Source organism: Mesorhizobium sp. M7A.F.Ca.ET.027.02.1.1 (assembly GCF_004022985.1).
In the GTDB taxonomy this organism is placed as follows: Bacteria; Pseudomonadota; Alphaproteobacteria; order Rhizobiales; family Rhizobiaceae; genus Mesorhizobium.
The window spans coordinates 1-41,126 of the sequence record NZ_RZOL01000010.1; the positions used below are offsets into that span (position 1 = coordinate 1).

A 41,126-nucleotide genomic window follows, 5' to 3' on the forward strand; every position below is an offset into this window, starting at 1 on the left:
GTGCAAAAGCGGCGGATCACCAGGATGGTGATGACCACAATACCTGGCTGAAGAATACCCGCTTCACGCTGAAGACCTGGACCGGCCAGGAGACCGAACTCGGCACCTTGAAGACCTACACCGAGACCCGCTTCAACTTCGGCGACGACAACGCTTTCGAGGACGTCAACGCCGCCCATAACCGGGACGTCTCGCTGAACTTCGCCTGGATCCAGCTTGGTGGTCTGCGCGTCGGTAAGGACGAATCGGCCTTCGACACGTTCGTCGGCTACGCCGGCAACGTCATCAACGACACGCTCGTTCCCTACGGCGATTTCGACACCAACGTCGTCCAGTACTACTTCGATGCTGGCAACGGCTTCTCGGCCGTCGTCTCGCTGGAAGAAGGTAACGCCAATGACACGATCGACAGCTATGTTCCGCATGTCGTCGGTGGTGTGAAGTACACGCAGGGCTGGGGCGCCATCACCGGTGTGGTCGCTTATGACAGCAACTACGAAGAAGTGGCCGGCAAGGTTCGCCTGGATGTGAATGTCTCCAACGAACTCTCGCTGTTCATCATGGGCGGCTACGGCTCGGACGATAACCTCAACGACAACCTCGGCAATCATGTCGACGCCAATGGTCGCGGCTTCTACAAGATGTGGGGTGGCAATTGGGCAGTGTGGGGCGGTGGTACCTACAAGTTCAACGAAAAAACCTCGTTCAACGCTCAGGTGTCTGCTGACGATTGGAAGAACGTCGGTGTTGCCGCGAACATCGCCTATGACGTTGTTCCGGGCTTCACCGTCACGGCCGAAGTCGACTACCTCCACGCAGGCCGATTTGGCGATGTCAACTATGTCAACCCATCGTTCACACCGGCCGACAAGAAGAACAGCATCGGCGGTCTCCTCCGCTTCCAGCGCTCGTTCTAATATATTTCGATTGTCGAAATCGAAACCCGGCGGGCAACCGCCGGGTTTTTTCATGCCGGATTTCCAAGGGACTCGTCAAAATGCAGCTGTACTGCCCGCAGCGGAGCCTCTGCACTTCTTGAATGTTTGGCCAACGGTAGCCTGCCGACGAGGCGGAGCCCTGACAGGTCCGGCAACCAGGGCTATTAGCCAGTCCGGCAGCGCCGGAGGTTCGCGATCAAGCGCTTCGAGCGTCGGCCAGCAGAAAATAGTCGACCAACCGAGCGATTGCGTTTGGTACCATCGGGTGCGAAATCACGCACATCCCTGCGCTTCTTCAGCCTCGATTTCAGCAGTGCCAACGAAACTCGAGGAGACGTGCGCGCATGAGAGGCACACCAGACTCGTTTGAATTACGCGTCCGCCAAGTCGCCCAAAGCATCGATTAGTGGCTGGATCTCGCCTTCATAATTCTTCCACCGCTTGACGGACGATTTGTAGATCGGTTGGCGAACCTGCCAGCGGCTGGGCGTGTTGACCGAACCGTCCCTGTCGAAAAAACGCAGGCATGCATCATCCCAGGGCAGCCCAAGGTAATCTATGAGGCGGCGTGACTGCGCCTCCTGATCCTCGACCAGCGTTTCGTAGCGGTTTTCGAAGATAAGGCCCGGAAAAACCTCGTTCCAATGGCGCATCAGTCGGTCATACTCGCGATAGTACAGACCTAGTATTCGCAAATCAGTATTGTAGCTGTGTCCTTTGTTGAAGCTCTGGACAAAGCAAGAGACGCAATTGTCGATGGCGTCACGGCGACAATGAATGATGCGCGCGTTGGGAAAGAGAAGACCGATAAGGCCGATCATTTCAAAATTGTGCGGCATCTTGTCCACCACGCGAAGCGCGGCAGGCGCCCACTCCCTAAGGTAGGACAGATGCTCTTCCGCCAGTGTTCTGGACAGATCTTGCGTGACCGACATGACCGGCCGGCTCAAATCGCCGGCCGATGAGGTTTTAAGGCCGATTGCATTGGCGACCCGCCTTAATTTGTTAAGCTCGCCTGCCCCTTGAACATCGGGATGGCTGGCGCAGATCTGTTCCGTGAGCGTTGTGCCCGACCGCGGCATACCGACCACGAACACAGGCACTTCGGAAGGATTTCCATAGCCGGCCCTGGCCGCCAGAAAGTCCGGCGTGAAGGTTTCAATCAGGGAGTCGATCCAGCGGCGATACAGATTGATGTCGAAGGTGTAGCCGGAGGCCCGTTTGCCCCTATTGAAATGGTCGAATGCCTCACTGTAGCGCTTGAGGTCGTTCAGTACCTTGCCGGCAGCGTGATGGAGCTTGTAAGCACCGTCCGGATCAAGCTTGGGATTGCCGAGTTCACGCAGGATGGATTGGAGTTCCTCCGGCTCTTCGGTGAATTTTTTCGTCTGTACGAGGTCGTGGTAGGCAGCCGGCACGTCGACGCGACGTCCGATTGCTTCTTTCAGAAAGGCGGCGGCCTCATCCATGCGCCCCAGGCCGCTGAGCGCGCTGGCCAGCCCCGCCCGCACTTTGGGATGATCGCGGTTGATCTTGAGCGCTTTCTCGTAAAGCGGCAAAGCCATGTCGGGTTTGTCAAACTTGGTGTAGGCGCGCCCCAGTGCACAAAGCACTTCGATAAGTCGGGGCTGCAGTTCCAAAGCATACAGCATATGCTTGATGGCTGGCGAGTATTCGCTGACCTTCACATAGGCCTCGCCGAGGCTGAGGTGGTAGTAAGGGTTTTTAGGTTCCTCGCCGACCGCCCGCGCGAAATATCGCAAGGCCATCTCGTCATCGTAACGCTGGTACAGGGTCCCCAGGATGTACAGAGCGAGCGGATGGTTTGGCGTGCGCGCCAGCACCCGAAGGCACAGGTCCTGAGCCTCGTCGAGCCGCTGGGCCTGCTGAAGGGCATAGGCCTGGTTCAGCAGCGCTTCGTCGGCCTGCGCTCGCGATTGAGCGTTTCCTTGGCTCACTGTCAGCTTGAGTATCGGCCCCTTCGCTTTCGGCGCGGGTCCGGGCTTGATGTGCTTTGACCAAGCAGGCGGGAGACGGTTGTTCATGATATCTCGCTAGCAAAAAGAGCCGGATGAATCCAGCGTTACGGATCTGCCCAGCGGCAACTTGCACCGCCCCATCCGGCGCGCTAGCAAGAAGGCCCTTTTCAAGCGAGCTTTCCACCATGCACCAGCGCCCTCCCCTCATGCCACTCATCGCGGCGCTTCCCTCGACGGTGCCGTTTGTCGGCCCCGAAGCGCAGGAGCGCGAGCGTGGCCGCGCTTTCCGCGCCCGGATCGGCGCCAATGAGAGCAGCTTTGGTCCCTCGCCGCGCGTTACCGCCCGGATGGCCGAGATCGCCGGCGACATGTGGATGTATTGCGATCCCGACAATCACGATCTCAAGGTGGCGGTTGCCGGCCATCACGGCCTAGAAGCCGAGAACGTCGTTGTCGGCGAAGGCATAGATGGCCTGCTCAGCCTGGTGGCACGCATGTATGTCGCGCCTGGTGACGCGGTGGTTACGTCGCTCGGCGCTTATCCGACCTTCAACTTCCACATTGCCGGTGTCGGCGGGCGGCTGGTGACAGTCCCTTACGAGAACGACCGGGAAAGCCTGGATGGCCTGCTGGCGGCGGTGCGCAAAGACAAGGCCCCGCTGGTCTATCTCTCCAACCCCGACAATCCAATGGGTAGCTGGTGGGAGGCGAGCGAGATCATCCGCTTCATCGAGGCGCTGCCGCAAACCACCATGCTGGTGCTCGACGAGGCCTATGGCGAACTCGGACCGGCTTCGGCGCTGCCGCCGATCGATATCTCCAGGCCAAACGTCATCCGCATGCGCACCTTCTCGAAGGCGTACGGGCTGGCGGGCATACGCTGCGGCTATGCGATCGCCGAGGCCCAGGTGATCCGCGACTTCGAGAAGATCCGCAACCATTATGGCGTCAGCCGCATGGCGCAGATCGCCGGCGTCGAGGCGCTCGCCGATCAGGACTATCTGCAAAGCGTGGTGGCGCGGGTCGCGGCCGGTCGCCGACGCATCGCCGGCATTGCCGAGGCAAATGGCCTGAAGCCGCTGGCGTCGGCGACCAACTTCGTCACCATCGATTGCGGCGGCGATGGCGCTTTCGCGCTGAAAGTTCTGCAAGGTCTGCTGTCACGCGACGTCTTCATCCGCAAGCCGATGGCGCCACGGCTCGACCGCTGCATTCGCGTCAGCGTCGGCCTCGACCATGAACTCGACATCTTCGCCGATGAACTTCCGGGCGCTTTGGCGGCAGCGCGGGGAAACTAGTATCCGGTTGTAGGCAAGCCAGAATCACAAGGCACGCTACAAATTCATTTCCCAGGTCTGGCCGGTCAGATCCTTGCCGAAGCTGTGGTGGTGCTCCTGCGAGACCAGCCTGAAGCCGGCACGTTCGTAGATCGCGCGCGCGGCGACGAGGATGTCGTTGGTCCACAGCACCAGCTTGGTGTAGCCGCAAGCCCGGGCCTGGTTCACGCATTCCGCGACCAGTCGTTTGCCGATGCCGAGGCCGCGCGCCGACGCCTCGACATGCAGCATTCTCAGCTTGGCCATTTCGTCGTCCTGATGAACCAGGAACACCGCGCCGACCGGCTCACCACCGCGCTCTGCGATCCAGCAGAAATCGCGGCCGGGCACAAAATTGCGAATGAAATCGGCGCCGATCTCGGCGAGCATGGCCTCGAACTCGATCGTCCAGCCATATTCCTCGGCATAGAGTTGGGCCTGGCGCTGCACGACCCAGCCGACATCGCCGACGCGATGCGGCCGCAACGTCACCTCGCTGCTGTCACGGGTGGGATCGCCCAGCAATTCCCCCGCCTTGCGCAAGGCGCTGCGCAGTTCATGCAACCTGTCGTCGGGAACGCTTTCGATCAGCCGCGCCGTGTCCCGATCGGCCGCCGCCTGCAGTCTGGCAAGCGCTGCCTCGCCCCGTGAGGTCAGCGAGAGGACCCTTCGGCGCCGGTCAGCCGGGTCCGTTCTGGCCTCGGTCAGCCCCTGGCCCGCAAACTTGCGCAGGATCCGCGTCAGATAGGCGGCATCGACACGCAACTGTCTTGATATTTCGGAGGCCGCCGGGCCATTCTCCAGCCGAAAAGCCCCAGCCAGGAAACCTCGCTCGCCCGCGATTTCGGCGGAAGCCGGGTTGCTGCGGTGACCCAGTTCGAACAGCACGCGCGCCTCAGTCAAAGTGAATGCACTTTGTGTCAGCGTCTCGTCGAGAAGGCCGACGGTGCGCGTGTAGAAGCGATTGAAGCGCCTGACATCGGCCACCAATGCGTTGCGTTCGTCCAACATCCGCAGCCACTCCTAAGGCAGCCGTATTTTCCAAAATTAGTGGACGGAGTCAATTAAATTTTGAGCCAGAGAGGCCAGCCATTGCGCTCGCGCGCAGTTCCCAGGTTGCATTCCTCACGCCACGCGCCAGATTCAAAACGAGACAGGCTTGGAGAGATTCATGGCTGATCGTCGCAGGGAAGTGCTGACGCGGGTCTACGGCAATGTGCAAGGCGTCGGCTTCAGGGCCTGGGCTCGGGATCAGGCCACGAGCCTTGGCCTTGCGGGCTGGGTCCGCAATGAGGCGGATGGGTCTGTAACGGCCCAGATCGCTGGGCTCGATGAGGCGGTCTCGACAATGATCGAGCGCCTCTGGAAAGGGCCGGCCGGGGCTTCGGTCTCCAGGGTCGACGTCGAGGACCTGGCAACACAACACGTTCTTGTCGGGTTCAGGATCATTGCCTGAGCGCGCCGCCTTGAATTAATCGAACGTTCGTTTTATTATCACTCCACAGAGGAGCTGACATGGCGCGCACGACCGGATCCGATGGCGAAAAGACCGAAGCGACCATCCGTGGGGCGGCGGTCAACCTCATCGCGCGGTTTGGCTACGAAGCAATGTCAATGCGCCAGCTTGCCGCCGAGGTCGGCGTCCAGGCGGCCGCGCTCTACCGCTATTTTCCAACCAAGGAAGAGCTTCTGTTCACGCTGATGCGCGAGCACATGGAGGGTCTGGCCACAGCATGGGAAGCAGCCCGCCCGGCGGACGCAGATTCGGCGCAACTGCTCTCGGCCTATGTGCGCAATCACATCGCCTTTCATATCGAGCGACGGCACGCCACGCATGTGTCGAACATGGAATTGCGCAGCCTGTCGCCCGAACGGCTGACGCAGATCCTGCGCATGCGCACTGCCTACGAAAAGGAACTGCGCACTATTTTACGCGATGGTGCCGAGACGGGCACCTTCAGCATCGACGACACCGGGCTGACGGCGATGGCGCTGATCCAGATGATGACCGGCGTCATCGTCTGGTTTCGGCCGGGCGAGCGGCTATCGATCGCCGAAGTCACGGCGACATATCTTTCAATGACAATGCGCCTGGTTGGCGCGAGGATCGGTACCTACAGCGCCGCGCGTCCCTTCGGACGCGCAAAGGACGCTGTAGCATTTTGATTTTGCGCATGACCCCGAAAATCAAAGTCGATTTTCGGGGTCATGCGCGGGGAGGAACGGCATGTACACGAACACACTCAGCTTCGGGCATGACGAGGAGATCGAGGCGCTGCGCGACTTGGTGCGGCGCTTCGCCCAGGACCGGATCGCTCCGATCGCCGCCGACATCGATCGCTCGAACGAATTTCCGGCGCATCTGTGGGGTGAACTCGGTGCGCTCGGCCTGCTCGGCATCACGGCCGATCCCGATTTCGGCGGCAGCGGCATGGGCTATCTCGCGCATGTGATCGCCGTCGAGGAAATCTCGCGCGCTTCGGCCTCGGTCGGCCTCTCCTATGGTGCTCATTCCAATCTCTGCGTCAACCAGATCAACCGCTGGGGAACGCCAGCGCAGAAGGGAAAATTCCTGCCGCCACTGTGCTCGGGCGAGCGGGTCGGCGCGCTGGCGATGTCGGAACCCGGCGCCGGCTCGGACGTCGTCTCGCTCAAGCTGCGTGCCGAAAAGCGCAACGACCGCTACGTGCTCAACGGCACCAAGATGTGGATCACCAACGGGCCTGACGCCGAGACCCTGGTCGTCTACGCCAAGACCGACCCGGACCTGAAATCGCGCGGCATCACCGCCTTCATCGTCGAGAAAGCGATGGCCGGGTTTTCCGTGGCGCAAAAGCTCGACAAGCTCGGCATGCGCGGCTCCAATACCGGCGAACTGGTTTTTTCGGATGTCGAAGTGCCGTTCGAAAACGTGCTGCACGAGGAGGGCCGTGGCGTCGAGGTGCTGATGTCGGGCCTCGACTATGAGCGCACCGTGCTTGCCGGCGGCCCGATCGGCCTGATGGCGGCATGCCTCGACGTGGCGATCCCCTACGTGCATGAGCGCAAGCAGTTCGGCCAGGCGATCGGCGAGTTCCAGCTGGTGCAAGGCAAGCTGGCCGACATGTACACGGTGATGAATGCCGCGCGCGCCTATGTCTATGCCGTTGCCGCCGCCTGCGACCGCGGCCAGACGACACGCAAGGACGCCGCCGGCTGCGTGCTGTTTGCCGCCGAGAAGGCGACGCTGATGGCCCTCGACGCCATCCAGCTGCTTGGCGGCAATGGCTATATCAACGACTATCCGACCGGCCGCCTGCTGCGCGACGCCAAGCTCTACGAGATCGGCGCCGGCACCAGCGAAATCCGTCGCTGGCTGATCGGGCGCGAGATCATGGCCGAGGGGGTGTAGGTATGGCCACATTGCAAACCCAGATCTCTCCTTCCTCCGAGGCATTCCGCGCCAATGCCGAGCGCATGCGGGCGCTGGTCGCCGACATTGCGGAGAAGGCGGCGGCCGTCGAGCGCGGCGGCTCGGAGGAAGCGCGCGAGCGGCATGTTTCGCGCGGCAAGCTGTTGCCGCGGGAGCGTCTCGCCCAGTTGCTCGACACCGGCTCGCCCTTCCTCGAGATCGGCCAGTTCGCGGCATGGTCGATGTACGGCGAGGAGATCTCTTCGGCCGGCATGATCGCCGGCATCGGCCGCGTCGAAGGCACCGAAGTCATGGTCGTCGTCAACGACGCCACGGTGAAGGGCGGCACCTACTATCCGCTGACCGTGAAGAAGCATTTGCGGGCGCAGGAGATCGCGCTGCAGAACAATCTGCCTTGCATCTACCTCGTCGACAGCGGCGGCGCCAACCTGCCCAACCAGGACGAGGTGTTTCCCGACCGTGAGCATTTCGGCCGCATCTTCTACAACCAGGCCAACATGTCCGCCGCAGGCATTCCGCAGATCGCCTGCGTCATGGGTTCCTGCACGGCGGGCGGAGCGTATGTGCCGGCGATGTCCGACGAGACGATCATGGTGCGCAACCAGGCGACCATCTTCCTCGGCGGTCCGCCGCTGGTGAAGGCGGCCACTGGTGAAGACGTCAGCGCCGAGGATCTCGGCGGCGCCGATGTGCACACGCGGCTTTCCGGTGTTGCCGACCACTATGCACTCGACGACGACCATGCGCTCGCCATTTGCCGACGCATCGTCAAAAACCTGAATCGGAACAAGACTGTAAGTCTGAACTTACAGAAATCGATTCCGCCGCTTCATCCCGCGGATGAACTGTACGGCATCGTGCCTACCGACCTGCGCCAGCCCTATGACGTCCGCGAGGTGATCGCGCGCATCGTCGACGGTTCCGAATTCGACGAGTTCAAGCAGAACTACGGCACCACGCTGATCACCGGCTTTGCCCATCTGCATGGCATGCCGGTCGGCATCATCGCCAACAACGGCGTGCTGTTTTCCGAAAGCGCTGTGAAGGGCGCGCACTTCATCGAGCTGTGCTGCCAGCGTAAGATCCCGCTTGTCTTCCTGCAGAACATCACCGGCTTCATGGTCGGTCGAAAATATGAAGCAGGCGGCATCGCCAAGGACGGCGCCAAGCTGGTGATGGCGGTCGCCACCGCCAGGGTGCCGAAGATGACTGTCATCATCGGCGGTTCGTTCGGCGCCGGCAATTACGGCATGTGCGGCCGCGCCTATTCGCCGCGCTTCCTGTGGATGTGGCCGAACGCCCGCATCTCGGTGATGGGCGGCGAGCAGGCGGCAACGGTGCTTGCCATGGTCAAGCGCGAAGGCATCGAGCGCAAGGGCGGAGAATGGAGCGCCGAGGAAGAGGCGAAATTCAAGAAGCCGATCCTGATGAAATACGAGCATGAGGGCCATCCGCTCTATTCGTCCGCACGCCTCTGGGACGACGGCATTATCGACCCTGCGAAGACGCGCGACGTGCTGGCGCTCAGCCTGTCCGCTGCGCTCAACGCCGAAATCGAGGACACGCGCTTTGGCGTGTTTCGGATGTGAGAATGGACGGTCAACTTCGACGGCCAAACGGCGGAACTATAGCGGCAGGCCGTTGCTGCCGTGCGAAAAGGCTGAACTGTATGGGCCAATCGATTCATCAGCATAAGCGGCTTCGATTCTCAAACAGTGAACTGGCGGCGAGGCAAAATATTCGCTACTGCTTATCCAGCATGGGGCAATGGGGACGGGCTGAAAATGAAACTGAAATATTGCCAGGGAACGGCTGCTTCGATACTTTCTGTATTTCTAATATTAACAGCGACCGACGCCGGCTCGGCGGAATCGCTCGCAGGACGCAAGGGAGACGTGCGTTTTCCGCCGACCTTGGGTTCGGGCGAATGCAACGTTGCCTACAAGGGTTATGTCGCGGCGAGCGGTCATTCGGCCTACGCTACAACCTTTTATTCGCGTGTCGTCGACCTCTACATTGTCTGCGGGACGAAGCTCAACGCGCCGTCCCAGAAGGCGGCGGAAGAGACGGCGCTGCGCAATTGCCAAGCCGGCTTGACACGGTGGAAGCTCAAGACCGCGAGTGGCGGCTGCGCAATCTCGTCATCGAAATAAGCAACCAGCCGAGACTTTTTTGCGAATGGGGGAAGCAGTATGAAATCCTGGACCTGCAAAGGAGCAGCCACCTCTATAGTGGCAGGCTTGCTGATCGTGGCGGCCCCCACCGCCGCCATGGCCGGATCGCTGGCAGGCAGCAAGGGCGACGTGCGCTACCCAGTGACCATCCCTATAGGAACCACCGGGGGCTGCGGGAAGGCTTACGCAGCGTATCTCGCAGCCGCAGGCCATTCGGCTTTCGCGGCGACGCCAATCGTTCCGGCGACCGAGTACTTCGTTTGCGGCGTGAAGCTGAATGCATCGTCGCAGAAGGCGGCTGCGGAACTGGCACTGAAATCCTGTCAGGCCAGCAAAAGCAAATACAAGGTTACCGTTGCCGGCGCCTGCAGCATCGCCGCGTCCAAATAGGCCGGAAAACGCCCGGTTTTTCTCGTTGGGTAAGACAAGATGAAATCCACGAATTCCAGGCGAACAGCCATGGCGATATTGGCCGGATTGCTGACGGTCGCCGCGTGCGGCGCGGGCATGGCCGGCTCACTCACTGGAAGCGAGGGAGACAAGCGTTTCCCGCCGTACCTGCCGCGAAATCCCAAGGATCCCTGCACCAAGACCTACAAGGCCTATGTCGCGGCCGGTGGCCATTCAGCGTACGCAACCACGCCCTACGCGCGGATAATGTCGTCGTACATAGTTTGCGGCGGTCACCTCAACGCACCATCTCAAAAGAGGGCCGAAGAGTTGGCGATGAAATCCTGTCAGTCAACCCGCGGCCACTACAAGGTCACGACCGGCGGCGCCTGCGAGATCGCTGCCTCCAAATAGGCTGGCGCCTGCCAGAATGGCGCTGCTGCCCGAGGCAAAACCGGGAGGCTCCATGTTCGCCAAGATCCTGATCGCCAATCGCGGTGAGATCGCTTGCCGTGTCATCCGGACGGCGCGCAAGATGGGTGTGCGCACTGTCGCCGTCTATTCGGATGCCGATGCGAGATCCCTGCATGTCGAGATGGCCGACGAGGCGGTGCATATCGGCCCCTCGCCCGTCGGCGAAAGCTATCTGCGCGGTGACAAGATCATCGCCGCGGCCCTGGCAACGGGCGCACAAGCCATTCACCCCGGCTACGGCTTCCTGTCGGAAAATCCCGATTTCGTCGACCAGGTGGTGGCGGCGGGGCTGATTTTCATCGGCCCGTCGGCGGCCTCGATCCGGGCCATGGGGTTGAAGGACGCGGGCAAGCGGCTGATGGAAAAGGCCGGCGTGCCGGTCGTGCCGGGCTACCATGGCGAGGCGCAGGAAATCGTGCTGCTTGCCTCCAAGGCACGCGAGATCGGCTATCCCGTGCTGATCAAGGCGCGCGCCGGCGGCGGCGGCAAGGGCATGCGCCGGGTCGAGCATCCCGATGAGTTTTCCGAGGCGTTGTCCAGCGCGCGGCGCGAGGCGAAAGCCGCGTTCGGCGACGACCGCGTGCTGGTCGAAAAATATGTCGACAAGCCGCGCCATATCGAGGTGCAGGTGTTCGGCGACAATTTCGGCAATGTGGTGCATCTCTACGAGCGCGACTGCTCGGCGCAGCGCCGCCACCAGAAGGTGATCGAGGAATCGCCCGCGCCCGGCATGACCGAGGCTTTGCGTAAGGCGATGACGGATGCGGCGGTGAAGGCCGCCAAGGCGATCAATTATTCAGGCGCCGGCACCATCGAGTTCATCGTCGATGCCTCGCAGGGCCTGAAAGCCGACCGCTTCTGGTTCATGGAGATGAACACCCGCCTGCAGGTCGAACATCCGGTCACCGAAATGGTGACCGGCACCGATCTGGTCGAGTGGCAGTTGCGGGTCGCCAGCGGCGAAAAGCTGCCGAAGACGCAAAGCGAGATCGCGCTCGTCGGCCATGCCTTCGAGGCGCGCATCTATGCCGAGGACGCGACGAAAGGTTTTCTGCCGGCAACGGGCACGCTGCACCATCTGAAATTTCCAGACGCGGCCTCCGAATGCGCCACGATGCGCATAGAGACAGGCGTGCGGGCGGGTGACGCCATCTCGCCCTATTACGACCCGATGATTGCCAAGCTGGTCGTCCACGCCACGGACCGTCAGGGGGCTCTGGGAGCGCTTGGCGCGGCGCTATCCCGGACCGAGATCGCCGGCTCGACGGTCAACACCGCCTTTCTCGCCGCTCTGGCCGCCGATCCGGATTTCGCTGCAGGCGATGTCGACACCAGCCTGATTGGCAGACACCAAGAAACCTTGACGACCGTCCCGCCTTCGAGCGACGAAACCATTGCTGCCGCCGCCCTTGCGGCCTCCGGGGCCGGAGCATCGCCGTCATCCGACGATCCGTGGTCGTCGCTTGTCGGCTATGCCCATTTCCACAGCGTGGCGCGACGCACATGGCTGAAGTTCGGCGAAGACGATATCGCGGCGAAGGTTTCGGTGCGGGCGGACGGACGATTCCAGGTCGCGCTGGACAAACCCTATGGCGACACCAATTCGCATGATTTTCGCGCCACGCCGCGCCTCGCCCGCTGGCCAGGCCATATCACCGTGTTCGAAGGCGCCGTCGGCTACACCTTCGCCGTGCCGGACCCGTTGGCACGGGCCGATGAGGCGGCGGCAAGCACCGGCAGCCTGCGTGCGCCGATGCCGGGATTGGTCAAGCTGGTGCGCGTGGGAAAAGGCGATACGGTGATCAAGGGCCAGCCGCTGCTGATCCTCGAGGCGATGAAGATGGAGCACACCATCGCCGCGCCGCATGACGGCGTGATCGCCGAGATCGCCACAGAGGGCGCACAGGTCACCGACGGAACGGTGCTGGTGCGGTTCGTCGAGGAGCACAACGCCGCGACCACAGCAGTGAGCTGACGGTTCGGAAGGCCACGACAGGGGAAGCAAAAAAATGGCCGGGATGAACCCGGCCATTTCTCTATGCCATCCAGTCGCCAGGGTGGCGATTACTGCGCGATCGGCGCGTATTTGCCGTCATGCCACTGGTTGATGTCGTAGCTGGCATTCTTGAGGTCGCCCTTCTCGTCGAAGGTGACATCACCGACAACGGTGCTGATCGGCGTACCGTTCTTCAACGCTTCGGCAACCTTGGCCGGGTCGTCGCTGCCGGCACGCTTGATGCCTTCGGCGAAAGCCTGGATGGTGGCGTAAGAGAACAGCGTGAAACCCTCCGGCACGAAACCGCCGGCCTTGATCTTCTCGACGGCTGCCTTGGCTTCCGGCTTTGCCTGCGGATCCGACGGGAAGACGAACATGGTGCCCTCGCCGGCCGGGCCGGCAACCTGCCAGAATTCCGGCGAGGCGATGGAGTCCGGCATGATCAGCTGGAACTTCAGGTTCTGTTCCGCCGACTGACGCAGGATCAGGCCGGCTTCAGGATGGTAGCCGCCGAAATAAACAACGTCGGCTTTCAAATCCTTGAGCTTGGTGACGAGAGCCGAATAGTCCTTCTCGCCAGCGTTGATGCCGTCATAATAGACCTCCTTGAGGCCGCCGGCATTCATCGTTGCCCTGACGGCGTCAGCCACGCCCTGTCCGTAGGCGCTCTTGTCATGCAGGACGACGACATTCTTGCCGGCAAACTTCTTGGCGATCCATGGGCCGATGAAGGCGCCCTGCGCATCGTCACGCGTGTAAAGGCGCATGATCGTCGGCCAGCCGGCCTTGGCTGCCGCATCGGTCAGCACCGGGTTTGACGAGGCCGGGCTCATCATCAAGGCGCCGGCTTCGGCATAGACAGCCGAGGCCGGAATGCTGGAACCCGAGCAGGCATGGCCGTCGATGAACTTGACGCCATCGGCGACGACGCGGTTGGCAACCGACACGGCCTGCTTGGGATCGCATTGGTCGTCTTCGATGCTCAGCTTGATCTGACGACCGTCGACACCGCCCGCGGCGTTGATCGCATCGGCGGCAGCCTGTGCGCCCTGCTTGAACTGATCGCCGATGGTGGCGAGCTGTCCTGTCATCGGGCCCACCACCGCAAAGGTGATGTCGTCTGCGAGTGCGACCGGCGTGCTCAACATCAGGCCGAATATGGCCGCGTTCAAAATACTCAATTTTTTCATGATGGTAGAACTCCTCCACTCACGCGCGGCCGCCCCGGCCGCGCTTCTTCCAGAGAGGCCGGACAATTTCACCCTTCATTGAGCCTGTCTAGGCGCATTGGCGCCGCTCGATTGGGCCTGCAAGACGTCATCCACGCAAAAAGCCACGCCAGCCTTGTTCCGGCTGGTCGCGGCTTTTTTGCCCGTCGAGCAATCTCCAGGCGCCCCCGCGCCTAAAAATCCGCTCAGCTTCCCTGTGTCGCGCACGACTGGGCCTTGCGGCCTGCCGCGTTCTTTCCCTTGCCTTCGTGACCGTCTTGCGCGGCCTTCAATTTCGCCGGGTCTGGCCGTCTGTGCGGCCTTGATCCCGGAGCTTCCCTGTCTTCGATGGATCTGTCTGCGATTGGCAGATTTCAGTGCATGGTCATCCATTCGCGGGCTTCGCGCAGCGCCGTGGCGATCTCGACCTTCGACATGGCGGCCGACAGTTCCGAGCGCAGCTCGGCGGCGCGGGCCGAGCCCTTGATTGCGGCGATGTTGAACCATTTGTGGGCGGCAACCACATCGGTCTCGCAATCGCGGCCGGTCGCATACATCATGCCCAGTTCGAAAAGGATGTCGGCCTGAGCAGTTGCTCCCATGGCGCCGAAACCTGCTTCAAGCATTTCAAAACGTGCCATTTCAATCCCCTGTTTTCCGGCCCTGTCAGGCTCCCGAGAGCTGCCTTCTTTCGTCTTGCCGGCTGCTCTTCCGATGCTTTCGAGAATGCCGTGCAGGCTTGAATCCGTCGTTAAATGGCGTGCTTAATTTGAGGAAAACAAAGCTAAAACAAGAGGTAAACGCCGAAATTCGTTAAGGATACAAACCCAGCAATTCAGCCTGCTTGCCTCAAATTTGACGAAAGTTTTCTCGCGCGGGGGCAAGACTTCGCTAACCACGGCAGACAAAGGCGATGCGCCGATCGTTTCATTTCATCGTCGAGGAGGCGCTTTCAGGCGGCTGCAAAATCCCAAAGTCTTCCGCTACGGCACCGCTTTTGTTTTGCCGGGAGCTGGATTAGCTTACGTTTGCGTAAGCGGCAGACCGGCGAGGCGGAGCATCCGGCCGGACATCCACAGGGAGGAAGACATGTTTCGAAAACTGAGCCTGGCCCTTGCGGCCACATTGATCGTGGCGAGTGCGGCATGGGCCGATCCGATCGAAGGCAATTGGAAGACGCAGGCCGGCGAAACCGCGGCCATCGCCGCCGGCAGCTCGTTTTCCATCACGCTCAAGTCCGGGAAATATGCCGGCAAGACCATCGGCTCGCTCAAGGCGACAGGCGACAACAAATATGCCGGCAACATCACCGATCCGGCAAACGACAAGACCTATTCGGGCAAGGCGACATTGTCGGGCAGCTCTCTCAAGATGAGCGGCTGCGTGCTCGGCGGACTGATCTGCAAGAGCCAGACCTGGCACAAGCTCTGATCGACCACCCTTACGACATGAGGACGGGGCCCCAGCGGGCCCCGTTTTCGTTTTGTCGACACATCCTGCACCGGTGATGCTCGATACCCGCCGGCGGCTATCCAAACCGACGCCGGCGCCGTCGAAACCCCGTCAATCATCTTGAACGGCAGATGAACGCCGGCATCAGAGCCGGTTCAGTTGCATCAGGGCATTCTCCGGCGTGTTGAAGGAGACCGACCCGATGCTTGCTCGCCGCTTCACCATCGTCTGCCTGCTGGTGAGCCTGTTTGGAATGTTCTTCGCCATCCTCGTCGCCGAAGCGGGCCGTCCGGCCCGCGCCTGGGACGAAGCCAGTTCCAGAACCTGCCGCCTCGCCTGCCCCACCCATCTTCGCAACTGAACAAAGAACCAAGACCTCGAAAAGAAAAGCTGAAACACCATGAACCGCATCGCCGCCAACGCTCTCAAGACCCTTCGGCTTCTGCCGCGGGCGGCGCTTATCCTGGCGGTTCTGGCCGCTCCGGTTCTGGCCGTGCCGATGATGCGCTCAGATGCCGGCTCGACGATCGACGCACCAGCCCTGAAGAAGTCCGGCGTCGGCTTTGTGCTCCTGGTCAGCCTGCAGCGCGGTTGAAGAAAAACGGCGCGTTGGCCGCCTTCGGTCGCGACACCCCTCCCAAGTGCCGATCCAAGTCTCTATATTGAGCCATGGAAAAGCGAATCTACCCACAAGCCATCGAATCTGTCGTCATGCCGGAGCCTTTTGGCCGGCAAAGCTTTGATAGCGCCGAGAAAGCCGTCAAGGCACTGCAGGCGCTTTACGACCGCAACACCAAATTCCTGCGCGACTCGTTCGCAGAGCTGGCGGCAGCAGGCGGCGACAATGGCAAGCGCTACCGGGCCTTTTATCCGGAGATCGGTGTCACCACCAACTCGTTCACCCAGATCGACTCGCGCCAGGCCTATGGCCATATGCCGACGCCCGGGCATTTTTCCACCACCATCACCCAGCCGGGCCTGTTCGAAAGCTACCTCGTCGAGCAGTTGCGCCTGATCATGCGCAATCATGGGGTTGCGGTCACGGTGTCGGAATCGACCACACCCATCCCGCTGCATTTCGCCTTCCTTGAAGGCACCCATGTCGACGGCGCGACGGCAGAGCGCATCAAGCGGCCGATCCGCGACCTGTTCGACGTGCCGGATCTCGATGGCACCGACGACCAGATCGCCAACGGCACCTTCGAAGTCGCCTTCGGCGAGCCGAGGCCTCTGGCGCCCTTCACGGCGCAGCGCATCGATTATTCGCTGCACCGGCTGTCGCACTATACGGCAACCACGCCGCAGCAGTTCCAGAACTTCGTGCTGTTCACCAATTATCAGTTCTACATCGACGAGTTCGTCGCCCGCGCCCGCGACCTGATGGCCAATGGCGGCGGCGGATACACGGAGTTCGTCGAGCCGGGTAATGTCATCACCAAGAGCGGGCAAAGCGCGCCTAGCGAAGGCGTTGCACCGCCGCGCCTGCCGCAGATGCCGGCCTATCACCTGAAGAAATCGGGACATGGCGGCATCACCATGGTCAATATCGGCGTCGGGCCCTCCAACGCCAAGACCATCACCGACCATATCGCGGTGCTGAGGCCGCATGCCTGGGTGATGCTCGGCCACTGCGCCGGCCTGCGCAACACCCAGGCGCTGGGCGACTATGTGCTGGCGCATGCCTATGTGCGCGAGGACCATGTGTTGGACGACGATCTTCCGGTCTGGGTGCCGATCCCGCCGCTGGCCGAGATCCAGGTGGCGTTGCAGGAAGCCGTCGCCGAAGTCACCGGCCTTTCCGGCTACGACCTGAAGCGCATCATGCGCACCGGCACCGTCGCCACCATCGACAATCGCAACTGGGAACTGCGCGACCAGCGTGGCCCGGTACAGCGTCTGTCGCAATCTCGCGCCATCGCACTCGACATGGAATCGGCGACCATCGCCGCCAATGGCTTCCGCTTCCGCGTTCCCTACGGCACGCTGCTGTGCGTTTCGGACAAACCGTTGCATGGCGAGTTGAAGCTGCCCGGCATGGCGACCGAATTCTACAAGCGCCAGGTGGCGCAGCACCTGACCATCGGCATCAGGGCGATGGAGAAGCTCGCGGAAATGCCGATGGAGCGGTTGCATTCGCGCAAGCTCAGAAGTTTTTCGGAAACGGCGTTCCAGTAGGCCGATGCCACGCATCGAGGCGGCATTTCTCATCTTGATTGGGCCGCATTTCTGCCGATAAGCAGGCGGCATGGAGAGAGCGAGCCTCGGGACATTGCTGATTTCGGTTGCATTCCTGGCAATGCTGGCCTGTTCGATCGCGCTGGTGGCCGGGTTTTTCGGAACGCTGCATCCCGCCTTCGATTCCTTCTCGCATTTCCGCGTCCACCTTGCCGTGCTGATGGCGCTTTGCGCGCTGCCGCTGCTGGCCACGACATTTCGCCTGCAGGCGGCCGTGGCACTGCTTTTTGCCGTGGCGGCCTTCGCCACCACTTCCGGGTCGCTGTCCTTTTCCCGCCTGTGGCCGGTTCAGGCCGCCTATGAAGCCAAGAACGAAGACCGCGCAATCTACAAGCTGCTGCAGATGAACCTGCGCTACGACAATCCGACGCCGAAGAAGGTGCTGTCGCTGATCGGCCGGACCAATCCCGACGTGATCACCCTCGACGAGGTATCGGCGATGTGGGCGACCGAGCTTGGCTATATCAGCAGCGCCTATCCATACCGGATCCTCTGTCCCTATCCCAACGGCATATTCGGCGTCGCGTTGCTCTCGCGGAGGCCCTTTGCCGCGGGCACCGAGGCGCGTTGCGAAAGGCGCGGCGCCATGGCGACAGCGACCGTCGACTTCGGCGGCATCGACGTCGATGTCGCGGCGATCCACCTCAGTTGGCCGTGGCCACGCGAGCAGTACTGGCAGATCGGCGAATTGACGGAGCCGCTTTCCGCGCTCGGCGAGACGGCCATCATGGCGGGCGACTGCAATGCCGCGCCATGGAGTGCCGCCGTGCGGCGGGTCGCGGCGCTTGGCGGGCTGACCGTGATGCCGTCCGCCGGCCCGACCTGGATCCACATCAAGCTGCCGGACTTCCTGCGGCGCTTCGCCGGCCTGCCGATCGACCAGGTTTTCAGCAAGGGCGGCGTGACCATCCATTCCGCGACACGGCTGGAGGACACCGGCTCGGATCACCTTCCGGTCATGGTGGAGTTCTCGCTCAGGCTGAACCAGCAAAAGCCGCTCGATGAACATGAAACCGCGACCGCGGCCATAAGCCAGACCGGCAAGACGCCAGGCTGAAGGATCAGGGCCTGACCAAAGCGATGACGAGATGCTGGACATGGCCGCCATCGCGATGCTCGCGCGCATCGAAAGCGAGCTGCTTGGCCTCATATGCGGCATTGGTGGCCTTGATACGTCGCTGTGCCTCGCGACGTGTCTTGTAGCAGAACCGGTCGTCGGCAATCCTGAGGCCGGAGATCGATCTTTCCGTGGCCTGCATCATCTCCCTGGCGATACGGCCATGGGTTTCCTCATGGGCGCGGACGCCGGCGAAGAACCGCGTCCATCGCTTCCGGAGCGTCGGCGTGGTGGCCGAGGCGACACGCGGAAACGTATAGAAGAGATTGAGCGTGCCGTTGGCGCGCCGCAAGCGGCAAACGCCATTGTCCTGGCTGGTGTCAAGGTCCCAATCCACTGCGTAGCCGGTCAACGCGATGGCGTGCGTCATGAAGCCGTGCTTCGGCCCCTTGCGGTCCATAGCCTGCATCAGCGCCAGCCCCGTGGTCCCGGTGATGTCGTAGGTCCGCGTCTTGACCACCACCCTGGTGCCGGCCGAGGCCGCCGAAGCCAAACCGAACAGCGCACCGATCGCCACAAGGCATGCCAGAACCGCCAGGCGCATTGGCCATCTCCTTATCGTCAAGGAATGGAACCATAAGCGCGCGGCAGTTTCAACAGTCCTAATGTTTCACATGCGACGGGAGACCCGAGCCGTCGTCGGGTCCTTTGCACGCTGTGGCCGGCGCGGGCCTACATGCCCTGGTAGACCGGGCCTTCTCCGCCTTGCGGCGGCACCCAGTTGATGTTCTGGTTCGGGTCCTTGATGTCGCATGTCTTGCAGTGGACGCAGTTCTGCGCGTTGATGACGAAGCGCACATCCTTGGCCGTGGGATCGGCGGCGGCATTGCCGTCCTTGTCGACCCACTCGTAAACCCCGGCCGGACAGTAGCGCGTCGAGGGGCCCGCAAAGACATCGTGCTCGGAACGTTTCTGCAGTTCCATGTCGCCGACAAGCAGGTGGACCGGCTCGTTTTCCTCGTGATTGGTGTTGGACAGGAACACCGAGGACAGCCTGTCGAAGGTCAGCACGCCATCTGGCTTCGGATAGGCGATCTTCTTGTGCCGGGCGGCAGGCTCGAGCGTCGCATAGTCGGCCTTGCCATGCTTCAGCGTGCCGAAGGGCGAGACACCGAACAGCGTGTTCAGCCACATGTCGAGGCCGCCGAGGCCGACACCGACGATCGTGCCGAAGCGCGACCACAGCGGCTTGACGTTGCGCACCTTCTTCAAATCCTTGCCGATGTCGGTCGCGCGCCAGGCTTCCTCGTAGGAAGCGAGTTCGTCGTTGGCGCGCCCGGCACCGATCGCCTCGGCGACATGCTCGGCCGCCAGCATGCCGGACAGCACGGCATTGTGCGAGCCCTTGATGCGCGGCACGTTGACGAAGCCCGCCGCACATCCCATCAGCGCACCACCGGGGAAGGAGAGTTTCGGCACCGACTGCCAGCCGCCCTCGGTGATGGCGCGCGCGCCATAGCCGAGGCGCTTGGCGCCGTCGAAAGTCCCGCTGATCGCCGGATGGGTCTTGAAGCGCTGGAATTCCTCGAAGGGCGACAGATAGGGGTTCTTGTAATTGAGGTGGAGGACGAAGCCGACCGCCACCTGATTGTCCTCGAGATGGTAGAGGAACGAGCCGCCGCCGGTCTTCAAGTCAAGCGGCCAGCCGAAGGAATGCTGGACCAGGCCCGGACGGTGGTTCTCCGGCTTGACCTGCCAGAGTTCCTTCAGGCCGATGCCGTATTTGCCCGGTTCGCGGCCATCGGAAAGCTTGTATCTGGCGATCAACTGCTTGGCGAGCGAGCCGCGAGCGCCCTCCCCGATCAGCACATATTTGCCCATCAGCGCCATGCCGGGTGCGAAACCCGGACCGTGCGTTCCGTCCTTCTCGACGCCCATGTCGCCGGTGACGACGCCGGTGACGGCGCCTTGCTCATTGTAGAGCAGGCCGGCGGCGGCAAAGCCCGGATAGATCTCGACACCGAGCGCTTCGGCCTTGGTCGCCAGCCAGCGGCAGACATTGCCGAGCGAGACGATGTAGTTGCCATGATTGTTCATCAGCGGCGGCATCAGCATGTTGGGCAGGCGAAACGAGCCGGCAGGACCAAGGACCAGGAAATGGTCCGATGTGACCCGCGTCTTGAAGGGATGGCCGTCCTCGTCGCGCCAGCCCGGCAAGAGCCGGTCGATGCCGATCGGATCGACAACGGCGCCGGAGAGGATATGGGCGCCGACCTCACCGCCTTTCTCCAGGACGACGACCGAAAGCTCGGGATTGACCTGCTTGAGGCGGATGGCGGCGGCGAGGCCCGCCGGTCCGGCACCGACGATAACCACGTCGAATTCCATGCTTTCGCGTTCGATGTCGCTCATCAACCCCTCCGCACTGGCTTATCCCATTCGGGTATCTTGCTGGCTCCCGCGCTGCATAGCGCATCAATTGACGACAGGAAACCGGCGCATACGTGACAATGCCGTTTTGGCCAAAAAGTCGCGCATTGCGAGGCTGGAAGACTGCTTTTCGCCCGGCATTGCCTGCGAGGCGCGCGTTTTTAATTGTTCGACGGCTTGCTTATCGGCCATACTTCACGCCATGCGCATTCCTGGGCCAGCCGGCTTTTCATCGACGCGCTTTCTTTTCCCGCCCGGCCGGATCCGCCGGGCGCTCCTTTTGGCCCTTCTGATGCTGGCGCCGCATCTCGCTGCCGCCGACGAAGTGAAGGTCTGGGCGGCAGGCGCCTACTCCTTCTCCGACGAGCTTGGCGGCTTCCGCATCACCGGCGCCTCGGGCATCGGGACGAAGGATGATCCGTTCGTCATCACCGAAGAACTGAATTCGTCAACGCCGGTGACGCTGACGATCCGCACGACAAAGCCGATCCAGGCCTTCGGCAAGGCCGGCGAATTCGCCAACGGCATGATGTATATGCGCATCGAGGTGCTCAACAACAGCGGCCAGGCCTGGGTCGAATTCCAGTTCGAATTGCAGGAGATCCTGAATCGGCCGAGCGTGTTCGGCGACGGGCTTTCCTTCGACCAGCGCAACAAGACGCCGGACAATATCTTATCGAGCAATTTCGCCGATTTCGATCGCGATTTCGAACCCTATGACCGGCTGCTGTTCAGGAATGGCAAGGTCGACCCGCTGAAAACCGCCAGGTTCGAATTCCTGATGACTGATTACACACCGCGATGGACCTTCTATCTGGTGCAGGATCCGCGCATACCAACGGGGTAGAGAAGCGGACGCGGGGACGCGCGCTCCCCCCTCGAGGGGGAAATGTTGCCGAAGGCGACAGAGGGGGTCGGCACGACCGGACGCGACTCCCCTTCGCCGACAGAGGAGGCTGGCGCTCTACGCGCGGCGACCCCCTCTGGCCTGCCGGCCATCTCCCCCTCAAGGAGGGAGATCAGCTTTCACCGCCGCTTTCGCCAATCACCGATGTTGCAAATCGCCTCTCGGCAGACGAATGTGCCAGGCATGACTGCCGCCTCCCCCAACAACCGATCCGACATTGCCGACCTGCTGGCCTTTTATGCCAGCGTGGGGGTCGACGAGGCGCTTGAAGACCAGCCCGTGAACCGGTTTGCCGAGGTTGCGCCAAAGCCCATGGAGCGCGCGGCGGCGTCTTCGGGCGATATCGCCCCACCGCAGCGTTCGACGAATATGTCTCGCCCCGAACCAGGTGACAGATCAAGTGCGCCGCCGGTTGCGCGCCCAACGTCGGCCACCGTTCCCGACGAAGCGCAGGCGGCACTTGCCCGCCAATTGGCGACCACAGCAACGACGCTGGACGAGCTTCGCCAGCACATGGCGGCATTCGAAGGCTGCAATCTCAAGGCCACCGCCAAAAGCCTGGTGTTCGCCGACGGCAACCCGGAAGCCGCCGTGATGCTGGTCGGCGAGGCACCCGGCCGCGATGAGGACATCGAGGGCCTGCCCTTCGTCGGCCGATCGGGCCGGCTGCTCGACCGCATGCTGGCGGCGATCGGGCTCGACCGTACTTCAGTCTATATCGCCAATGTCATTCCCTGGCGGCCGCCGGGCAATCGCACGCCGACGCCGCACGAAACCGAGATCTGCCGGCCGTTCATCGAGCGGCAGATCGAACTGGTCAATCCGAAGGTGCTGATCAACCTTGGCGGCCCGTCAGCCAAGACCTTGCTCAACACCTCGGAAGGCATATTGCGGCTGCGCGGCAACTGGCGCGCCCACACGACGGCGTCCGGCATCGCCATCCCGGCCATGCCGACGCTGCATCCGGCCTATCTCCTGCGAACCCCGTCGCACAAGAAGCTGGCGTGGCGGGATTTTCTCGAAGTCAAGGCGAAGCTGCGCGCACTTGGGTGATTGGCCAATCTCCTCCACGAGGGGGGGAGATTGGCTGTCATCTCCGCTTTCGCCAATCTCCAATGTGGATAGGCGAACGCCGGCAAGAACTATGACCTCAGACGTAATTGAAATGCCCCCCTCTCCAGTCTAACCATGCCCTCATGACAACAGCCCAAACCTCCGCCGGCAGCCTCATTCGCGAGTGGCGCACCCGCCGCCGCATGTCTCAACTCGACCTCGCCATGGAGGCCGAAATCTCGCAGCGGCATCTGAGCTTCGTCGAAAGCGGCCGCGCCGCGCCCTCACGCGACATGGTGCTGCATCTGGCCGAGCAATTGTCGATGCCGCTGAGGCAGCGCAACCAGTTGCTGCTCGCCGCCGGCTTTGCGCCGAGCTTCGGCGAGCGCTCATTGACCGACACCACGATGGCGCCGGCGATGGCGGCGGTCGAGATCGTCCTCAAAGGCCACGAGCCGTTCCCGGCACTCGCCGTCGACCGCCACTGGAACCTGGTTTCGGCCAATGCCGCCATTGCCCCCTTCCTTGCCGATGTCAGCGAGGCTTCGCTGCTGACGCCGCCGGTCAACGTGCTTCGCCTCAGCCTGCATCCCGGCGGCATCGCGCCACGCATCGTCAATCTCCAGGAATGGCGGACGCATCTGCTCGAGCGCCTGAAACACCAGAATGACGCGAGCGGCGACGCGGTGCTGATCGAACTCGAGCGTGAGCTGAGGACTTATCCGTCCGGCTTGAAAGGCAGCCGGCCGGTGTCGGTAGAGCCGAACCCCATCGTGCACCCGCTCAGGCTTGCGCACGGCGACCAGGTGCTGTCGTTCATCAGCACCATCACCGTGTTCGGCACGCCGCTCGACGTGACCCTTTCGGAACTGGCGATCGAATCGTTTTTTCCAGCCGACGAGCAGACGAGGACGGTGCTGGTTCGGTTGGCGAAGGAGCGAGCCGAGCTGTCGTAATCACCCTTCAGGCAAAGATGCCTTGCGCGTGCGGGTCCGCTCCAGGCCAAGCTGGCGTTCGCGCCAGATGATGAAGATGCCGGCGGCGACGACGATCAGGCCGCCGGCAAGCATATGGAGCGTGGCGACGTCGCCGAAGACGAGATAGCCGACGACGACGCCGAGGATCATCGACGTATATTCGAACGGCGCCACGACCGAGGCTTCGGCATGGCGATAGGCTGCCGTCATCAGTATCTGCCCGAGGCCGCCGCAGAAGCCGGCGGCAACAAGGAGAGCCGCCTGGAGCGGCGTCAGCGCCTGCCAGCCGAATGGCAGCGACAGCAGCGACATGACGCTCGCCGTCACCGAAAACCACAGCACGATGGTCGCCGTGCGCTCGCTTTGCACGAGATTGCGCACCAAGAGCATGGCGACGGCCGAGATCGCCGCGGCGACAAGAGCGGCGATGACGCCAAGCACTTCCTGGTCGTCGAGCGCCTCGTCGGAACTCAGCAGCGTCAGTTCCGGCCAGGAGATGATCAGCACGCCGACCAAGCCGACCGCGACCGCACTCCAGCGATAGACACGGATGGCCTCGCCGAGGAAGATGGAGCTGAACACCACCACCAGCAGCGGCTGCGCGTAGTTCAGCGTGATCGCTTCCGGCAGCGGCAGCCGGGTCAACGCAAAAAAGCCGAGCCCCATGGCGCAGACGCCGACAAGGCCGCGGGCGATGTGGTTGAACGGACGGTTGGTGGTGAAGGCAGTGCCGAGTTCTTTCCTGAAGGCCAGGAAGGCGATGATCGGGAAGATAGCGAAGAAAGAGCGGAAGAAGACAATCTGGCCGGCCGGAACCGTGCCTGCGGCTTTGATGCAGGTCTGCATGCCGACGAAGACCGCCACCGACACGATCTTGAACATGATGCCGGTTAGCGTGTTGTGCCCGCCGGCATCATTGCCGGCTGTGGCCGGGGGGCTGCCGGGGCCTGCTGTCACGCTCCCGACGCTTCTCGGATGGTCGCCCAGATACGCGCCGGCGTTGCCGGCATGTCGATGTGCTTGACGCCATAGGCGCGCCAGAGCGCGTCAGTCACCGCATTGAGTGCCGCCGGCGTCGAGCCGATGGTGCCGGCCTCGCCCGCGCCCTTGATGCCGAGTGCATTGGTGGTCGAAGGCACGTTGCGGGTCTCGAAATGGAAGAACGGGAAATTGTCGGCGCGCGGCATGGCGTAATCCATGAAGCTCGCCGTCAAAAGCTGTCCGTCCTCGCCATAGATGGTGTCCTCGGTCAGTGCCTGGCCGATGCCTTGCACGACGCCGCCATGCACCTGGCCGGCGAGCAGGATCGGGTTCACGGTGACGCCGAAATCGTCGACGATGGTGTAGCGGACGATCTCGGTCGCGCCGGTGTCGGGATCGATCTCGACCTCGCAGATATGAGTGCCGTTGGGATAGGTGCATTCGTCCTGCACGAACTCGCCAAAGCCCTTGAGATCATCCGGCGTCTTGGCGGCCTTGGCGATGGCGGAAAAATCGATCGAGCGATCGGTGCCGACGATGCGGGCAACACCATCAGACAGCTCAATGTCGCCGGCCGAGGCTTCAAGCTCGTCGGCGGCGATGCGCTTGATCTTGTTGGCCAGATCCTCGCCCGCGCGGGAAGCCGATACACCCCCCAGCGGTATGGAGCGCGAGCCGCCGGTGCCGCCGCCGGCTTTCAATTCATCGGTATCGCCCTGGCGGACATGGATCTTGTCGATGTCGAGATTGAGCTTTTCCGACAGGAACTGGGCATAGGCGGTGGCGTGCCCCTGTCCGTTGGTCTGGGTGCCGATCTTCAGCGTCACCGTGCCATCGCCGTTGAGTTCGACGAAGGCCGGTTCGGAGCCCGGAAAGGCACAGGCCTCGATATAGGTCGCCATGCCGAGGCCGCGGATTTTTCCGCCGGCCTTCGATTGCGCCAGCCGCTCGGGAAACGCTTTCCATTCGGATTGCTCAATAGCGCGCTCCATATGGCCTTCGAATTCACCGGTGTCGTAGAGGCGGCCGGTTTGCGTCCGGTAGGGAAATTGCTCCGGCCGGATGAAGTTGCGGCGGCGGATCTCCTCGACAGGCAGGCCGAGATCATGGGCGCAGGCATCGACCAGCTTTTCCAGCAGGAAGGCTGCTTCCGGACGGCCGGCACCGCGATAGGCATCGACCGGACAGGTGTTGGTGTAGAGGCCGGTCACCGAGACATCGAGCGCCTGGATATCGTAGACACCGGTCGACATGGTGACGCCGATATAGGGGATGAACGGGCCGTATTGCGAGATATAGGCGCCGATGTTGGCGAGCAGGTCCACCTTCATGCCGAGAAAGCGGCCGTCCTTGTCGAGCGCCATCTCGGCCGTGACGAAATTGTCGCGGCCTTGCGCGTCGGTCAGGAAGTGCTCCGTGCGGTCACCGGCCCATTTCACCGGGCGGCCAAGCCGCTTTGCCGCTTCCAGCACCAGCGGATATTCGCGGTAGACGAAGCTCTTCGGCCCGAAACCGCCGCCGACATCAGGCGTGATGACGCGCAGCTGGTCCTTCTTGATCTTGAACACGCTGGCCAGGATATACTGCATGGAGTGCACGCCTTGCGACCCGGTGGTCAGCACGAAGCGCTTCTCCTCGACGTTCCATTCGCCGATCGCGGAGCGCGGCTCCATGTAGTTGCACACCAGCCGGTTGTTGACGAACTCGATGCGGGTGACATGGGCGGCCTTGGCGAAAGCCGCTTCGCTCTTTTTCTTGTCGCCCATGTGGTAGCTGAAGGCGCGGTTGGAACCAAGCTCCGGCCAGACCAGCGGCGTGCCTTCGGCCAATGCCGTTGCCGTCCCGGAGGCCGCATCTTCGCCGTCATAGTCGACATCGATCAGTTCGGCGGCATCCTGCGCCAAGGCTCGGCTGTCGGCGACGACGAAGGCAATGGCATCGCCGACATAGTTGACGCGGTCGCCGCACAGGATCGGGATGTCGCGCGTCGGAGCCTTGGTGCCGTCCGGCTGTTCCTGCATGACGCCGGATTTCAGATCGCCGAGATGGGCAAGATCCTTGCCGGTCAGCACCAGATGGACGCCAGGTGCCGTCTTCGCCGCCTCGGTCGAACCGATGGTGAAGCTGGCCTTGGCGACCGGCGAGCGCAGGACATAGCCATGCAGGACGCCAGCCGGCTGGATGTCGTCGGTATAGCGGCCCTGGCCCTGGATGAAGGCGGCATCCTCGCGCCGCAGCACGGATGCGCCCATGCCGAATTTCGGTGTGACGACGGTCATGGGTGCCTCGTGATGATGACAGGAGAAGGAACGCCTGAAATAGGCATTGCCTCAGTTTTGTCGAGGGGCCGTTTCGTGTAAAGAGCGCGGACTTCAAATTTCTTGGACCAGCGGACACAATCCGCCGCCAACGCAATCGACAGGAAAACCCACGGAATGCGCACGGACACCGGCCAGGTCTTCAAACTCGAAGACTATCGCCCCAACGACTACCTCATTCCGAAAACCGACCTTACCTTCCGCCTTTCGCCAGACGCAACGCGTGTCACCGCCGTCCTCACGATAGAGCGCCGTGACGACGTCTCCGTGTCGGCACCGCTGGTGCTCGACGGCGACGGGCTGACGCTTAAGCGCATCGAGATCGACGGCAAGAAGATAAAACCGGCGGATCTGCTGGCGACGCCTGACCAGCTGACCATCCTCAAGCCACCGGCGGCGCGTCGCTTCCAGTTGCTCATCGAGACCGAGGTGGCGCCGGCGGGCAACGAAGCCCTGATGGGCCTCTACCGCTCGAGCCATGTCTACTGCACGCAATGCGAAGCGGAGGGCTTTCGCCGCATCACCTATTTCCTCGATCGTCCCGACATCCTGTCCGTCTACACGGTGCGCATAGAGGCAATGCGTGACGAAGCGCCGCTGCTCCTGTCCAACGGCAACCCGGTCGACAGGGGCGACCTCGGCGACGGCTGGCACTATGCAGTGTGGCACGACCCTTTCCCCAAGCCATCCTATTTGTTCGCGCTGGTGGCCGGCAATCTCGGCCAGGTTGCGGACAGTTTCGTCACGCTATCGGGCCGCACGGTCGAACTCGGCATCTATGTCGAGCCCGGCAAGGAGAAGCTGGCCGGCTACGCGATGGATGCCCTGAAGCGGTCGATGAAATGGGACGAGGAGGCGTTCGGCCGCGAATACGATCTCGACGTCTTCAACATCGTCGCCGTGTCAGACTTCAACATGGGCGCGATGGAGAACAAGGGCCTCAATATCTTCAACGACAAATATGTGCTGGCCGACCGGGAGACCGCGACGGACGCCGATTTCGCCAATATCGAGGCGATCATCGCGCATGAGTATTTCCACAATTGGACAGGCAACAGAATCACTTGCCGCGACTGGTTCCAGCTCTGCCTGAAGGAAGGCCTGACGGTTTTCCGCGACCACGAATTCTCCGCCGACCAGCGCTCGCGCGCGGTCAAGCGCATCGCCGAAGTGCGCACCTTGCGCGCCCACCAGTTTCCCGAGGACCAGGGCCCACTGGCGCATCCAGTGCGGCCGCGCCGCTACCGCGAGATCAACAATTTCTACACCGCCACGGTCTACGAGAAGGGCTCTGAAGTGGTGCGCATGATCCGCACAATTCTCGGTGCCGACGTCTTTCGCGCCGGCATGGACCTCTATTTCGAGCGGCACGACGGTGACGCAGCGACGATCGAGGATTTCATCAAGGTGTTCGAGGATGTGTCCGGCCGCGACCTGTCGCAGTTCGCGCTCTGGTATCATCAGGCAGGCACGCCGAACCTGACGATCAGTTCGACGCACAATCCGGCGGCGCAAGAGTTCACGCTCGAAATCGAGCAGTCGGTACCGCCGACACCCTCCGAAAGCCGCAAGCGGCTGATGCACATCCCGCTGGCTTTCGGCCTGATCGGCGCCGGCGGCAAGCCTGTGCCGTATAGCGGCGTCGAGGGCGCCAGCGTCGAGGACGGCGTCATCCATATCCGCAAGCGTCGCCACATGGTGCGGTTTTCAGGCGTCACCGAGCGCCCGGCCGTGTCGCTCAACCGCGGCTTTTCGGCGCCGGTGACATTGTCCGTCGAGCAGAAAGCCGACGACCAGTTCTTTCTCGCCCGCCATGACAGCGACGCCTTTTCGCGCTGGCAGGCCTTCAATACTTTGCTGACCGATGCACTGATCACCGCCTTCCGCGAGATCCTCGGCGGCAAGCAGCCGGCCTTTGCACCGCGGCTGATCGAACTCGCCGGCAGCATCGCCGGCGACGAGACGCTGGAGCCGGCCTATCGAGCACTGGCGCTGGCATTGCCCGGCGAAGCCGACATCGCCCGCGACATCGGCCGGAACATCGACCCCGATGCTATCTATGCGGCTCGCGAGGCACTGGCGTTGGCGATCGGCACTGCGAACCGGGACGCTTTTTCGGGCCTTTACCGCGGCCTTGCAGACAAAGCAGCGTTCAGCCCCGACGCGGCGAGCGCCGGACGACGCGCCTTGCGCAACACCTTGCTGGATTATCTGTCGCTGCAGCCGGGTGGAGCAGCACTCGCCGCCAGGCATTTCCAGTCGGCGACCAACATGACCGACCGCGCGGCAGCACTTGCCGTGCTCGCGCATCGTCACCACGGTTCGCCCGAGGCGGTCGAGGCGCTGGCGGCTTTCGAGACGACCTATGGGTCCGACCCGCTGGTCATGGACAAATGGTTCCAGATCCAGGCCAGCGTTCCGGGACCGCAAACCGTCGACACCGTGAAGGCCCTGACCAACCACCCGGCCTTCTCGATGGGCAATCCGAACCGGGTTCGCTCGCTGATCGGCACCTTCTCCAGCGCCAACCAGACCGGCTTCCATCGTGCTGACGGCGAAGGCTACTGGTTCTTTGCCCAGACTGTGCTCGAGGTTGAAAAGCGCAACCCGCAAGTGGCGGCCAGGCTGGCGACGGCGCTCAGATCGTGGCGTTCGCTCGAACCTTTGCGGCAGGCCAAGGCCAGGGAAGCGCTGCTGTCGATCGCCGGCGCCGAAAACCTGTCGGCGGATCTGCGGGATATTGTCGAGCGCACGCTGGCGTAGGGAGAGCGATCTCCCCCACGAGGGGGGAGATCGACCATTTCGACGTTATTTTAGTCGATTTTTAATCTTTTTTGGCCGGACCACTGGACAAGGCGAATCACCTTTGATTCTTTACTGACGATTCGGATGTGCGGCGTTTGCCGGATCACCAAGCAGCATAGGCAAATTCGGGGAGTGCCATTTATGGCGAAGGCGGACGCGTGGGGCGCGCCCGGAGGGACGGCTTTTGCGCGTCGTGAGACGCGCGGCGACGGTCTTGCCGGGAATACGCGGCTCATCGCCGAACCGGCCTATCGACGGCTTCTGGCCGCCGAGCCGCTGCTGCGCCGATCGATACCCGTCCTCATCATCACCTTCCTGATCGTCATCGCGGCGCTGCGCGTGCTGTCGCTGATGAACGAGCGCGACGATGTCGAGCGCAATGCCAAGGCGATCCTGACGCTGGCGGCGGGCCAATTGGCCAGTTCGCTCGCCACCACCTCGGAAACGGTGCCCGGCGCCATACAGGACCTGCTGGAGACCACCAGCCGTCAGGGCGCGATGGGCCGCAGCCATGTGCTTGTCATCACCGACAGCGCTTTCAAGATCGTCGCGGTGACGCCGCGCTCCATGCCATGGCAGGGCCATTCACTCGACGGCCTCGTCGAGGGCGGCCAGCCCTTGTTCATGTTCGGCGATCGTGCCGGCGTCATGGACGTCAACATCGACGGACGGGATTGGTACGCGGCGGTCAGCCTGGCGGATGGCGGAAAGGGCGCATCGGCGGCCCTGGTGCCACAGGACGCGGTTTTCGATGCCTGGCGCAAGACCGTTTCACTGAACGTCACCCTGTTCGTGCTGACGGCCGGCGTGCTGATCGTCATCCTCTATGCCTATTTCGGCCAGGCGGCACGTGCGCAGGCGGCTGACCGCATCTATCTCGAAGCGCATCAGCGCATCGATATGGCGCTGGTGCGCGGCCGCTGCGGCCTGTGGGACTGGGACATGGTGCGCGGCAAGATGTACTGGTCGCGCTCGATGTACGACATGCTCGGCTACAAGCCCTGCGACACGATGCTGTCCTTCGGCGAGGTCGATCAGATCATCCATCCCGAGGACGGTGACCTGTTCGAACTCGCCAACAGAATTGTCGCACGCGAGATCGATCATATCGACCAGGTGTTCCGGATGCGGCATTCCGACGGCCAATGGGTCTGGATGCGCGCACGGGCACAGGTCATCGATCCGGAAGCGCCGGAGATCCAGCTGATCGGCATTGCCGTCGACGTCACCGAACAGCGTCATCTGGCGCTGCGTTCCGAGGCTGCCGACCTTCGCCTCAGGACGGCGATCGAGAACATCAACGAATCCTTCGTGCTGTGGGATTCGACGCAGCGCCTGATCATGTGCAATTCCAAATACCAGCAGGACAATGGGCTTTCGGACCGCGACGTGATGCCGGGCACCGCGCGCGCGGCGCTGGAAGAACGCATGCTGGCCTTTGCTTCCGAACGGCGGCTCGCCCACACCAGCGGCCTGCAGGGCGGCGCCACTTTCGAGCGCCAGCTGGCCGACGGCCGCTGGCTGCAGGTCAACGAACTGAAGACCCGGGACGGCGGCATCGTCTCGGTCGGCTCCGACATCACCCAGATCAAGCTGCACCAGGAGAAGCTGGTCGACAGCGAGCGCCGGCTGATGGCGACGATCCATGATCTCAGCCTGGCGCGGCGGGCCGAAGAGGAGCGTTCGCGCGAACTGGTCGACCTCAACCGCAAATACATGAAGGAAACCGAACGCGCCGAAGCGGCGAACCGGGCCAAATCCGAGTTCCTGGCCAACATGTCGCATGAGTTACGCACGCCGCTGAACGCCATCATCGGCTTCTCCGAACTGATGGAACAGGGGCTGTTCGGCCCGCTCGGATCGGAGCGCTACGAGGAATATGCCACCGACATCAACAGCAGCGGCAAATATCTCCTGGGCGTCATCAACGACATTCTCGACATGTCCAAGATCGAAGCCGGCCAGTTTTCGCTGGACCGGGAAGAGATCGACCTCGGCCCGCTGATCAGCGAAACCGTACGCGTCGTTTCGCTGCAGGCGGCGCAAAAGGCCATCACCGTGGAAACGCGCATTGCCGATGCGCTGACGCTGGTCGCCGATCGCCGTGCGATCAAGCAGATCGTCATCAACCTTTTGTCCAATGCGGTGAAGTTCACCGGCCAGGGCGGCCACATATCGGTCAGGGCCCGCAACACATCCGGCGCGCTGGTGCTGACGATCGAGGACAATGGCTGCGGCATCCCCAAGGATGCGCTCGGCAAACTCGGACGGCCTTTCGAGCAGGTGCAGAACCAGTTCTCCAAGAGCCATGCCGGGTCCGGCCTTGGTCTTGCCATCTCACGTTCACTGGCCGAACTCCAGGGCGGCGCGCTGAAGATCCGGTCGAGCGAAGGAGTCGGCACGATCGTGTCGGTGCGCATCCCGGTGAAGAAGGCCGCGCCGGCGATCAAGGCCGCAGCCTGAAGATTTCATCACCATTCCAGGCTTGATCCCACCTCGCAGGCCCGAGGTGAGATGCTTTGACAAAACTATCTATTTTATCTATTTTAGATAGAAAAGAGAGGCATTGCTATGCGAGTGACTTCAACAGAATTCCAGCAGAATGTCGGGCGTTTCCAGGACGTTGCCCAGCGTGCGCCGATCGCAATCACAAAGAATGGCCGGACCCACACGGTACTCCTGTCGGCGGCGATGTTCGAGGTGTTGGTCAAGGGACGAGTCGCCCGTAACGCGGAAGAATTGGACGATGAGACGCTGAACGCCATCGCCGAAAGCGCCGTACCGAGCGAATATGCCGGGCTCGATGCGATGCTTAAAGACTGGACACCGTGAGCCTGCCCAAACCTATCCCGGGTCTGTTGATTTCCTATTCTTACCTCTGGGTGAGAGAACACGAAAAGGGTGCCGAAGAAGGTCGCAAAAACCGACCATGCGCCATTGTCGCCGCGCGCCGGGTCGTGGAGGGCCGTGAAGTTATAACGGTCGTTCCGGTCACACACTCGCCACCGGCTGATCCTGCCGATGCAGTAGAAATACCTGCGCCACTCAAAGCCCATCTCGGCCTCGATGATACGCCGTCATGGATCGTCGTGACCGAAACCAATGACTTCCTCTGGCCGGGTCCCGATCTCAGGCCCATCGCGGGCAGCAAACCGTCCCGATCGACTATGGCATGCTGCCGCCGCGTTTCTATGCCTATCTGCGCGACCGGATTTTGCAGTCTCACGCGAGCCGGGCGCTCCAGCAGATTCGGCGAACAGAGTAGCTGCATGAGACCGGAAGAGCACGAAACGTCTTCGGTTCCAGGGGACGATCGCTTCACGGTCATCCCGTACGAAGCAAAAGATCGAAATCCTTCCTGACCGTCTGCGACGTCTCCTTGAGGTGTGCTTCCAGCACACCGAAATCCGGCAGGTCGGTCACCGCCAGAAGCAGATCCGAAAGCCCCGGCGGAACGTCGTCGCGCTCAAAGGCTCCGGTGAGGCACAGCCGCGTCATCTGGGTCAGTGCAAGATAGAGCGCGTAGGCGTCGCCAAGCTCCTGCCTCACCCCGGCATCCGCGAAGCCCGGTGCCAGGCGCGACAGGATCTCGGCGATGCCGGTGGCGCGGCGCCCGGTCTCGACCTGCCCGGTAATGACGGCCACCTGGGCGATGAATTCCAGATCGATCAATCCTCCGGGAATAAGCTTGATGTCCCAGAGATCGCGCGGCGGCTTTTCCTTCTCGATCATAGCCCGCATGTCCGCAGCCTCGGCCATCACCTTTGCAGCATCGCGCGGCTGGCCCAGCACCGCCGCTACTTCCGCTTCAACCTCGCCACACAGGCTGGCGTCGCCAGCAATGGCACGGGCGCGGGCCAGCGCCATGTGTTCCCAAGTCCAGGCTTCCTGGCGCTGGTATTTCTTGAAGGCATCGATATGGGTGGCCACCGGTCCCTTGTTGCCGGACGGCCGCAGGCGCAGGTCGAGTTCGTAGAGCACCCCCTCCGCCGTCGGCGCGGACACCGCCGCGATCAGCCTTTGCGTCATGCGGGTGTAGTAATGCGAAGGTGCCAGCGGCTTGTCGCCATCGGACTCTTCGGCATCCGGCGCGTGGTCGTAGAGCAGGATCAGGTCGACGTCCGATCCGGCGGTCAGCTCGCGGCTGCCAAGCTTGCCCATACCGAGCAGCGCAACCACACCGCCGGCAATGGTGCCGTGGCGGGCCGCGAATTCGGCCGTCACCGCCTGCAACGCAGCCTCGATGGTGAGATCCGCCAGATCAGAAAAGGCGCGGCCGGCCCGCGCCGGATCGATCGAGCCGGCGAGCAGCCGGACACCGATCAGGAATTTCTGCTCGGAGGCAAAAATGCGCAGCCGGTCGAGCACATCCTCGTAAAGCCGGTCGCCCTCGACGAAGGCGGAAAGCCGCGCCGACAGATAGGCGCGGTCCGGTAGTTCGGTGAGCAAGGCCGGGTCGAGCAAACCATCGAAGACATGCGGCCTGCGGGTGATGATCGCCGCCAGCCGGGGGGCGGCCCCCATGATCGTCGCCAGAAGCTTCAGCAGGGCAGGATTGGACTGCAGCAGGGAGAACAGCTGGATACCAGCCGGCAGGCCGGCGAGAAACTCGTCGAAGCGCATCAGAGCTTCGTCGGCCCGGCGCGTCTGGCCGAAGGCGCGCAGCAGCGCCGGCGTCAGTTCCGTCAGCCGCTCGCGTGCCTCCGCCGACTGGGTGAGGCGATAGCGGCCGAAATGCCAGCCACGGATGACGCGGCAGATGTCGCTTGGCCGCTGAAAACCGAGCCCGTGCAAGGTCTGCAGCGTATCGGGATCGTCCACATCGCCGGTGAAGACCAGGTTGCCGATGCCGGTCGACAGTTCGGGTGCTGTTTCGAACAGTGCCGCGTAGTGGCGTTCGACCTGCTGCAGCGAGGCACGGAACGCTCGAGAAAAGGCAGAAGCATCGGCAAAGCCGAGCATGCGGGCGATGCGCTCCAGGCCTTCATCATCTTCCGGCAGCGTGTGCGTCTGCTCGTCGGCAACCATCTGCACGGCATGTTCGACGCGGCGCAGGAACCAGTACTGGCGGGCAAGCGCATCGCGCGCCTCGGCGGTGATCCAGCCGCGGGTCGCAAGCTCGCCGAGCATCGGCACGGTCTCGCGGCCACGCAGTTCAGGGAAGCGTCCGCCGGCGATGAGCTGCTGGGTCTGGACGAAGAACTCGATCTCTCGAATGCCGCCGCGGCCAAGCTTGACGTTGTGGCCCTTGACCGCAATCTCGCCATGGCCCTTGTGGGCGTGGATCTGGCGCTTGATCGAATGGACGTCGGCAATCGCCGCATAATCCATGTATTTGCGCCAGATATAGGGCTGCAACTCCTTGAGGAAGGCCGCACCCGCGGCCAGATCGCCTGCCACCGGGCGTGCCTTGATCATCGCGGCGCGCTCCCAGTTCTGGCCGCGTGCCTCATAGTAGCGCAGTGCCGCCTCGACCGGGATCGCCAGCGGTGTCGAACCGGGGTCTGGGCGCAGTCTCAGATCGGTGCGGAAGACATAACCGTGTTCGGTGCGGTCCTGCAGGATGCGCACCAGGCGGCGCGTCAGCCTCGAAAACAACTCGGTGGCATCGAGCGGATCGACGACGGCGGGCGCTTCCGGATCGAAGAAAACCACCAGATCGATGTCGGAGGAAAAATTCAGCTCATGCGCGCCGAGCTTGCCCATGCCGAGCAGGATCCAGCCCGACTGTTTCGACGGATTGCCGACATCCGGCAGTTTGAGTTTGCCCTGGCCATGCGCGTCACGCAGCAGGAAGTCGACGGCCGCACGGGTGCAGGCGTCTGCAAGATCGCTCAATCGCCGGACCGTCAGCGCCGTTTCGGCCTCGCCGGCAAGATCGGCCAGCGCGATGAGGAAATGCGCCTCCGCCTTCCACTGGCGCAGCTCCATCATCAAGCCGGATTCCGAGACTGCTTCGGCTAGATGCACCTGGTCGATGGCGGCGCCGATCACCTTCAGTCGAGCCTCGATCGTCTGCTCGAACAGCCCGTCCAGGATTTGCGGCCGGCGGCGTGCCGTATCGCGCAGGAACGGCGACAGATCGAAGACGGCGGCGAGGAAATCCTGGCCCTCGCCCTTGCCGGCCAGGAACTTGGCCAGCCGCGTCAGCCTCTCTTCGCGCGCGGCGGAAGCGATCTCGGCCAGTTCCAGCCGCGCACGCTCCTTGTCGAGCGGGGCAAGCCTGGCAGCCGGCTTCAGCAGCCATCCAGTCTCCACCCGCTTGGCTGAAGTGCTCATCAGTGATCCTCCCGAGCCGGGAAACTCATGACCACGGATAGTCCAGGATTGCCAGGCAAGAGTTCAAGCCGGCCATTGTGGAACGTCATGACCGCCTTGGCGAGGCTGAGGCCAAGACCGGAACCCGGCTGCGAACGGCTCTTCTCCAGCCGCACGAAACGTTCCGTGGCCCGCGCCCGGTCGCCATCGTCGGGAATGCCGTGTCCATTGTCGGCAACCGACAGGCGAACGTCCGTACCGGCTCGCTCGAGCGTGACGCGCACCGCCGGCTGGGCATTGGCGCCGGTCGAATATTTGATGGCGTTGTCGACGATGTTCGACAGCGCCTGACCGATCAGTTCGCGGTTGCCGTTGACGGACACCGCGTCGCGCGCGTCTGCTTCCAGCGACACGCCTGCCTCTTCCGCCACCGGCTCGTAAAGCTCGACAACGTCGCGCACGGCCTCCGCCAGATCGACGCGGTTGGTGTTCTCCGAGGAGTAGCCAGCCTCCAGCCGGGAGATCATCAGGATGGCGTTAAACGTTTTTATCAGCTGGTCCGACTCGGCAATAGTGCCTTCCAGCGCCTGCCGGTAATCGGTGGGCTTTTGCTTGCCCGAAAGCGTCGCTTCGGCCCGGTTGCGGAGCCGGGTCAGCGGCGTCTTCAGATCATGCGCGATGTTGTCGGAAACCTGCTTCAGGCCTTCATTCAGCGTGGCGATCCTGGCCAGCATGGCATTGAGATTTTCGGAGAGCCGGTCGAACTCATCGCCAACCCCCGTCACCGGCAGCCTGCCCGACAGATCGCCGCCCATAATGCGGCGGCTGGCTTCCGACACGCTGTCGATGCGCTTCAGCGCGGCGCGGCCGACAAAAAACCAGATCAGCAATCCGCCCAGCCCCATCATGCCGAGCGCCAGCATCAGCGCACGGCGGATGACCGCACGAAACCGTTCCGGCTCGCCAAGGTCGCGGCCGACCAGCATGATCATCTGGTTCGGCAACCGCAGCACCAGCGCAATGGCGTTGTGGCCCTTTTCGCCCTGCGCCTGCGCATCGTTCTGCTCGGATTGGGTGGTGGTGCCCTGCTCGGCGGGAAGGTTGCGCAGGCGCTCGAGCTCTCCCTCGCCAAAACGCTGATAAGAGAACGGACTGCTGGTCCAGCCTTCGGTTTCGAGAACGCCCGGCTCCAGGCTCTGCACATTGCCGGTCAGGATCTGTCCGTTGGCGTCGGCGATCAGATAGAGGTTGGCGCCGGGCTGGCGCGAGCGGGCCTCGACTACACGGACCAACACCGGCAGACCGCCACGTTGATAGGCGCGAGCCAGACCGAGCACCTCGTCATTGATGGTGTCCTGTGTCTGCCCGGTCAGCATGCGCGCCGACAACGAGGTCATGTAGAAGACGAGCGCCACCGCGCAGAGCGCGAAGAGCAGGAGGTAGAGCGCCGAAAGCCGCGCTGCCGTCGTCTTCATGATGGCTGGCACGGAAAGAGCCATGCCGCAGCTAGCCGCTCTTCAGCATATAGCCGGCGCCGCGAACCGTATGCAGGATGGGCTTGTCGAAGCCCTTCTCGATCTTGCCGCGCAGCCGCGAGACATGGACGTCGATGACATTGGTCTGCGGATCGAAATGATAGTCCCAGACATTTTCGAGCAGCATGGTGCGCGTCACCACTTGGCCGGCATGCCGCATCAGATATTCGAGCAAGCGGAATTCACGCGGCTGCAGCGTTATCTCGCGTGACGCACGGCGTACCGAATGCGACAGCCTGTCGAGTTCGAGATCGCCGACGCGGTAGACGGTTTCGGCTTCCTTGGCGCTGGCGCGACGGTTCAGAACCTCGACGCGGGCGAGAAGTTCGGAGAAGGCATAGGGCTTTGTCAGGTAATCGTCGCCGCCGGCGCGTAGACCCGTGACCCTATCATCGACCTCGCCGAGCGCCGACAGGATCAGCACCGGCGTTGTGTTGCCCCTGGACCGGAGACCGGCAATGACCGACAGGCCGTCGCGACGCGGCATCATCCGGTCGATCACCATCACGTCGTAGTCGCCGGCGTCGGCGAGCGCAAAGCCGGTTTCGCCGTCACCAGCGACATGCGCGGTGTGACCGGCCTCGGCAAAGGCTTTCTGCAAGTAATCCGCAGCCTCGCGATCGTCTTCTATGACGAGAATCTTCATAGGGCTGTTATACGCGATTTCGCCGGAAGGTTGAGTGGCAGACATCTGCATTGTGGCCTTTGCCAAAGCGCACCGCGATCAAGATTGCCGAAGCCGTACGCGATAAAGCTGCTCGCTGCCGATGTCATTTTGCGTCGGATCGCGGAAGCGCTTTTGAAAGTGTGCGGCAGCGGACGATGGGAAGCCCGCTGCCGCCGGGGGAAGGCGCGATGACTGACTAACGCGCGCTTCTCCATGCTTTCCCCTACGGCGGCTCGGGGGTGTTGAAACTGCCGCACTGGAAAAGTCCAACGTGCCGCCGGAACGCCCTCACCCACCTGGAAAGGCCGAGAGATCGCTCCGGGGCCAACCTCAGCCCTTGGCGACGGGCAGCGCGACGAAACGATTGGTGTCGTCGCGGGTGATCTGCATCAGCACTGCCTTGCGGCCGGATTTGACTGCATCGGTCATCGCCTTGGTGACGTCGTCGGTGCCGTTCACTTCGGTCGAATTGACCGATGTGATGACGTCGCCCGGCTGGATACCGCGATCGGCGGCATCGCTGTCGGGATCGACATCGGTCACCACCAGTCCCTTGCCGTTTTCAGACTTGGTAACGGTCAGGCCGAGATCGGCCAGCGTGTCGGGCTTGGCCGGGGCGGCGGGCTGCTGCTGGTCGACAGAGGCCTGCTTGTCGCTCGAGGGCAGTTTGCCGAGATCGACCTTGACCGTCTGGCTCTTGCCGTCGCGCCACACGGTGACGTCGACCGACTTGCCAGGCGAATAGGCGCCGATCAGCCGGGCCAGTTCCTTCGGCGAAGCGACATCCTTGCCGTCGACCTGGGTGATCACGTCACCGGCCGTGATGCCCGCCTTCTTGCCGGGACCATCGTCCTGGGCACTGGAAACCAGTGCGCCGTTGTTGGACTTCAGACCAAGCGACTCAGCGATGTCGGAGGTGACCGGCTGGATTTCCACACCGAGCCAGCCCCGCTGCACGGAACCGCTCTTCATCAGGTCCTGAACGACCTGCTTGGCGGTCGAAGCGGGAATGTCGAAGGCGATGCCGACGCTGCCGCCGGATGGCGAGAAGATCGCGGTGTTGATGCCGACGACCTGGCCGTTGAGGTTGAAGGTCGGACCGCCAGAATTGCCGCGGTTGACCGATGCGTCGATCTGGATGAAGTCGTCATAAGGGCCAGCGCCGATGTCACGGCCGCGGGCGGAGACGATGCCGGCGGTGACGGTTCCACCAAGGCCGAACGGATTGCCGACGGCCACCACCCAGTCGCCGACGCGAACCTTGGAGTCATCGGCGAAGTCGACATAGGTAAACTTGCCGACGCCGTCGACCTTAAGCACGGCGAGATCGGTGCGCGGGTCGGTGCCGACCAGCTTGGCGTCGAGTTCCTTGCCGTCATGCATCACCACGGTGAAGGCCGAGCCTTCCGAAACAACGTGATTGTTGGTGACGAGATAGCCGTCATCCGAGATGAAGAAGCCCGAGCCCTGGGCAACCGGCCGCGGCTGGTCGTTGTTGCGGTCGCGGTGGCTGAAGCGCCTGTTGCCGCCACCCTGGCCGTCCTGGTCACCAAAGCCACGGAATTCCTTGAAGAAGCGGCGCAGCTGTGGATTGTTGGGCAGGTTGTTCATGCCATCCTGGTCGTCGGACGGGTCGGAGCCATCATCGGCGGCCGGGCTGATCTTGGCCTTGACCTTGACACTGACAACGGCGGGAGAAACGCGCTCGACGACATCGGCGAAGCCCGGCACCTGCGGCGCCTCGACGCGTACGGCATCGGCCAGAACAGGGCTGGTTCCGCTGGTCAGCGCGCCAACGCCGATCGCACCGGCCACGGCGACAGATGCGACGGCAGCCATGAGACGCTTGCGGGTGACGGAATATGAATTGGGGGCAATATTCATGGATCTCTTATCCTCTTTCAACGGACGCTGCTTGGTCGGCATCCTCGGAAAGGAGAATTAGAGCGGCACACATTACAGCGCCATTTCCGACACATGAAACTTTGGTAATGTTTGGGAGTGACGGCGGACGTCAGTCGCGGCGCAATATGGCGTCCAGCGCCGCCTGTTCCTCAGTGGTCAACGCATTGGTCGCCAGCACGCGGCGCGACCGCGCGGTCAGCACGATGAAAACACCTCCAACCAGCAACAGCAGGACGGGCGTGCCCCATAGCAACGCATTGCGCAGGTCGAAACGCGGCTTCAGCAGCACGAACTCGCCATAGCGCGAAACCACGTAGTCCATGACCTGCTGGTCGGTGTCGCCGGCGACGAGGCGCTGACGCACAAGGACGCGCAGGTCGCGGGCAAGGTCGGCATCGGATTCGTCGATCGACTGGTTCTGGCAGACCATGCAGCGCAAGCCTTCCGACAGCGCCCGCGCCCGCGCCTCCAGCGTCGGATCAGGCAGCACCTCGTCAGGCTTCACCGCCGAGGCCGTGCCGGCAAAGAACAGCGCCAGCAGCAGGACAATGGAGGTCAGAGAAAACCGCGCGTTCATGGCAGGGTCGCGGATGGCACCGCGCTCGCCTGCTTGCGCCGCCGCGACGGCGCGCCGACGCGCAGGCGCCGGTCCATCAGTG

At 62.7% G+C, this 41,126-nt stretch carries 35 protein-coding genes; 21 read left to right on the forward strand and 14 right to left on the reverse strand.

The window, feature by feature from the left end:
• Positions 1–917, forward strand: a 917-nt coding sequence (locus EN749_RS02590; protein ID WP_245491236.1) for a porin, incomplete at its 5' end; no start/stop codon positions are given.
• 392 nt (positions 918–1,309) lie between these two features.
• Here EN749_RS02590 and EN749_RS02595 read toward each other — a convergent pair.
• Complete coding sequence (locus EN749_RS02595) at positions 1,310–2,983, reverse strand: tetratricopeptide repeat-containing sulfotransferase family protein (RefSeq protein ID WP_127321258.1); 1,674 nt, start codon at positions 2,981–2,983, stop codon at positions 1,310–1,312.
• A gap of 119 nt (positions 2,984–3,102) precedes the next feature.
• Between EN749_RS02595 and EN749_RS02600 the strand changes: the two genes are divergently transcribed.
• A complete protein-coding gene (locus EN749_RS02600; RefSeq protein WP_128362513.1) occupies positions 3,103–4,215 on the forward strand; it encodes a pyridoxal phosphate-dependent aminotransferase in 1,113 nt (370 codons plus the stop codon).
• Between the two features lie 36 nt (positions 4,216–4,251).
• Here EN749_RS02600 and EN749_RS02605 read toward each other — a convergent pair whose 3' ends face one another.
• Positions 4,252–5,244 (reverse strand): helix-turn-helix domain-containing GNAT family N-acetyltransferase, encoded by a 993-nt coding sequence (locus tag EN749_RS02605; RefSeq protein WP_128362514.1) that lies wholly within the window; start codon positions 5,242–5,244, stop codon positions 4,252–4,254.
• Positions 5,245–5,404: 160 nt separating this feature from the next.
• Between EN749_RS02605 and EN749_RS02610 the strand changes: the two genes are divergently transcribed.
• The 8 genes from EN749_RS02610 (at position 5,405) to EN749_RS02645 (ending at position 12,658) form a co-directional block, all read left to right on the forward strand.
• Complete coding sequence (locus EN749_RS02610; RefSeq protein ID WP_128362515.1) at positions 5,405–5,689, forward strand: acylphosphatase; 285 nt, start codon at positions 5,405–5,407, stop codon at positions 5,687–5,689.
• 59 nt (positions 5,690–5,748) lie between these two features.
• Positions 5,749–6,399 (forward strand): TetR/AcrR family transcriptional regulator, encoded by a 651-nt coding sequence (locus EN749_RS02615; RefSeq protein ID WP_127321262.1) that lies wholly within the window; start codon positions 5,749–5,751, stop codon positions 6,397–6,399.
• Positions 6,400–6,460: 61 nt separating this feature from the next.
• Positions 6,461–7,624 (forward strand): isovaleryl-CoA dehydrogenase, encoded by a 1,164-nt coding sequence (locus tag EN749_RS02620; RefSeq protein ID WP_127396810.1) that lies wholly within the window; start codon positions 6,461–6,463, stop codon positions 7,622–7,624.
• Positions 7,625–7,626: 2 nt separating this feature from the next.
• Entirely contained in the window at positions 7,627–9,234 is a 1,608-nt protein-coding gene (locus EN749_RS02625) for a carboxyl transferase domain-containing protein (RefSeq protein ID WP_127810904.1), read from the forward strand.
• Positions 9,235–9,429: 195 nt separating this feature from the next.
• Positions 9,430–9,798, forward strand: coding sequence for a hypothetical protein (locus EN749_RS02630; RefSeq protein ID WP_127269365.1), 369 nt, complete (start codon positions 9,430–9,432; stop codon positions 9,796–9,798).
• Positions 9,799–9,837: 39 nt separating this feature from the next.
• Positions 9,838–10,209 (forward strand): hypothetical protein, encoded by a 372-nt coding sequence (locus EN749_RS02635; RefSeq protein ID WP_127322446.1) that lies wholly within the window; start codon positions 9,838–9,840, stop codon positions 10,207–10,209.
• A 69-nt stretch (positions 10,210–10,278) separates the two neighbouring features.
• Positions 10,279–10,623, forward strand: a complete 345-nt coding sequence (locus tag EN749_RS02640; RefSeq protein WP_236382870.1) for a hypothetical protein — start codon at positions 10,279–10,281, stop codon at positions 10,621–10,623.
• A 52-nt stretch (positions 10,624–10,675) separates the two neighbouring features.
• The gene (locus EN749_RS02645) at positions 10,676–12,658 is read left to right on the forward strand and encodes an acetyl/propionyl/methylcrotonyl-CoA carboxylase subunit alpha (RefSeq protein ID WP_128362516.1); all 1,983 of its coding nucleotides are present in this window, start codon (positions 10,676–10,678) and stop codon (positions 12,656–12,658) included.
• Between the two features lie 89 nt (positions 12,659–12,747).
• Here the strand turns inward: EN749_RS02645 and EN749_RS02650 are convergent, their stop codons facing one another.
• Complete coding sequence (locus EN749_RS02650) at positions 12,748–13,869, reverse strand: ABC transporter substrate-binding protein (protein WP_127810906.1); 1,122 nt, start codon at positions 13,867–13,869, stop codon at positions 12,748–12,750.
• Between the two features lie 392 nt (positions 13,870–14,261).
• A complete protein-coding gene (locus EN749_RS02655) occupies positions 14,262–14,528 on the reverse strand; it encodes a sel1 repeat family protein (protein WP_013532614.1) in 267 nt (88 codons plus the stop codon).
• A 448-nt stretch (positions 14,529–14,976) separates the two neighbouring features.
• Here EN749_RS02655 and EN749_RS02660 point away from each other — a divergent pair, with 448 nt between their 5' ends.
• The 5 genes from EN749_RS02660 (at position 14,977) to EN749_RS02675 (ending at position 18,631) form a co-directional block, all read left to right on the forward strand.
• Positions 14,977–15,318 (forward strand): DUF2147 domain-containing protein, encoded by a 342-nt coding sequence (locus EN749_RS02660; protein ID WP_127398834.1) that lies wholly within the window; start codon positions 14,977–14,979, stop codon positions 15,316–15,318.
• A 223-nt stretch (positions 15,319–15,541) separates the two neighbouring features.
• Positions 15,542–15,700: a hypothetical protein gene (locus EN749_RS37565; RefSeq protein ID WP_023812838.1), complete on the forward strand. Its 159-nt coding sequence runs from the start codon at positions 15,542–15,544 to the stop codon at positions 15,698–15,700.
• Positions 15,701–15,739: 39 nt separating this feature from the next.
• Positions 15,740–15,934 (forward strand): hypothetical protein, encoded by a 195-nt coding sequence (locus tag EN749_RS02665; protein WP_127292634.1) that lies wholly within the window; start codon positions 15,740–15,742, stop codon positions 15,932–15,934.
• A gap of 116 nt (positions 15,935–16,050) precedes the next feature.
• Positions 16,051–17,514, forward strand: a complete 1,464-nt coding sequence (locus EN749_RS02670) for an AMP nucleosidase (protein WP_245466279.1) — start codon at positions 16,051–16,053, stop codon at positions 17,512–17,514.
• Positions 17,515–17,584: 70 nt separating this feature from the next.
• On the forward strand, positions 17,585–18,631 hold the full coding sequence (locus EN749_RS02675; protein WP_128362517.1) for an endonuclease/exonuclease/phosphatase family protein: 1,047 nt from the start codon (positions 17,585–17,587) through the stop codon (positions 18,629–18,631).
• A gap of 4 nt (positions 18,632–18,635) precedes the next feature.
• Here the strand turns inward: EN749_RS02675 and EN749_RS02680 are convergent, their stop codons facing one another.
• From EN749_RS02680 to EN749_RS37570, 3 genes are all read right to left on the reverse strand, one after another.
• Entirely contained in the window at positions 18,636–19,235 is a 600-nt protein-coding gene (locus tag EN749_RS02680) for a DUF922 domain-containing protein (RefSeq protein ID WP_127810909.1), read from the reverse strand.
• Positions 19,236–19,363: 128 nt separating this feature from the next.
• Positions 19,364–21,043, reverse strand: a complete 1,680-nt coding sequence (locus EN749_RS02685; protein WP_128362518.1) for an electron transfer flavoprotein-ubiquinone oxidoreductase — start codon at positions 21,041–21,043, stop codon at positions 19,364–19,366.
• 63 nt (positions 21,044–21,106) lie between these two features.
• A complete protein-coding gene (locus EN749_RS37570) occupies positions 21,107–21,253 on the reverse strand; it encodes a hypothetical protein (protein WP_155930595.1) in 147 nt (48 codons plus the stop codon).
• 10 nt (positions 21,254–21,263) lie between these two features.
• On the opposite strand from EN749_RS37570, the gene EN749_RS02690 reads away from it, so the two are divergent.
• The 3 genes from EN749_RS02690 to EN749_RS02700 all read left to right on the forward strand — a co-directional run bounded on the left by EN749_RS02690 (position 21,264) and on the right by EN749_RS02700 (position 23,977).
• Complete coding sequence (locus EN749_RS02690; protein WP_127810911.1) at positions 21,264–21,908, forward strand: hypothetical protein; 645 nt, start codon at positions 21,264–21,266, stop codon at positions 21,906–21,908.
• A gap of 243 nt (positions 21,909–22,151) precedes the next feature.
• On the forward strand, positions 22,152–23,021 hold the full coding sequence (locus EN749_RS02695; RefSeq protein ID WP_164873876.1) for a uracil-DNA glycosylase: 870 nt from the start codon (positions 22,152–22,154) through the stop codon (positions 23,019–23,021).
• Between the two features lie 143 nt (positions 23,022–23,164).
• Entirely contained in the window at positions 23,165–23,977 is an 813-nt protein-coding gene (locus EN749_RS02700; RefSeq protein WP_127810913.1) for a helix-turn-helix transcriptional regulator, read from the forward strand.
• Here EN749_RS02700 and EN749_RS02705 read toward each other — a convergent pair whose 3' ends face one another.
• Both EN749_RS02705 and EN749_RS02710 read right to left on the reverse strand, forming a co-directional pair.
• Positions 23,978–24,955 carry a DMT family transporter gene (locus tag EN749_RS02705; RefSeq protein WP_128362519.1) on the reverse strand — a complete coding sequence of 326 codons (978 nt, stop codon included), beginning with the start codon at positions 24,953–24,955 and terminating at the stop codon, positions 23,978–23,980.
• Positions 24,952–27,258 (reverse strand): xanthine dehydrogenase family protein molybdopterin-binding subunit, encoded by a 2,307-nt coding sequence (locus EN749_RS02710; RefSeq protein ID WP_128362520.1) that lies wholly within the window; start codon positions 27,256–27,258, stop codon positions 24,952–24,954. The genes EN749_RS02705 and EN749_RS02710 overlap by 4 nt, the downstream gene beginning before the upstream one ends.
• Before the next feature lie 156 nt (positions 27,259–27,414).
• Between EN749_RS02710 and pepN the strand changes: the two genes are divergently transcribed.
• The 3 genes from pepN (at position 27,415) to EN749_RS02725 (ending at position 32,934) form a co-directional block, all read left to right on the forward strand.
• Positions 27,415–30,060, forward strand: a complete 2,646-nt coding sequence (gene pepN / locus EN749_RS02715; RefSeq protein ID WP_128362521.1) for an aminopeptidase N — start codon at positions 27,415–27,417, stop codon at positions 30,058–30,060.
• Between the two features lie 183 nt (positions 30,061–30,243).
• The gene (locus EN749_RS02720; RefSeq protein WP_128288782.1) at positions 30,244–32,565 is read left to right on the forward strand and encodes a PAS domain-containing sensor histidine kinase; all 2,322 of its coding nucleotides are present in this window, start codon (positions 30,244–30,246) and stop codon (positions 32,563–32,565) included.
• Between the two features lie 108 nt (positions 32,566–32,673).
• Positions 32,674–32,934 (forward strand): type II toxin-antitoxin system prevent-host-death family antitoxin, encoded by a 261-nt coding sequence (locus tag EN749_RS02725; protein ID WP_128362522.1) that lies wholly within the window; start codon positions 32,674–32,676, stop codon positions 32,932–32,934.
• 492 nt (positions 32,935–33,426) lie between these two features.
• On the opposite strand, the gene EN749_RS02735 is transcribed toward EN749_RS02725, so the two are convergent.
• From EN749_RS02735 to EN749_RS02755, 5 genes are all read right to left on the reverse strand, one after another.
• Positions 33,427–36,381, reverse strand: coding sequence for a bifunctional [glutamine synthetase] adenylyltransferase/[glutamine synthetase]-adenylyl-L-tyrosine phosphorylase (locus tag EN749_RS02735; protein ID WP_128362523.1), 2,955 nt, complete (start codon positions 36,379–36,381; stop codon positions 33,427–33,429).
• On the reverse strand, positions 36,381–37,859 hold the full coding sequence (locus tag EN749_RS02740) for a HAMP domain-containing sensor histidine kinase (RefSeq protein ID WP_127810920.1): 1,479 nt from the start codon (positions 37,857–37,859) through the stop codon (positions 36,381–36,383). Before EN749_RS02740 ends, EN749_RS02735 begins: the two co-directional genes overlap by 1 nt.
• Positions 37,860–37,866: 7 nt before the next feature.
• Positions 37,867–38,541 (reverse strand): response regulator transcription factor, encoded by a 675-nt coding sequence (locus EN749_RS02745; RefSeq protein WP_023812818.1) that lies wholly within the window; start codon positions 38,539–38,541, stop codon positions 37,867–37,869.
• Between the two features lie 351 nt (positions 38,542–38,892).
• Positions 38,893–40,446, reverse strand: a complete 1,554-nt coding sequence (locus tag EN749_RS02750) for a Do family serine endopeptidase (protein WP_127270962.1) — start codon at positions 40,444–40,446, stop codon at positions 38,893–38,895.
• A 130-nt stretch (positions 40,447–40,576) separates the two neighbouring features.
• The gene (locus tag EN749_RS02755; protein WP_128362525.1) at positions 40,577–41,044 is read right to left on the reverse strand and encodes a cytochrome c-type biogenesis protein; all 468 of its coding nucleotides are present in this window, start codon (positions 41,042–41,044) and stop codon (positions 40,577–40,579) included.
• Positions 41,045–41,126 lie beyond the last annotated feature (82 nt).

What these genes read in the sequence shown, in the direction of transcription:
- EN749_RS02670 (WP_245466279.1), top strand. Translation starts at nt 16,051, where the DNA reads ATGCCGGAGCCTTTTGGCCGGCAAAGCTTTGATAGCGCCGAGAAAGCC.
- EN749_RS02665 (WP_127292634.1), top strand. Translation starts at nt 15,740, where the DNA reads ATGAACCGCATCGCCGCCAACGCTCTCAAGACCCTTCGGCTTCTGCCG.
- EN749_RS37570 (WP_155930595.1), bottom strand. Translation starts at nt 21,253, where the DNA reads ATGGCCGATAAGCAAGCCGTCGAACAATTAAAAACGCGCGCCTCGCAG.
- EN749_RS02615 (WP_127321262.1), top strand. Translation starts at nt 5,749, where the DNA reads ATGGCGCGCACGACCGGATCCGATGGCGAAAAGACCGAAGCGACCATC.
- EN749_RS02695 (WP_164873876.1), top strand. Translation starts at nt 22,152, where the DNA reads ATGACTGCCGCCTCCCCCAACAACCGATCCGACATTGCCGACCTGCTG.
- EN749_RS02740 (WP_127810920.1), bottom strand. Translation starts at nt 37,859, where the DNA reads ATGGCTCTTTCCGTGCCAGCCATCATGAAGACGACGGCAGCGCGGCTT.
- EN749_RS02685 (WP_128362518.1), bottom strand. Translation starts at nt 21,043, where the DNA reads ATGAGCGACATCGAACGCGAAAGCATGGAATTCGACGTGGTTATCGTC.
- EN749_RS02720 (WP_128288782.1), top strand. Translation starts at nt 30,244, where the DNA reads ATGGCGAAGGCGGACGCGTGGGGCGCGCCCGGAGGGACGGCTTTTGCG.
- EN749_RS02605 (WP_128362514.1), bottom strand. Translation starts at nt 5,244, where the DNA reads ATGTTGGACGAACGCAACGCATTGGTGGCCGATGTCAGGCGCTTCAAT.
- EN749_RS02640 (WP_236382870.1), top strand. Translation starts at nt 10,279, where the DNA reads ATGGCGATATTGGCCGGATTGCTGACGGTCGCCGCGTGCGGCGCGGGC.
- EN749_RS02595 (WP_127321258.1), bottom strand. Translation starts at nt 2,983, where the DNA reads ATGAACAACCGTCTCCCGCCTGCTTGGTCAAAGCACATCAAGCCCGGA.
- EN749_RS02655 (WP_013532614.1), bottom strand. Translation starts at nt 14,528, where the DNA reads ATGGCACGTTTTGAAATGCTTGAAGCAGGTTTCGGCGCCATGGGAGCA.
- EN749_RS02600 (WP_128362513.1), top strand. Translation starts at nt 3,103, where the DNA reads ATGCACCAGCGCCCTCCCCTCATGCCACTCATCGCGGCGCTTCCCTCG.
- EN749_RS02625 (WP_127810904.1), top strand. Translation starts at nt 7,627, where the DNA reads ATGGCCACATTGCAAACCCAGATCTCTCCTTCCTCCGAGGCATTCCGC.
- EN749_RS02690 (WP_127810911.1), top strand. Translation starts at nt 21,264, where the DNA reads ATGCGCATTCCTGGGCCAGCCGGCTTTTCATCGACGCGCTTTCTTTTC.
- EN749_RS02675 (WP_128362517.1), top strand. Translation starts at nt 17,585, where the DNA reads ATGGAGAGAGCGAGCCTCGGGACATTGCTGATTTCGGTTGCATTCCTG.
- EN749_RS02710 (WP_128362520.1), bottom strand. Translation starts at nt 27,258, where the DNA reads ATGACCGTCGTCACACCGAAATTCGGCATGGGCGCATCCGTGCTGCGG.
- EN749_RS37565 (WP_023812838.1), top strand. Translation starts at nt 15,542, where the DNA reads ATGCTTGCTCGCCGCTTCACCATCGTCTGCCTGCTGGTGAGCCTGTTT.
- EN749_RS02725 (WP_128362522.1), top strand. Translation starts at nt 32,674, where the DNA reads ATGCGAGTGACTTCAACAGAATTCCAGCAGAATGTCGGGCGTTTCCAG.
- EN749_RS02745 (WP_023812818.1), bottom strand. Translation starts at nt 38,541, where the DNA reads ATGAAGATTCTCGTCATAGAAGACGATCGCGAGGCTGCGGATTACTTG.
- EN749_RS02610 (WP_128362515.1), top strand. Translation starts at nt 5,405, where the DNA reads ATGGCTGATCGTCGCAGGGAAGTGCTGACGCGGGTCTACGGCAATGTG.
- EN749_RS02645 (WP_128362516.1), top strand. Translation starts at nt 10,676, where the DNA reads ATGTTCGCCAAGATCCTGATCGCCAATCGCGGTGAGATCGCTTGCCGT.
- EN749_RS02700 (WP_127810913.1), top strand. Translation starts at nt 23,165, where the DNA reads ATGACAACAGCCCAAACCTCCGCCGGCAGCCTCATTCGCGAGTGGCGC.
- EN749_RS02735 (WP_128362523.1), bottom strand. Translation starts at nt 36,381, where the DNA reads ATGAGCACTTCAGCCAAGCGGGTGGAGACTGGATGGCTGCTGAAGCCG.
- EN749_RS02630 (WP_127269365.1), top strand. Translation starts at nt 9,430, where the DNA reads ATGAAACTGAAATATTGCCAGGGAACGGCTGCTTCGATACTTTCTGTA.
- EN749_RS02755 (WP_128362525.1), bottom strand. Translation starts at nt 41,044, where the DNA reads ATGAACGCGCGGTTTTCTCTGACCTCCATTGTCCTGCTGCTGGCGCTG.
- EN749_RS02680 (WP_127810909.1), bottom strand. Translation starts at nt 19,235, where the DNA reads ATGCGCCTGGCGGTTCTGGCATGCCTTGTGGCGATCGGTGCGCTGTTC.
- EN749_RS02635 (WP_127322446.1), top strand. Translation starts at nt 9,838, where the DNA reads ATGAAATCCTGGACCTGCAAAGGAGCAGCCACCTCTATAGTGGCAGGC.
- EN749_RS02750 (WP_127270962.1), bottom strand. Translation starts at nt 40,446, where the DNA reads ATGAATATTGCCCCCAATTCATATTCCGTCACCCGCAAGCGTCTCATG.
- EN749_RS02650 (WP_127810906.1), bottom strand. Translation starts at nt 13,869, where the DNA reads ATGAAAAAATTGAGTATTTTGAACGCGGCCATATTCGGCCTGATGTTG.
- pepN (WP_128362521.1), top strand. Translation starts at nt 27,415, where the DNA reads ATGCGCACGGACACCGGCCAGGTCTTCAAACTCGAAGACTATCGCCCC.
- EN749_RS02660 (WP_127398834.1), top strand. Translation starts at nt 14,977, where the DNA reads ATGTTTCGAAAACTGAGCCTGGCCCTTGCGGCCACATTGATCGTGGCG.
- EN749_RS02620 (WP_127396810.1), top strand. Translation starts at nt 6,461, where the DNA reads ATGTACACGAACACACTCAGCTTCGGGCATGACGAGGAGATCGAGGCG.